At 45.6% G+C, this 57,671-nt stretch carries 51 protein-coding genes (2 of these 51 cut by a window edge); 32 read left to right on the top strand and 19 right to left on the bottom strand.

All coding sequences use genetic code 11. The features are described 5' to 3' along the window. A protein-coding gene (locus tag A6D97_RS09885; protein WP_065584295.1) for a PBP1A family penicillin-binding protein crosses the window boundary here: on the top strand, positions 1-2,299 show its 3' portion. The gene continues 263 nt to the left of window position 1, outside the view; only the last 2,299 of its 2,562 coding nucleotides appear in the window; the start codon falls outside the window, past its left edge; the stop codon is at positions 2,297-2,299. A 111-nt stretch (positions 2,300-2,410) separates the two neighbouring features. Here A6D97_RS09885 and oxyR read toward each other — a convergent pair whose 3' ends face one another. Beyond that, complete coding sequence (gene oxyR, locus A6D97_RS09880) at positions 2,411-3,304, bottom strand: DNA-binding transcriptional regulator OxyR (protein ID WP_017061132.1); 894 nt, start codon at positions 3,302-3,304, stop codon at positions 2,411-2,413. Between oxyR and A6D97_RS22350 the strand changes: the two genes are divergently transcribed. The 4 genes from A6D97_RS22350 to A6D97_RS09860 all read left to right on the top strand — a co-directional run bounded on the left by A6D97_RS22350 (position 3,303) and on the right by A6D97_RS09860 (position 7,931). Further along, positions 3,303-3,482 (top strand): hypothetical protein, encoded by a 180-nt coding sequence (locus A6D97_RS22350; protein WP_017068839.1) that lies wholly within the window; start codon positions 3,303-3,305, stop codon positions 3,480-3,482. The two genes, oxyR and A6D97_RS22350, sit on opposite strands and share 2 nt — an antisense overlap. Positions 3,483-3,526: 44 nt before the next feature. Next, positions 3,527-4,255 carry a glutathione peroxidase gene (locus A6D97_RS09870; protein ID WP_017061133.1) on the top strand — a complete coding sequence of 243 codons (729 nt, stop codon included), beginning with the start codon at positions 3,527-3,529 and terminating at the stop codon, positions 4,253-4,255. Positions 4,256-4,530: 275 nt separating this feature from the next. Then, entirely contained in the window at positions 4,531-5,997 is a 1,467-nt protein-coding gene (locus tag A6D97_RS09865) for a dihydrolipoyl dehydrogenase (RefSeq protein WP_017061134.1), read from the top strand. 245 nt (positions 5,998-6,242) lie between these two features. After that, positions 6,243-7,931, top strand: a complete 1,689-nt coding sequence (locus A6D97_RS09860) for a hypothetical protein (protein WP_065584294.1) — start codon at positions 6,243-6,245, stop codon at positions 7,929-7,931. 69 nt (positions 7,932-8,000) lie between these two features. On the opposite strand, the gene A6D97_RS09855 is transcribed toward A6D97_RS09860, so the two are convergent. Continuing rightward, complete coding sequence (locus A6D97_RS09855; protein WP_017071317.1) at positions 8,001-8,360, bottom strand: RidA family protein; 360 nt, start codon at positions 8,358-8,360, stop codon at positions 8,001-8,003. Positions 8,361-8,447: 87 nt separating this feature from the next. Here A6D97_RS09855 and A6D97_RS09850 point away from each other — a divergent pair, with 87 nt between their 5' ends. Further along, on the top strand, positions 8,448-8,696 hold the full coding sequence (locus A6D97_RS09850) for a DUF3624 domain-containing protein (protein WP_065584293.1): 249 nt from the start codon (positions 8,448-8,450) through the stop codon (positions 8,694-8,696). 255 nt (positions 8,697-8,951) lie between these two features. On the opposite strand, the gene argH is transcribed toward A6D97_RS09850, so the two are convergent. From argH to argC, 4 genes are all read right to left on the bottom strand, one after another. After that, positions 8,952-10,826: an argininosuccinate lyase gene (gene argH / locus A6D97_RS09845; protein WP_017061136.1), complete on the bottom strand. Its 1,875-nt coding sequence runs from the start codon at positions 10,824-10,826 to the stop codon at positions 8,952-8,954. 347 nt (positions 10,827-11,173) lie between these two features. After that, positions 11,174-12,385 (bottom strand): argininosuccinate synthase, encoded by a 1,212-nt coding sequence (locus A6D97_RS09840; protein ID WP_017061137.1) that lies wholly within the window; start codon positions 12,383-12,385, stop codon positions 11,174-11,176. 113 nt (positions 12,386-12,498) lie between these two features. Then, the gene (gene argB, locus A6D97_RS09835; protein ID WP_017063686.1) at positions 12,499-13,287 is read right to left on the bottom strand and encodes an acetylglutamate kinase; all 789 of its coding nucleotides are present in this window, start codon (positions 13,285-13,287) and stop codon (positions 12,499-12,501) included. 12 nt (positions 13,288-13,299) lie between these two features. After that, the gene (gene argC, locus A6D97_RS09830; RefSeq protein WP_017063685.1) at positions 13,300-14,304 is read right to left on the bottom strand and encodes an N-acetyl-gamma-glutamyl-phosphate reductase; all 1,005 of its coding nucleotides are present in this window, start codon (positions 14,302-14,304) and stop codon (positions 13,300-13,302) included. A 153-nt stretch (positions 14,305-14,457) separates the two neighbouring features. On the opposite strand from argC, the gene argE reads away from it, so the two are divergent. The 3 genes from argE (at position 14,458) to A6D97_RS09815 (ending at position 19,371) form a co-directional block, all read left to right on the top strand. Next, positions 14,458-15,594, top strand: a complete 1,137-nt coding sequence (gene argE / locus A6D97_RS09825; RefSeq protein ID WP_004729680.1) for an acetylornithine deacetylase — start codon at positions 14,458-14,460, stop codon at positions 15,592-15,594. A gap of 251 nt (positions 15,595-15,845) precedes the next feature. Further along, positions 15,846-18,482, top strand: a complete 2,637-nt coding sequence (gene ppc, locus A6D97_RS09820) for a phosphoenolpyruvate carboxylase (RefSeq protein ID WP_170791819.1) — start codon at positions 15,846-15,848, stop codon at positions 18,480-18,482. A 349-nt stretch (positions 18,483-18,831) separates the two neighbouring features. Continuing rightward, positions 18,832-19,371 carry a PadR family transcriptional regulator gene (locus A6D97_RS09815; RefSeq protein WP_017061141.1) on the top strand — a complete coding sequence of 180 codons (540 nt, stop codon included), beginning with the start codon at positions 18,832-18,834 and terminating at the stop codon, positions 19,369-19,371. Between the two features lie 145 nt (positions 19,372-19,516). On the opposite strand, the gene metF is transcribed toward A6D97_RS09815, so the two are convergent. From metF to A6D97_RS09800, 3 genes are all read right to left on the bottom strand, one after another. After that, positions 19,517-20,416 (bottom strand): methylenetetrahydrofolate reductase, encoded by a 900-nt coding sequence (metF, locus tag A6D97_RS09810; RefSeq protein WP_004729683.1) that lies wholly within the window; start codon positions 20,414-20,416, stop codon positions 19,517-19,519. Positions 20,417-20,712: 296 nt separating this feature from the next. Next, the gene (locus A6D97_RS09805) at positions 20,713-23,124 is read right to left on the bottom strand and encodes a bifunctional aspartate kinase/homoserine dehydrogenase II (protein WP_017065991.1); all 2,412 of its coding nucleotides are present in this window, start codon (positions 23,122-23,124) and stop codon (positions 20,713-20,715) included. Between the two features lie 2 nt (positions 23,125-23,126). Continuing rightward, positions 23,127-24,308, bottom strand: a complete 1,182-nt coding sequence (locus tag A6D97_RS09800; RefSeq protein WP_017061143.1) for an O-succinylhomoserine (thiol)-lyase — start codon at positions 24,306-24,308, stop codon at positions 23,127-23,129. A 208-nt stretch (positions 24,309-24,516) separates the two neighbouring features. Here A6D97_RS09800 and metJ point away from each other — a divergent pair, with 208 nt between their 5' ends. Next, entirely contained in the window at positions 24,517-24,837 is a 321-nt protein-coding gene (metJ, locus tag A6D97_RS09795; protein WP_004415993.1) for a met regulon transcriptional regulator MetJ, read from the top strand. A 165-nt stretch (positions 24,838-25,002) separates the two neighbouring features. On the opposite strand, the gene A6D97_RS09790 is transcribed toward metJ, so the two are convergent. Continuing rightward, entirely contained in the window at positions 25,003-26,310 is a 1,308-nt protein-coding gene (locus A6D97_RS09790) for a malic enzyme-like NAD(P)-binding protein (protein WP_017063680.1), read from the bottom strand. A 334-nt stretch (positions 26,311-26,644) separates the two neighbouring features. After that, complete coding sequence (rpmE, locus tag A6D97_RS09785) at positions 26,645-26,863, bottom strand: 50S ribosomal protein L31 (RefSeq protein WP_004737142.1); 219 nt, start codon at positions 26,861-26,863, stop codon at positions 26,645-26,647. Positions 26,864-27,195: 332 nt separating this feature from the next. On the opposite strand from rpmE, the gene priA reads away from it, so the two are divergent. The 3 genes from priA to A6D97_RS09770 all read left to right on the top strand — a co-directional run bounded on the left by priA (position 27,196) and on the right by A6D97_RS09770 (position 31,304). Beyond that, on the top strand, positions 27,196-29,397 hold the full coding sequence (priA, locus tag A6D97_RS09780) for a primosomal protein N' (protein ID WP_065584292.1): 2,202 nt from the start codon (positions 27,196-27,198) through the stop codon (positions 29,395-29,397). 240 nt (positions 29,398-29,637) lie between these two features. Continuing rightward, on the top strand, positions 29,638-30,642 hold the full coding sequence (gene cytR, locus A6D97_RS09775; RefSeq protein WP_017061147.1) for a DNA-binding transcriptional regulator CytR: 1,005 nt from the start codon (positions 29,638-29,640) through the stop codon (positions 30,640-30,642). A gap of 122 nt (positions 30,643-30,764) precedes the next feature. Beyond that, a complete protein-coding gene (locus tag A6D97_RS09770) occupies positions 30,765-31,304 on the top strand; it encodes an SPOR domain-containing protein (RefSeq protein ID WP_017063677.1) in 540 nt (179 codons plus the stop codon). A 108-nt stretch (positions 31,305-31,412) separates the two neighbouring features. Here the strand turns inward: A6D97_RS09770 and A6D97_RS09765 are convergent, their stop codons facing one another. Next, on the bottom strand, positions 31,413-31,673 hold the full coding sequence (locus tag A6D97_RS09765) for a hypothetical protein (protein ID WP_017061149.1): 261 nt from the start codon (positions 31,671-31,673) through the stop codon (positions 31,413-31,415). 298 nt (positions 31,674-31,971) lie between these two features. On the opposite strand from A6D97_RS09765, the gene hslV reads away from it, so the two are divergent. The 4 genes from hslV to rraA all read left to right on the top strand — a co-directional run bounded on the left by hslV (position 31,972) and on the right by rraA (position 35,584). Further along, a complete protein-coding gene (gene hslV, locus A6D97_RS09760; protein WP_004729692.1) occupies positions 31,972-32,520 on the top strand; it encodes an ATP-dependent protease subunit HslV in 549 nt (182 codons plus the stop codon). A gap of 58 nt (positions 32,521-32,578) precedes the next feature. Next, on the top strand, positions 32,579-33,919 hold the full coding sequence (gene hslU / locus A6D97_RS09755; protein ID WP_017061150.1) for an HslU--HslV peptidase ATPase subunit: 1,341 nt from the start codon (positions 32,579-32,581) through the stop codon (positions 33,917-33,919). A 155-nt stretch (positions 33,920-34,074) separates the two neighbouring features. Beyond that, entirely contained in the window at positions 34,075-34,992 is a 918-nt protein-coding gene (locus A6D97_RS09750; protein ID WP_017061151.1) for a 1,4-dihydroxy-2-naphthoate polyprenyltransferase, read from the top strand. 73 nt (positions 34,993-35,065) lie between these two features. Continuing rightward, positions 35,066-35,584 carry a ribonuclease E activity regulator RraA gene (gene rraA, locus A6D97_RS09745; protein ID WP_065584291.1) on the top strand — a complete coding sequence of 173 codons (519 nt, stop codon included), beginning with the start codon at positions 35,066-35,068 and terminating at the stop codon, positions 35,582-35,584. Positions 35,585-35,682: 98 nt separating this feature from the next. Here the strand turns inward: rraA and zapB are convergent, their stop codons facing one another. Further along, positions 35,683-35,925: a cell division protein ZapB gene (gene zapB / locus A6D97_RS09740; RefSeq protein ID WP_008219652.1), complete on the bottom strand. Its 243-nt coding sequence runs from the start codon at positions 35,923-35,925 to the stop codon at positions 35,683-35,685. 324 nt (positions 35,926-36,249) lie between these two features. On the opposite strand from zapB, the gene glpX reads away from it, so the two are divergent. The 3 genes from glpX to A6D97_RS09725 all read left to right on the top strand — a co-directional run bounded on the left by glpX (position 36,250) and on the right by A6D97_RS09725 (position 38,546). After that, positions 36,250-37,257, top strand: a complete 1,008-nt coding sequence (gene glpX, locus A6D97_RS09735; protein ID WP_017061153.1) for a class II fructose-bisphosphatase — start codon at positions 36,250-36,252, stop codon at positions 37,255-37,257. Between the two features lie 198 nt (positions 37,258-37,455). After that, positions 37,456-38,076 carry a metalloregulator ArsR/SmtB family transcription factor gene (locus A6D97_RS09730; protein ID WP_065584290.1) on the top strand — a complete coding sequence of 207 codons (621 nt, stop codon included), beginning with the start codon at positions 37,456-37,458 and terminating at the stop codon, positions 38,074-38,076. Between the two features lie 122 nt (positions 38,077-38,198). Then, positions 38,199-38,546 carry a DUF3135 domain-containing protein gene (locus A6D97_RS09725; protein ID WP_017061155.1) on the top strand — a complete coding sequence of 116 codons (348 nt, stop codon included), beginning with the start codon at positions 38,199-38,201 and terminating at the stop codon, positions 38,544-38,546. Positions 38,547-38,607: 61 nt separating this feature from the next. On the opposite strand, the gene A6D97_RS09720 is transcribed toward A6D97_RS09725, so the two are convergent. Together A6D97_RS09720 and A6D97_RS09715 are read right to left on the bottom strand one after the other, a co-directional pair. Beyond that, positions 38,608-39,036, bottom strand: coding sequence for a DUF805 domain-containing protein (locus A6D97_RS09720; RefSeq protein ID WP_065584289.1), 429 nt, complete (start codon positions 39,034-39,036; stop codon positions 38,608-38,610). Between the two features lie 45 nt (positions 39,037-39,081). Beyond that, positions 39,082-39,429 carry a 5-carboxymethyl-2-hydroxymuconate isomerase gene (locus tag A6D97_RS09715; protein ID WP_017061157.1) on the bottom strand — a complete coding sequence of 116 codons (348 nt, stop codon included), beginning with the start codon at positions 39,427-39,429 and terminating at the stop codon, positions 39,082-39,084. Positions 39,430-39,678: 249 nt separating this feature from the next. On the opposite strand from A6D97_RS09715, the gene tpiA reads away from it, so the two are divergent. Next, positions 39,679-40,449 (top strand): triose-phosphate isomerase, encoded by a 771-nt coding sequence (tpiA, locus tag A6D97_RS09710; RefSeq protein WP_017061158.1) that lies wholly within the window; start codon positions 39,679-39,681, stop codon positions 40,447-40,449. A gap of 149 nt (positions 40,450-40,598) precedes the next feature. On the opposite strand, the gene pfkA is transcribed toward tpiA, so the two are convergent. The 3 genes from pfkA to A6D97_RS09695 all read right to left on the bottom strand — a co-directional run bounded on the left by pfkA (position 40,599) and on the right by A6D97_RS09695 (position 43,461). Next, entirely contained in the window at positions 40,599-41,561 is a 963-nt protein-coding gene (gene pfkA, locus A6D97_RS09705) for a 6-phosphofructokinase (RefSeq protein WP_017061160.1), read from the bottom strand. A 317-nt stretch (positions 41,562-41,878) separates the two neighbouring features. After that, a complete protein-coding gene (gene fieF / locus A6D97_RS09700) occupies positions 41,879-42,787 on the bottom strand; it encodes a CDF family cation-efflux transporter FieF (protein ID WP_029235400.1) in 909 nt (302 codons plus the stop codon). 164 nt (positions 42,788-42,951) lie between these two features. Further along, the gene (locus A6D97_RS09695; RefSeq protein ID WP_017063671.1) at positions 42,952-43,461 is read right to left on the bottom strand and encodes a CpxP family protein; all 510 of its coding nucleotides are present in this window, start codon (positions 43,459-43,461) and stop codon (positions 42,952-42,954) included. Positions 43,462-43,639: 178 nt separating this feature from the next. Between A6D97_RS09695 and A6D97_RS09690 the strand changes: the two genes are divergently transcribed. The 4 genes from A6D97_RS09690 (at position 43,640) to trmL (ending at position 46,965) form a co-directional block, all read left to right on the top strand. Then, positions 43,640-44,329: a response regulator gene (locus tag A6D97_RS09690; protein WP_017063670.1), complete on the top strand. Its 690-nt coding sequence runs from the start codon at positions 43,640-43,642 to the stop codon at positions 44,327-44,329. Further along, positions 44,329-45,708 (top strand): envelope stress sensor histidine kinase CpxA, encoded by a 1,380-nt coding sequence (gene cpxA / locus A6D97_RS09685; RefSeq protein WP_065584288.1) that lies wholly within the window; start codon positions 44,329-44,331, stop codon positions 45,706-45,708. The genes A6D97_RS09690 and cpxA overlap by 1 nt, the downstream gene beginning before the upstream one ends. A gap of 76 nt (positions 45,709-45,784) precedes the next feature. Beyond that, complete coding sequence (locus A6D97_RS09680) at positions 45,785-46,402, top strand: superoxide dismutase (RefSeq protein ID WP_065584287.1); 618 nt, start codon at positions 45,785-45,787, stop codon at positions 46,400-46,402. An 83-nt stretch (positions 46,403-46,485) separates the two neighbouring features. Further along, positions 46,486-46,965: a tRNA (uridine(34)/cytosine(34)/5-carboxymethylaminomethyluridine(34)-2'-O)-methyltransferase TrmL gene (trmL, locus tag A6D97_RS09675; protein ID WP_009844716.1), complete on the top strand. Its 480-nt coding sequence runs from the start codon at positions 46,486-46,488 to the stop codon at positions 46,963-46,965. Positions 46,966-47,156: 191 nt separating this feature from the next. Here trmL and A6D97_RS09670 read toward each other — a convergent pair whose 3' ends face one another. After that, on the bottom strand, positions 47,157-47,681 hold the full coding sequence (locus tag A6D97_RS09670; RefSeq protein ID WP_010435390.1) for an FxsA family protein: 525 nt from the start codon (positions 47,679-47,681) through the stop codon (positions 47,157-47,159). 284 nt (positions 47,682-47,965) lie between these two features. Here A6D97_RS09670 and aspA point away from each other — a divergent pair, with 284 nt between their 5' ends. The 7 genes from aspA to pyrB form a co-directional block, all read left to right on the top strand. Beyond that, positions 47,966-49,417: an aspartate ammonia-lyase gene (gene aspA, locus A6D97_RS09665; protein ID WP_065584286.1), complete on the top strand. Its 1,452-nt coding sequence runs from the start codon at positions 47,966-47,968 to the stop codon at positions 49,415-49,417. Between the two features lie 180 nt (positions 49,418-49,597). After that, positions 49,598-50,905 carry an anaerobic C4-dicarboxylate transporter gene (locus tag A6D97_RS09660; protein WP_017063667.1) on the top strand — a complete coding sequence of 436 codons (1,308 nt, stop codon included), beginning with the start codon at positions 49,598-49,600 and terminating at the stop codon, positions 50,903-50,905. 510 nt (positions 50,906-51,415) lie between these two features. Beyond that, entirely contained in the window at positions 51,416-52,864 is a 1,449-nt protein-coding gene (locus A6D97_RS09655; RefSeq protein WP_065584285.1) for a YfcC family protein, read from the top strand. Between the two features lie 805 nt (positions 52,865-53,669). After that, positions 53,670-54,893: an arginine deiminase gene (arcA, locus tag A6D97_RS09650; RefSeq protein ID WP_065584284.1), complete on the top strand. Its 1,224-nt coding sequence runs from the start codon at positions 53,670-53,672 to the stop codon at positions 54,891-54,893. A 73-nt stretch (positions 54,894-54,966) separates the two neighbouring features. After that, positions 54,967-55,878 carry a carbamate kinase gene (arcC, locus tag A6D97_RS09645; protein WP_017062723.1) on the top strand — a complete coding sequence of 304 codons (912 nt, stop codon included), beginning with the start codon at positions 54,967-54,969 and terminating at the stop codon, positions 55,876-55,878. A gap of 141 nt (positions 55,879-56,019) precedes the next feature. Beyond that, positions 56,020-57,030: an ornithine carbamoyltransferase gene (locus A6D97_RS09640; protein ID WP_017062722.1), complete on the top strand. Its 1,011-nt coding sequence runs from the start codon at positions 56,020-56,022 to the stop codon at positions 57,028-57,030. A gap of 490 nt (positions 57,031-57,520) precedes the next feature. Next, positions 57,521-57,671: the 5' portion of an aspartate carbamoyltransferase gene (pyrB, locus tag A6D97_RS09635; RefSeq protein ID WP_017062721.1), read on the top strand. 779 nt of this gene lie beyond the right edge of the window; only the first 151 of its 930 coding nucleotides appear in the window; the start codon lies at positions 57,521-57,523; the stop codon falls past the right edge of the window.

Here is a 57,671-nt window from a genome sequence, read left to right as displayed (position 1 = left end):
CCGTTTCTATGAACACCCAGGTATTGACCCAATCGGTATCACACGTGCAGCACTCGTGGTTGCAATGTCGGGTTCAGCCAAACAAGGTGCTAGTACCATTACTCAGCAGCTTGCGCGTAACTTCTTCTTATCTAATGAGAAAAAGATTATGCGTAAGATCAAAGAGATCTTCATTGCGATCCACATTGAGCAACTTCTTAGTAAAGAAGAGATCATGGAGCTTTACGTCAACAAGATCTTCCTTGGTCACCGTTCGTATGGTTTTGGCGCGGCAGCACGTGTTTACTTCGGTAAAGATCTTCCTGATCTCACGCTGAGTGAAATTGCGACCCTTGCGGGTATGCCAAAAGCACCTTCGACAATGAACCCTATTTACTCTGTTGAGCGCGCGACTAACCGTCGTAACGTTGTATTGCGTCGTATGTTAGACGAGAAATACATCACTCAAGCAGAGTTCGATGACGCTCGTAGCGAAGAGCTTATCTCGAAATACCACGGTGCAGAGATCGAACTGAGCGCGCCATATGTTGCTGAAGTTGCACGTGCTTGGATGGTGGAACGCTATGGTGAAGAAGCTTATACATCAGGCATGAAGGTCTACACGACCGTTGATTCGAAACTGCAAAAAGCAGCGAACCAAGCCGCAATTAAGAACCTACTTGGCTACGATGAGCGTCACGGCTACCGTGGTGCTGAAAAAGTATTGTGGCAGACTGCGCAATCAGCGTGGGATCAAGAACAAATCGTTAAACACCTTAAGTCTCAACCAACCTATGGTGACCTAGTCCCTGCTGTTGTTACCGCGGTTGATTCGAAAAGTGCTCAAATTTGGGTTAAGAACCAAGGTGAAGGCACTATCGAATGGCAAGGCATGAACTGGGCGCGTAAATTCCTAACGGATAACCGCCAAGGACCAGCGCCTTCTCAAGCGAAAGAAATTCTGGCGGTTGGTGAACAAATCTGGGTTCGCCATGAAGCCGTTACCGGCAATGAAGTCTCTGAAGAGCCGACAGAAGAGTCAGCGACTGCAGAATCAGAAACACCGATTGTATGGCGACTAAGCCAAGTACCGAATGCGAACACAGCATTTGTTGCAATGAACCCGAACAACGGCGCGGTATTGTCGATGGTCGGTGGCTTTAACTTTGTCCACAACAAGTTCAACCGTGCAACGCAATCTATTCGTCAGGTGGGTTCTGGTATCAAACCCTTTATCTACTCAGCAGCGATTGAGAAAGGCTTAACGCTAGCCTCACTGATCAACGATGCACCGATTAACCAATGGGATAAGAGCCAAGGTACCGCATGGCGACCAAAGAACTCGCCACCGACTTACGTGGGTCCAACTCGTTTACGTATTGGCTTAGCTCAGTCTAAAAACGTAATGGCGGTACGTGTACTGCGCGAAGTAGGCCTAGATGATACTCGTAACTACCTAACTCGATTTGGTTTTGATATTGACGAAGTGCCTCGTTCAGAGACCATTGCTCTGGGTGCGGGTAGCTTAACGCCAATGAAAGTAGCTCAAGGTTACTCAGTATTCGCTAATGGCGGCTACTACGTTGAACCTTTCTACATCAGTCGCATTGAGACACCATTTGGTGAGACTGAATTTGAAGCGACACCAAAAGTGGTTTGTAAAGACGATTGCCAACAGCAAATGACCTCAGACCCAATGGCTGATGAGTTTGCAGAGCAAGATGTGGATGCCAAAGTACAATACGCACCTCAAGTTATCTCTGAACAGAACGCATTCCTTGTTCGTGAAATGATGTACAGCAACATCTGGGGTGGCGGTGATTGGAGCGCTGGCACGGGTTGGAACGGTACTGGTTGGCGTGCACAACCGTTGAAGCGTCGTGACATTGGCGGAAAAACGGGTACCACCAACGATTCTAAAGATACTTGGTACAGCGGCTACGGCCCTGGCATGGTGGCTACGGTATGGGTTGGTTTTGATAACCACAACCGAAACCTAGGCCGTACTAAAGCGAACTCGAACCTTGGTAAAAATCAGATTACTGGTGCAGAAGCTGGCGCGAAAACAGCAGAACCTGCATGGGTTGATTTTATGGGTACGGCGTTAGCGGGTGTTCCTGCTGAGCGTAAAGAAATTCCGGAGAACATCGTCCGTGTTCGAATCGACCGTGAAACTGGCTTACTGACCAACAAGTTCGATAGCTCATCAATGTTCGAGTACTTCGAGAAAGGCACAGAGCCAACCGAGTACATCACTGAGCGTTTCAATGATGACATCTACTCAACCTCATCAGGTGAAGCAGTAGAAGAACTGTTCTAACTAGGGTTTGTAGAACCTAGTAACATGAACCAACAAAAAGGGTTGATATGAATTCATATCAACCCTTTTTATATATCTATATCTGACCAGACTAGGCTCTAAATTCAAGCGCTAAGCCGTCTTCTCCAGTTGAGTTCGAATCGTCTCAGCCAATTGCTCGAAACGTCCCTTCAATGGAGAGCCCGGACGGTAGGCAACAACAATGCGACGTGAAGGTGTTGGATTCACAGCAGGTACGTAACACACACCGTCTTTCTGCTTCTCTTTCGGCACCGATAGCTGAGGAAGCAAGGTAATCCCCGCCCCCGCCGCGACCATGTTACGCAGCGTTTCTAAGCTGGTTGCCTTAAAGCGCTCATCATCTTTGGCGCCCGCAGCAAAACAGAAGCCCAAGGCTTGGTCTCTCAAACAGTGACCGTCACCTAGCGCAAGTACGGTTTGTCCATTTAGCTGCAGCATATCGACAGTGTCTTGCTGAGCCCACTCGTGGTCACATGGAACGGCAACACTTAACGGCTCGTCATACACATCGATCTCTTTAAACACCGCCGTTTCATCAACCGCAGCCAGTACCAAGCAATCAAGCTTGCCGTCTTCAAGTTGACTCACTAACTGATGGGTCTGAGCTTCATGCAGGTAAAGCTCAAGATCTGGGAAGCTCTCTTTTAGATGAGGAACAATCTTAGGCAAGATGTAAGGACCCACGGTTGGAATAAAACCAATGTGCATTGGCCCCGTCATCGCTTCACCGTGTCCACTCGCCATATCTTTAAAAGTTTTCACTTCATTGAGAATACGCTTGGCTTGTTCAACAAGTTGTAACCCTGATTCTGTAAATATTACCTTCCTTGGACTACGCTCGGTTAACTGAAGTCCAATTTCATCTTCGAGTTTGCGTATTTGACCGCTTAGTGTCGGCTGACTGACAAAGCACGCTTCTGCCGCTTTTCGGAAGTGTTTATGCTCTGCGAGCGCCACCAAGTATTCAAAGTCACGAATATTCATGATCAGTCTCTTACCTCAGGTTTTAATAAGAACAAGGGGTTTCATAGAAACATTTAAAAGAAAAATGCTCTTGATAGAATTTACCTATCAAAACCATAACATCAAACGATTAGAGCTATCAAAGAATTTATCTAATAATGGGCTCAACAAAACGAAACAGAGCAACGAAAAACGTTAAGCTCTAATAGAACAAAATTAAAAATACTATTTAAGGAAATCAATATGTTTGCATCTAAAGAAGGTCAATCAATCCCTCAAGTAACATTCCCAACTCGCCAAGGCGATGCATGGGTTAACGTAACGACAGAAGAGCTTTTCAAAGACAAGACAGTTATCGTATTCAGCCTACCAGGTGCGTTTACTCCAACATGTTCTTCAAGCCACCTACCTCGTTACAACGAACTACATTCAGTGTTCAAAGAAAACGGCGTTGATGACATCCTTTGTGTTTCTGTAAACGACACGTTCGTAATGAACGCATGGAAAGCAGACCAAGAAGCGGAAAACATCACATTCATCCCTGATGGTAACGGTGATTTCACAGACGGCATGGGTATGCTAGTTGAGAAAAACGACATCGGCTTCGGCAAACGTTCATGGCGCTACAGCATGCTGGTTAAAAACGGCGTGGTAGAAAAAATGTTCATCGAAGAAGACGTACCAGGCGACCCGTTCAAGGTTTCTGATGCAGACACAATGCTGAACTACCTTGCTCCTGAGCACAAAGAGCAAGAGTCAATCACAGTATTCACTAAGCCAGGCTGTCCTTTCTGTATGAAAGCAAAACAGAACCTAATCGACAAAGGTCTGAACTACGAAGAAGTGGTTCTAGGTAAAGATGCAACAACAGTAAGCCTACGTGCAATCTCTGGTCGCACTACCGTTCCTCAAGTATTCATCGGTGGCAAACACATCGGTGGTAGTGAAGAACTAGAAACTTTCCTAGGCTAATCGCTTCATCGCCGATATAGGCTTAGAAGTATCAGCTAACCCACCCTCTTGTGGGTTAGCTATTCCAAACACTCTTATCTGAGTTTTGGGAAAAAGAATATAGCTGGTGACTCGCCTGTCTTTTACTAACCTATAGTTAGCAATAAAAGCAGAGTCACAAGCTAAACCTAATAAAACAGAATCACAAAACTGACCCGTTATCCTGACTCTCAAAAAAATCACCAGAGTTGGAGGGGTTCGTTCAAACTAAATTCAGCCATTGCGAGAAAATTATTATGAAACAAGTCAATGTAGATGTAGCAGTTATCGGGGGCGGTACGGCAGGTCTAGGTTCTTACCGCGCTGCAAAAGCACACACTGACAGTGTCGTGATGATTGAAGGCGGCCCTTACGGTACTACCTGTGCTCGCGTTGGTTGTATGCCATCTAAACTGCTTATTGCAGCTGCAGAAAGCGTACACCAAATCGAGAAAGCTCCGGCTTTTGGCGTTCACCCACAAGGTGATATCGTGATTAACGGCCGTGAAGTGATGGACCGAGTGAAGTTTGAGCGTGACCGTTTTGTTGGTTTTGTTTTAGAAGGTGTTGATGAAATCCCAGAGCAAGACAAGATCTCTGGCTACGCAAAGTTCTTAGATGACAACACACTACAAATTGATGACCACACGGTTGTCACCGCTAAGCGTATTGTTATCGCGACCGGTTCTCGCCCTGCATACCCTGCCGTTTGGAATGAGCTTGGCGATCGCCTGATCATTAACGACGACGTGTTCAGCTGGGATGATTTACCAGAATCGGTTGCGGTATTTGGCCCTGGTGTTATTGGTCTTGAGCTTGGTCAGTCACTGCACCGCTTAGGCGTGAAGACCAAACTGTTCGGTTTGGGTGGTCAAGTTGGCCCAGTAACTGATCCAGAGATCATGGCTTATGCAGATAAAGCTTTCAATGAAGAGTTCTATCTCGATGCCGACGTGAAAATCGAAAGCATGAAGCGCATTACCACTGAATCGGGTGAGCCACGTGTCGAAATCCAGTTCATCAATAAACAAGGTGAATTAGAAACTAACGTCGTTGAATACGTACTAGCAGCAACAGGTCGTCGCCCTAACACTGACAAGCTTGGCTTAGAGAATACCTCTCTAGAGCTTGATGAACGTGGTGTGCCAATCGCAGACCACTACACGCTACAAACATCACTACCATCAATATTTATCGCTGGTGATGCGAGTAACCAACTGCCTCTACTGCATGAAGCAGCAGACCAAGCTCGTATTGCGGGTGACAATGCAGGTCGCTTCCCAGAGATTCGTGCAGGCCTACGCCGCTCTAAAATCTCGGCAGTATTCTCTGACCCGCAAATCGCGATGGTTGGTGAAACCTACAAAGAGATCACCACACGCTTGGGCACATGTGGCTGTTTCGCAACGGGTGAAGTGTCTTTCGAAAACCAAGGTCGTTCTCGAGTGATGCTGCGCAACAAAGGTATTCTGCACGTATACGGCGAGCAAGGTACAGGCCGCTTCCTTGGTGCTGAGATGATGGGACCAAACGCAGAACACTTGGCTCACTTGTTAGCATGGGCACACCAGAACAAGATGACGGTTTCTGAGATGCTAGACATGCCGTTCTACCACCCAGTAATCGAAGAGGGTGTACGAACTGCCCTACGTGACCTGAATGCGAAACTGCACCTAGGCCCAGAGATGGTGAAACACTGCCTAGATTGTGGCCCTGGTTGTTAAATTATTGATATTTAATATAAATAGCTTGCCTTTGGTAAGCTATTTTTCTATTTACCCACATATTTCATAATGTTTTCCACACCAAGTATGATTAAAGTCACTTGGTTACTTTTAGATACATTTCGACACTTCCATTCATCCCCTTGCATACCTCTATAATAGTAACTCATCGAAAGGTGACCTTTATTCCATAAAGGGAATTTTCAGCAATTTACTACAACTAAAATGTTCACAAGGAAGATGTAATGTTCAAACAAAGTTTGCTAGCAGCAACCATTACTTTGGCTTTAATTGGGTGCGGCTCAGACTCCAATTCAGGATCAAGCGAGGAAACTATAACCTCATACCAATTTATTGATTCTGCTGTTGAAGGGTTATCATACACAACAAGCTCAGGGTTAAATGGAGTAACGGATTCAGAAGGGAATTTCAACGCCCTCCCGCACGATTCAGTCACCTTTTATATTGGTGGTCCTGATGGTGTAAAAGTAGGAGCAGCTTCAGTGCAAGAAGTAGTAACACCGTTTGAAGCAGCTGGTAAATACAACAGAGCGATAAACTTAGCGGTTCTACTCCAGTCTGTTAATAACCAATTTGGTAGTTCCGGAAGCGGCGTTTTAACTATCCCGGAAAAGCTGCAAGACAGAGACGATCAGCAAGTTGCTGATGCGTTAGTCAACCTTAGACTCGACAATATCAGCAGTGTTGAGACTTTTTTAACTGAGATTGGCGTTGCTTCCACGAACATAGTGACTGACGCTGAAGCTATCGCACATATGTCTGATTCTTTTGGTGAAATGGTGCGTGGAGACGTTGATACCAACAACCCGTTCGCACAAGGTGGTCATAAACACGTACGCTATATCGATGTTACTCAGTATAAAATCGCTACAGACTTAGACCCACAAACATTTACCTACGTACATGCAGATAAAACCCTGCCAATCGAGCTCTTTGAAAAAACTCGTGGCATGACATCTATGGACTTCACTTTAGATTCAGAAAACGTAGTTATGCTTGCTGGCTCAAACGACACATCCCTTTCGGAAAGCAGAGCTGAAGATTATTTAAACTGCCTCGCGGCAGGCCATAACTTTGTTGATAAAAGCTGTGATGGAATCCCCGACGAAAATTATTCGATCATTAAAAATGGGACATTCGCTTACCAACTGCAAGACCCTGAAGGTGTTCAAGAAACCAACGAACCATTTCCTTGGGATGAGTTCAATTTTGGTCCATTCCAAGCAAGCACTATTAGTGAGTTAAATCACTTCAATGAACGAGTTCGAGACGATAAAGATGATGGAGATATCGACTCCGCATGGCAGCGTGAAGTTATCTCAGGAGCTTACGACCCGATTACTGGCATCTACACAGAGATTACTAACAAAACAGAGTTAAATGGAGATAGCTGTGATCTATCGCCATCAAGTTGCACCGATAGCCGAAACACTCAGTTAGTCGCATTCTATTATCCTGTAGATGAGGCTGGAGGTGAGCGCTACGTAAACTTTGAAGGTGAATGGGTTAACACTCAGATTTGCGCAGACAACTCCGTAGCGAAGGAAAGCTACTCTTTCTCAGAATCCAATGTCACCATCAGCGGTTCGGAATGTCAAAATGGAACCGCACAAGACAATACCCATGACGAACCATACACCTATGAAGATTTAGCTAACATCGATTATTGGTGGTTCAACCAAACAGGTCGACAATCTCAGGCAACCCTTACAGAGTTGAACACGGTCGTGCGCTTCTGTGATCAAGATGACTATGTTCAGGGTGACGTGTGCTCTGACAATAAAGAGTATTTCGTCAAATGGGAATACCAACCTGCTGGGACAGACTGGGATCAAGGCTTGTTAATCCGTACGAAGAAATCTAAGTCGGGTCAAGTTGTTGGTCGTAGCATAATGCAAAAAGTATCTAGCTAACTGTTTCAGAATTAGTCATATAAAAAAGCCTCGCATAACAGCGAGGCTTTTCATTGAACTAAGAATGACTTAACAACAGCTGTTTTTCTCAGCAGCAATCACAGAGATCTCAACAAGTAGCGCTTCGCGAGCCATGTCGCCAGTCACACATGCGCGAGCTGGAGCGTGGCCTTCTGGAACCCATGCATCCCAAACTGCGTTCATTTCTTGGAAGTCTTTCATGTCTTTCAAGTAAATCGTTGCTGACAGCATGTGCTCTTTGTCGCTGCCTGCTTGCTCAAGTAGCGCTTCTACTTTATCTAACATGGTTTGAGTTTGTTCAGTGATGTCTTTAGTTGCATCAGCACAAACTTGGCCACATAGGTAGATAGTACCGTTGTGTTTAACAATACGGCTCATACGTTGCTTGGTTTCTTGGCGCTCAATCATCGACTTTCTCTCTCTGTGTCACCGTGATCCAATATCTTGTGACGTGTTATTATCAGGGCAACAAGCATAACGCGAATCAAACCCAAGATGACATGCATTCATTGCAATAAAAGTGAAAAAATCCGTAACAAACTCGGTCGCTGCCAGCGTTGCATGAATCAGCTGATGGTGTTGTCGATTTTGAGTTGGGGAGTATGGTGGCTGTTTTTCAGAGAAGACCCAAAAACCATCAATGCCATCGCGTTGATGATGGCCGCTTTCGCGTTCAGTGGCTTGCTGTCGTTGCGTTGGGTCATGAAGTTTGTGGTGCTACCGTTAAAGGGCAAAAAACGTTAGCTGGAAGTCTTTATTGGATAAAGAGTAGTGATTAGAGACAGGGCTAAACAATCCGATAATTCATCATAATTTTCGAGCTATTGTCATTTTCCGAACAGCAGATAGAAAAAAGCCCCAGAACCAATCGATTCTAGGGCTTTCTTAGAAAATTCTAAGAAAAAGCAGTGGTACTTTAATAGACCGGGCTTTTCTTAGTTTGTTCCCAAAAAAGATCAGATTTTTGATCTTTTTTTTAGGAGCTATAAAATCAATGCCTTATGCAACATTAACCTTAGCAATTATCTGCTCTACCAAGTTCACTTCCAATGCCACTTCATCACACGCATGTTGACGAGGACACTGGTCACAATCTTTCAGTACCTTCTCAGGCAGCAGAGATTTCGATGTTGGTAAGAAATCATGCTTCATAAAGAACTCTGGAGTACGAGTCAGCACAAACACCTTCTTGATGGCCATTTGTCGCGCTTTCTCAACCAAGTGCTGCACAATTGCGGTACCCTGCCCTTGACCTTGCCAGCCAGCTTCGACACCCAGTGAACGGATTTCCGCTAGGCCAGAGTCATACACATAGAGTGATGCACAACCTGTCACCTCACCATGATGCTCTGCGACCGCAAACGAGCCAATATCACGCACCAGTTCATTACGAGAACGAGGTAGGTTTTCACCCATGTTCGCCCAGTAAGCGACCATACCTTCCAACGCTTCAATATCGGTCAGACGAGCAGGACGAACCTTGACGATGGACGTATCACGCTGTGATAAACGTTTCTCAGCTTGGTCAACCGCGTAAGCCACTTGCTGTGGAGATACACCGCCTAGCGCGCTACGTTTTTCAAGACACGATTCAATGGTCAGGATGTCATACACATCTTCCTCAATCACCTCAGAGAACTCTTTCATCTCTGCGATGGTTAATTCTTCTAATGCACAGCCTTTAGCAATCGCCGCCACTACCGTCACACCAACAATATGGTGAGCTTCACGGAAAGGAATCCCTTTCGCTACTAGGTAATCAGCCAATTCAGTTGAGTTCGCGTAGCCTTGTTTCGCGGCTTCAAGTGTACGTTCGCCGTTCACTTTAATGCCGTCAAAACAGAGTGCTGCCATTTCCATACAATCATTCCAAGTATCTAAAGCGTCGAACAGACCTTCTTTATCTTCTTGCATGTCTTTGTTGTACGCCAAAGGCAGAGCTTTTACTGTCATCATCATTGCCGCTAATGAACCGTAAACACGGCCAGTTTTGCCACGGATAAGCTCTAGCGCATCTGGGTTTTTCTTTTGTGGCATCAGAGATGAACCTGACGTCACGGTATCCGCTAACTCGATGAAGTTTGATTCACCTGAGTTGTAGAAAATCATATCTTCTGCAAGACGCGAAAGGTGAAGCATCGAGATAGAAGCAATCGACATTAGCTCCATCACATGGTCACGGTCAGAAACTGAATCTAGAGAGTTGCGCGTTGCACGACGGAAACCTAAGTTGTGAGCTAACTCTTCACGGTCCATCGGGTAAGCTGTTCCAGCAAGGGCACCAGAACCCAGCGGACATGTGTCTAGACGCTTAATCGCATCATTCAAACGTGAATAATCACGCTCAAGCATTTCAACGTAAGCCAAGCACCAGTGAGCAAAAGTTACCGGCTGAGCACGTTGTAAGTGAGTGTAGCCAGGAAGCACGGTTTCTTGATGCTGAGAAGCAACGTTCACCATTTGGCTTTGTAGGCGATCCAATGCCAGTAGCAGTTGGTTACCTTGCTGACGACACCATAGTTTCAGGTCTGTCGCCACTTGGTCGTTACGAGAACGGCCAGTGTGAAGTTTTTTGCCCAAGTCACCGACTTTGCCGATAAGTTGCTGCTCAACCCAGCTGTGAATATCTTCTGCATCAGAACGTAGAATCTGTTCAGGATCTTCCATCACCTCAAGTTTTAGCTCATTCAGCGCTAACTCAAGCTTCTGTTGCTCTTCTTCTGTTAATACGTTGACCGACAGTAGAGCTTTAGACCAGGCAATTGAGCCCACAATGTCTTGCTCAGCCAATCGGTAATCAAAACGAAGAGAATCGTTAAAATCTTTGAACCGGGTGTCTGCTGCTTGGGTAAATCTACCGCCCCATAATGCCATTGTGTATCTCCTAATTGCACAGTGCTCACTGTTTTTGCAAATGATAATTCTGATTAAGATTCAGTATTTTTCTGATGGTTTAAACTTACGGCAATTCAAAATGAAAATAAAGTATTAATTCATTATTTTCACATATTTATTCACCAACAGTTCAGTCCATTGATTATTTTTAGCGTGGAGCGCGAATTATATGCCATCCGATAGGAAAAACCGAAGCTGATTTATTAGGCAAATAGAAAGTAAAAAGCCCACTCACTAATCAATAGTGAATGGGCTTTGCATAATAATGTCTGTTTACTAACCTTCAATCTTTCATCAAAGGCTAGCTCACTAACTCATTGTTAGGATTACTTTTGGCTATTCAAAGCACGGATACGGCTTGATAGCGAGTAAAGGCGGATGAAGCCTTCAGCATGGCTTTGGTCGTAAACTTCATCTTCACCAAAGGTTGCAAACTCTTCTGAGTACAGGCTGTTGTCAGAACGCTTCTGAGTCACCGTTGCATGGCCTTTGTAAAGCTTGATAACCACTTCACCATTCACGTCTTGTGCTAGCTCTTCTGTCGCGGCAAGGATTGACTTACATAGTGGAGTGAACCAACGACCATCGTATACAAGGTGAGAAGCCTTAACACCGAGCTCTTCACGGAATTCGAATGCCGCTTTATCAAGAACCAGTTGCTCTACTGCACGCAGTGCTTCCATCATGATTGTGCCACCCGGAGTTTCGTAACAACCACGAGACTTCATGCCAACAAGACGGTTCTCTACGATATCGATACGACCAACACCGTGCTTAGCACCTTTCTCGTTTAGGTAAACCAGTGCGTTGTATGGCGTCATTGTTTCGCCATCAACCGCAACCACTTCGCCTTTTTCAACTTTAAGCGTCACTGTTTCAGATTCGTTTGGCGCTTGCTCAGGGTCTACAGTCCAAGCCCAGCAATCTTCGTTAGGTGCATTCCATGTGTTTTCTAGAACGCCGCCTTCTGTTGAGATGTGCCATGCGTTTGCATCACGCGAGTAAATCTTAGTAAGAGAAGCCGTACAAGGGATGTTACGCTCAGCCAGGTAATCTAGACACTCTTCACGACTCACTAGATCCCATTCACGCCATGGTGCAATTACGTGTAGATCAGGTGCTAGTGCAGCAAATGCGCCTTCAAAACGAACTTGGTCATTACCTTTACCAGTACAGCCGTGACACAGTGCGTCTGCACCTACTTTACGTGCGACTTCAACCTGTGCTTTCGCGATGATTGGACGCGCCATCGACGTACCTAGTAGGTATTTACCTTCGTAGTAAGCGCCCGTTTTCAGCGTTGGGTAGATGTAGTCAGCAACCATCTCTTCTTTAAGGTCTGCGATGTAACACTCAGATGCACCAGAAGCTTTTGCTTTCTCTTCGATACCAATCAACTCTTCGTCGCCTTGACCAACATCCGCAACAAACGCAACCACTTCACAGTCATAGTTCTCTTTCAACCATGGAATGATTACTGATGTGTCTAGACCGCCAGAGTAGGCTACTACAACTTTCTTTACGTTAACTTTGCTCATTTTCTTTCTCCTAGTTTCCATACTGCACATGGCGGTCAGCGTTGGAAATGACTTCATAATTATATGTTTATTTAATTTGTCTAAATTCTTTAAGTAGTGACTCGTTGTGAGACCTACTGAGGTAAAAACTGTGTTCCTATGCTTTTACCTGAAAACAGTTGTGTTAGCTTTTCTGGGTATCGCCAAGTGGCAACTTCGATTGGTCGTCCAAGGTCGTTAGCGGCTTCTAGTGCAGCTTGAACCTTAACGATCATGCCGTCGGTAATCACTTTGCCGGCAATAAGGTCATCGGCTTGCTGTTGATTAAGACTTGGAATGAGGTGGCCTTTGCCATCCAACACACCACTTACATCAGAAAGCAGTACCAGTTCAGCATCAAGTGCGCCCGCAACGGCAACCGCAGCTTGGTCGGCATTGACGTTCATCAGTTGACCTTGCTCAGTAAGACCAATTGAGCTAATGATTGGCAGTGCGCCCGCATTAAGAATCGCTTGCAGAACGGTTGAGTCGCCCGGCTCCGCTTTTCCTACCGCGCCCAGTTCAGGGTTCAGTTCGCTCACTTTGCATAAACCACCGTCTGCTAGGCTTAAACCAACGGCATTGATACCGTCTTTAATTGCCTGACCTTGAAGTAGTTTGTTGGCCGTGCCCGCTAGTGCACCAGCGATCACAGGGATCTGATCATAAGGAGTAACACGTAGCCCTTCTTTCTTAACGGTTTCTAGATTCAACTTATTCATCAAATCATCAACAAGGTAACCGCCACCGTGAACAATCACGATTGGTCGTTGTGCCTGTTGTTGGTAAGCAGAGATAGCACCAAATAACTTGCTAAGTGTTTCACCACAAGATAGCGCTGCGCCACCTAACTTTATGATTAATGGTTGATTATTAAGGCTCATATCTAGATTTCCTTACACTAACGCAGTTAATGGCGCAAAACCATAACGTAAATTTAAACACTGCATCGCTTGGCTAGATGCACCCTTTAATAAGTTATCAATCGCTGAAACAACGATGATGTGTTGACCTTGAACCTTCCAACCTAAGTCGCAGAAAGGTGTCTGTTCTACATCTTGAATTCTTGGCAGTGTCTCTTCGAGTAGTCTCACTGCTGGTTTACCTTGGTAAGCTTGTTCAAAGGCATCTTGTATCTGTTGTTCTGTCACGCCTTCAGCCAGTTTCATGGTGATGGTCGCTAAAATACCGCGCTTAAAGTTGCCGAGGTGTGGAGTGAAAATCACATCACATCCTAAATGTGCAGCCATTTCAGGTTGATGACGGTGATTGAAGACGCCATAAGCTTGCAGGCTTACTTCGCAGAAGCTGTTAACCATCGTCGCCTTGCGGCCTGCACCAGTCACACCGCTAGTCGCGTTAATCACTGGCCATTGGTTTTCATCCAGTAACTTGGCCTCAACCAAAGGTTTAATCGCCAGTTGTGATGCCGTTGGGTAACAACCCGCGACAGCGACAAGCTGAGCTTCTTTAATTTCTTGTTCGTTCCATTCCGCTAAACCGTAAGCCGCTTTGTCTAGCCATTGTTCGTGTTGATGTTCAAAACCGTAAAACTCTTGATAGAAGTTTTCGCCTTTAACTCTGAATGCTCCCGATAGGTCGAAGACTTGGCAATCGTTCTCTAGAAAAATTGGCGCTAGGTCGTGACTGACTTCGTGTGCCGTTGCTAAGAAAATCACATCAGATTGTTTAGCTACTTCTTCCGGATTTGTTAAAGGTTGTACTGGCATATCAATCAAACCAGCTAACTTACCGTGCAGTGCCGCTATAGGTTTACCTGCGTCTACACTATTGGCTGAGACATATAAACCTGATAGCGTGAGCTCAGGGTGTCTGTTTATCATTAGAGCCAGTTCTGCTCCTGTGTAGCCGCTTGCGCCAATGATCGTGGTTTTCAACATCTCAACACATCCATTTCTGAGGTAAGTTACATTTCAAATTTGACTATTCATACTTAATTTTTAGCTTTATTTGATTTCTTATGCATTAAATATGATTTAATATGTGTTTTACCGACTTATGGTTTTCCTGTCAATAGTAGAAGTGAAGTTATTATGCAATTACCGAGTTTTCTTGAGGTCTACAAAGGCCTAATTTCCACAGACTCTATTAGCTCGACCGATCCAAGCTGGGATCATGGCAACGAGAAAGTGATCGAAAAAATGGCTCAATGGTTTAAAGACGTAGGCTTTAGCGTTGAAGTCGTGGAAGTCGAACCCGGCAAGCATAATATGGTCGCTAAGATGGGATCGGGCGAAGGTGGCTTGCTACTCGCAGGACACAGCGACACAGTGCCATTTGATGAAGGACGTTGGAACTTCGACCCTCACGCACTAACAGAACACAACAATCGCTTCTATGGATTAGGCACAGCCGATATGAAAGGCTTTTTCGCTTTCGTTTATGAAGCGGCAAAGAAGATGGATTGGAGCAAACAGACCAAGCCGCTATATGTATTGGCAACCTGTGACGAAGAGACCACCATGCTGGGTGCGCGTCATTTCACTGAAAATGCACCGTTTAAACCGGATTACTGCATTATTGGTGAGCCAACCAGCCTTGTGCCGATTCGTGGCCATAAAGGCCATGTTGCTAACGCTGTGCGAGTAACGGGTAAATCAGGTCACTCTTCTGATCCTGCATTAGGTGTCAACGCCATCGAGATCATGCATGAAGTGTTGTTCGCTTTAATGCAACTGCGTGACAAGCTAGTCAAAGAGTATCACCACCCAGGTTTCGCAATTCCAAGCCCCACTCTAAACCTTGGCCATATCCACGGTGGCGACAGTGCCAACCGTATCTGTGGTTGCTGTGAGCTGCACTATGATGTGCGTCCTTTGCCAGGTATCAGCCTAGATGGCTTGGATAACATGCTGCGCAGCGCACTTAAAGAAGTGGAAGCAAAATGGCCGGGCAGAATCGAGATTACGCCACTGCACGAACCTATCCCAGGTTATGAGTGCCAACACGACCATCCATTTATTGGTGGCATGGAATCCGTTTGTGAGATTGAATCGCAAACCGTGAACTACTGTACAGAAGCACCTTTCCTTCAAGAACTTTGCCCAACCTTAGTGCTGGGTCCAGGCTCAATCGACCAAGCTCACCAACCAGATGAGTTCCTAAGCTTCGATTTTATCGATCCAACGATTGATGTTCTGAGTAAATCTATTCGTAAATATTGTTTCTAGTTATTGCTACCCTTGCGATACTTTTTTATAAAAGCTGCCCTAAAAGGTGGCTTTTATTCTGTTATCCCAGCCAAAGCCTGATCTTGTAATTAAATTTCACTTTATTCCGAAGTCTTGGAAAATTTACTTCTCCCGCATTTCGAAAACTAATAATTGCAAACTTAGAATGCTTCATTTGACTAGATACAGCACTTTTCGCTAGATTGTGTACTTAACAAGGAACAATGGATGTAATTTTTTTACGAGGCAGGATGACAATGAACGAGAAATACGCCGCTCTCAAGAGTAACGTAAGCATGCTGGGACGCTTGCTAGGTAACACAATCCAAGATGCACATGGTGACGTTATCTTAGAGAAAGTGGAGACTATCCGTAAACTTTCCAAATCCGCCCGCGCAGGCAACAAAGCTGACCGTGACAGCCTAGTTGAAGAAATCAAAAACCTGCCGAACGAACAACTCACTCCTGTTGCTCGTGCATTTAACCAATTTCTCAACCTCACCAACATGGCAGAGCAGTACCACACCATCTCTCGCCACTGTGAGGAGCATGTTTGTGAACCAGACGTGCTGCAATCTCTATTTTCCAAATTAAACCAGAATGACATCAGCAAGCTAGACGCGGCTCAAGCCGTTCGCGACCTGAACATTGAACTCGTTCTGACTGCACACCCAACAGAAATCACTCGTCGCACCATGATCAACAAGCTAGTTAAGATCAACGAGTGTCTGTCTAAATTAGAATTAAGCGACCTATCACACAAAGAGCGCGTGAAAACCGAACGCCGCCTAGAGCAACTGATCGCTCAAGGTTGGCACTCAGATGTGATTCGTCAACAACGCCCAACGCCACTTGATGAAGCTAAGTGGGGCTTTGCGGTTGTAGAAAACTCTCTATGGGAAGCCGTTCCTGACTTCCTACGTGAAATGGATGGCCGACTAAAAGGTTATCTTGGTGAAGGCCTGCCGATCGATGCACGCCCAGTACACTTCTCATCTTGGATGGGCGGTGACCGCGATGGCAACCCATTCGTAACGCACACCATCACTAAGGAAGTTCTGCGCCTATCTCGTTGGAAAGCTGCCGATCTTTACTTAGGCGACGTAAACGAGCTGATTACCGAACTGTCGATGACTAAGTGTAATGATGCCGTTCGTGAGCTAGCAGGTGATGAACACGAAGCTTACCGTGCAATCCTGAAGAACCTACGCACTCTACTGAACAACACGCTAGAAGTGCTGGATGCAAAATTGCATGACACAGAGGTTCCGAAGAAAGAAACACTACAGAACATCGAGCAACTTTGGACACCGCTTTACGCATGTTACCAATCGCTGCACGAATGTGGCATGGGCGTAATCGCAGACGGTTCTCTGCTTGATACTCTGCGCCGCCTAAAAGCGTTCGGTGTACACCTAGTTCGTCTCGATGTTCGTCAAGAAAGTACTCGTCACTCAGATGTACTGTCTGAACTGACTCGCTACCTAGGCATTGGCGACTACGACCAATGGAACGAGCAAGACAAGATTGCTTTCTTAACCAATGAATTAAGCTCTAAGCGTCCGCTTCTTCCTCGCGATTGGGAGCCATCTGAACAGGTTAAAGAGGTTTTAGACACCTGCAAGGTTATTGCTGCTCAACCTCGTGAAGCCTTCGGTGCTTACGTAATTTCTATGGCTCGTACTGCATCAGATGTACTGGCTGTTCACTTACTACTGCAAGAATGTGGCTGCCCATACCGCATGGACGTATGTCCGCTGTTCGAAACGCTAGACGACTTGAACAACTCAGAAGCAGTAATGAAACAGCTAATGAGCATCGACTTGTACCGTGGCTTTATCCAGAACCACCAAATGGTGATGATCGGATACTCTGACTCAGCGAAAGATGCGGGCGTAATGTCTGCAGGTTGGGCTCAATATGATGCAATGGACAAACTGGTTAAGGTTTGTGATGAAGAAGGCATTGAACTGACTCTATTCCACGGTCGTGGCGGTACGGTTGGTCGTGGTGGTGCTCCGGCGCACGCTGCTCTTCTTTCTCAGCCACCTAAGAGCTTGAAAGGCGGTTTACGTGTAACAGAGCAAGGCGAAATGATCCGCTTTAAACTTGGCTTACCAGACGTTGCTGTAAACAGCTTCAACCTTTACGCAAGCGCGATTCTAGAGGCGAACCTTCTGCCGCCACCTGAGCCAAAACAAGAGTGGCGCGACCTAATGGAAGTGCTATCTCAAGTATCTTGTGAGGCTTACCGCAACGTGGTTCGTGGCGAAGAGAAATTCGTACCTTACTTCCGTCAAGCGACACCTGAACTGGAGCTAGGTAAACTGCCTCTTGGCTCTCGCCCTGCGAAACGTAACCCGAACGGCGGCGTAGAAAGCCTACGTGCGATTCCATGGATCTTCTCTTGGAGCCAAAACCGTTTGGTACTGCCTGCATGGTTAGGCGCTGGTGAAGCGATTCAGTACTCTGTAGATCAAGGCCATCAAGCCCTGCTCGAAGAGATGTGTCGCGAGTGGCCGTTCTTCTCTACCCGTCTCGGTATGTTGGAAATGGTGTACTCGAAGTGCAACATGGAAATCGCTAAGTACTACGACCAACGCCTTGTTGACGAAGAGCTATTACCATTAGGTGAGTTACTGCGTGAACAGCTGCAAAAAGACATCAAAGCCGTGCTAAATGTTGAGAACAACGAGAACCTAATGCAGAGCGACCCTTGGGGACTTGAGTCAATCCGCCTACGTAACATCTACGTTGAGCCACTAAACATGCTTCAAGCTGAACTGCTTTACCGTACTCGTAAGTGTGAAACACCACCAGCAGAGCTTGAAGAAGCGCTAATGGTGACGATTGCAGGCATTGCAGCAGGCATGCGAAACACTGGTTAATTAGTGATTCCTACCATTCAACAGACAAAAGGTCGCCTAGTGCGACCTTTTTATTTCACAAAATAAGCAATAGTGAGTTTTTTGTCAGTTTTTTGGGTTATTTTGTCCATGTATTCTACTTTATGCTTATTATTTAGATATACTACTGCTCCGCTGCGGAAGCACTCCAAAAAAATAATCTGCAGCAACTTGACCAATAAACTGGTCAACCTAGGTGATAAACGGCTTTGTAAGGTGACATAACCAACCGATGAGTTGGTGCTACTTAGACATAACCAATATAACGTGCCATTAGAAGCACACTTGTTGTTTAAGTATTTGTTTACTGTTTACCATTTGGATTTCAGACATGTCATTACCACACGTAATTCTAACCGTTTTAAGTACACGCGATGCTACTGGTTACGATATCACAAAAGAATTCTCCGCAAGCATTGGTTACTTCTGGAAAGCTAGCCATCAACAAGTTTACCGCGAGCTAAATAAAATGGCTCAGAACGACCAGGTAACTTGCGTGCTTGAGCCTCAAGAAGGCAAACCTGATCGTAAAGTTTACTCTATCACTGATGCTGGCCGTGGCGCGCTAGGTGAATGGTTTGAACAACCAACTGCACACCCAACCGTTCGTGACGAGTTCTCAGCTAAGCTAATGGCTTGTGCTGTACAACCTTCTGACGCTTACCGTGTACAACTTGCTGAGCTAGTAGAAGAGTCTCGCAAACTGGTTTCTCACTACCGTGAAATCGAAGCGGCTTACTACGCAACGCCATCAACACTAGACAAGCAAGCACGCCTTGAGCGTCTAACACTTCGTCGTAACCTACTTATCCGTGAAGCATGGATTGTATGGGCTGAAGAAGTATTGCTTGAACTTGGCGCTCTAGCTTAAGTTAAGCTAGAAGCTAGAAGCTAGAAGCTAGAAAAGCAAAAGGCTTGAACTCTATGAGTCCAAGCCTTTTTTGTATCTATAGGATTTGAAATGTTACTGCCAGAAGCTTTTTACAAGTGCTTAGGCTTTACTTCTTAGACTTTGCTTACAGCGCAGCGACTTGCGGACGAACACCTAGCGTATGGCAAAGTGCGTAAGTCATTTCTGCACGGTTTAGCGTGTAGAAGTGGAAGTCTTTCACACCTTCACGGCTGAGCGTACGAACCATATCAATCGCTTGGCTAGCACCTACTAACTGACGAGTGGTTGGATCATCATCCAAACCTTCGAACTGCTTCGCCATCCAGCCAGGTACTTTTACGTTGTTCATCGCTGCAAAGCGCGACGCTTGCTTGAAGTTAGAAACAGGTAAGATGCCCGGTACAATCTCAACATCCACACCTGCCGCTACACAACGGTCACGGAAACGTAGGTAACTTTCTACATCAAAGAAGAACTGAGTGATTGCACGGTTAGCACCTGCATCCACTTTACGCTTTAGGTTAATAAGGTCAGATTGAGCGCTTTTTGCTTCAGGGTGAACCTCAGGGAATGCCGCTACTGAGATATCAAAATCGTGGCGAGATTTAAGTAGCTCGACTAAGTCAGATGCGTACATCTCTGGCGCGCCGCCACCTGCTGGAATATCACCACGCAGCGCAACAATACTCTCGATACCATTTGCCCAGTAATCGTCGGCAATTTGAATTAGCTCTTCGCGGCTTGCATCAATACACGTTAAGTGAGGTGCCGCCACTAGGCCAGTTTGGTTTTTAATTTCTTTAATGATTGAGTGGGTACGGTCACGTTCACCCGAGTTTGCACCATAAGTTACCGATACAAATTTTGGTTGAAGTGTTTTAAGACGGTGAACAGAGTTCCACAGGGTCTCTTCCATCTTCTCACTGCTTGGTGGAAAAAACTCAAATGACACATTGATGTTGTCAGAAAGCTCAGCGATATTCTGATTTAAAGCGTCGATATGACTAGCGTGTGTGTATCCCATCTTACTCTCCCTGTGGCAAAAGCAACCACTAAAAACTCAAATCCTTAAACGACGTTTAGACGTCTACATGTCTGTAGAATGTATTGAATACGATTTAATGTCAACAGATCCATTATGAATTTTTCTCAAGTAGATCGTGAGTAAAACTCAAGTCGTTAGATGGGTCGCAAAGCAGAAATAATGTAGAAAAAAGGCTGAAAAACACATCGTGCTTTCAGCCTTATTTATCTTAGTGAATAGTATGCCATTTACGTACTAAACAATTGATCTGAGTTTCAAACCAACCGATATGAGTATCAGAACAGACTAGACATTCTGTTTAGATCAGATTGAATTGCACCTGCCGTTACTTCACGACCGGCACCTGGGCCACGAATAACCAACGGATTATCTTTGTACCATTTGCTCTCAATCGCAAAGATGTTATCGCAAGGCAGCAAGTTCGCTAGAGCGTGTTCTTTAGATAGGGCTTCAACACCTACGGTTGCCTTACCATTCTTCTCTAAACGCGCTACGTAACGCAGAACCTTCTGTTGAGAGTGCGCTTTCTCTAAGCGCTCCGCCAACTCTTCGCTTAGCACAGAAGCCTTATCAAAGAAGTCATCTACCGACAGGTCTTGCAACTCTTCAGGTACCAGTGATTCCACTTTTACGTTTTCAGGTTCGATATCCAAACCCGATTCACGCGCTAGAATCACCAGCTTACGCATGACATCTGAGCCATCAAGGTCAGCGCGCGGGTCCGGTTCAGTCAGCCCTTGCTGCCACGCTAAGTCGACCAACTCACTGAATGGCACCGTGCCATCAAACTGCTGGAACAACCAAGACAGCGTGCCTGAGAAGATGCCTGACAACGCAATAATGTCATCGCCACTTTCACGCAGGTCACGTACCGTGTGGTTAATCGGCAAACCTGCACCCACTGTCGCGTTGTACAACCAATGACGGCTGATCTTAGCGAAAGCATCTTGTACTTGATGGTAATACTCGCTTGATGCAGAACCAGCCACCTTGTTAGCCGAGATCAGGTGGATACCTTGTTGTGCGATTTGCAGGTACTTTGCTGCAAGCACAGGGCTTGCGGTGACATCGAGTACCACAGCTTCATCGTAACCCTGAATAGAACCCAAACGCTCTAACCAGTCGTTACCATTGTTGGCAATCGCTTCATCGTCAAAGCGCTTGCTCACAGAGGTCGCATCAATGCCTTGATCGTCGAACCAATAGGTTTGACTATCAACCACGGCAACCAATTCAAAGTTCATTCCACGGCGCTTTTCAAGTTCCGCTTTTTGTTCAGCAAACAGACTTAACCAACTTGAACCAATGTTGCCCTTACCACACAAGGCAATCGCAACACGCTTCTGCGCTTGGAACAGTTGAGAGTGAATGCCTTTCACTAGGTTTGATGTTTCACTCTTACGAATCACAGCCACCAAGCTTAAGCCAGAGTTCGCTTCTGAGATGAACTCAACCGGTGAGCTCTTAAGCTGCTGGTAGAAGCCGTAGCAATGGTTCGGGTTCTTAGTCACACCCGCCCCCACTGCAGCAATCAAAGAGAAACCTTCTTTTAGCTTAATCTCAGCTTCAATCGCATGGTCTTGGAGATATTCTAATGCACCACCAGCGATCTCTTCCGTATAGGCAAGACGCAAACAGTGTTGATCCGGTTCAAGCTCATAGGCAAGCGGCTCCAGTTGAGCACGCTTAAGCCCTTCAAGTACTTCACTCTCTAGACGGTCGAAATCATGGCCGTGACCAAAGGTCAGCTGTACGATAAGCACTTCATCCAGAGAGGTTATGATTTTGGCGCCACGACCCGATGCCAGTACACGCTCTATCTGTGTAGAGCCCGCCTCCGGCTGGTAGCTACAGCGTAAGCTGAGATCCATAGCACTTTGAGCCACAGGCTGTAGCGTTCGGCTATGAAGTACTGGAGCGGCAAGACGAGCCAATTCACTGGCTTCATCAAGGCGAAGTAGAGGCAGTAGACACGCATCCGAAACCAGACGAGGGTCAGCGCTGTAAACACCCGCCACATCACTCCAAATCGTCACGCGTTCAACTTCAGCCAAAGCACCGATCACGGTTGCTGAGTAATCCGAACCGTTACGGCCGAGTAGAACCGTTTCACCCTCGCAGTTCTGAGCCATAAAGCCCGTAATCACCACGCGGCAATGGGCATGCTGCGCCAGAGCTTCTTTAATCAGAGGGTAAGAACGTGCGCGGTCGACTTCGGGCTGAGCGCCTACTTCTGCACGTAAAAAAGCACGCGCATCTTGAGCAACCGCTTGTAAGTCATGCTGGCACAACAAAGCAGCGAGTAGACGTGAAGACCAAACCTCACCGTGTCCAAGCACTTTTGCTTTTTGTGCTTCGCTCAAGGGAGCCGTTAGCTCACCCAAAGCGGTAAATTCTTGTTGAATGGTTGCAGTAAGTTGTGCGGCTGATTCACCCTCAAGCAGTGCTTCAATCAGATCGAGTTGGAACTGACGAAGTGCTTGTAGGCATTCATGGGCAATACGACCATCTTTGTCGAGCGCTTCAACAAATTCAATCAAACGGTTGGTTGTTTTGCCTGCTGCCGATACCACCACCAAATCAGATGCTGATGAGTATTCTCTAAGAATGTTGACCACGCGTTGGTAACATTCAGGATTCGCTAAACTGCTGCCACCAAATTTATGTAGCTGGCGAAAGGTTGCCATTATTAACCCTCCCCTTCAGCGATAAAGCGCTGTGTTCTTTCAAACGCTTGCTTGAGGTCATCGATTAGGTCTTCTGCATCTTCAAGGCCAACAGATAGACGCAGTAGTTGCTGAGAAACACCCGCTTCTGCTAAGGCTTCTTCACCCATCGCGCGGTGAGTCATCGACGCAGGGTGACAAATCAGGCTTTCAACACCGCCCAATGATTCTGCCAAAGAAAACAGCTCTAACTTATCAACAAAGTATTTAAGCGCCTCGAATGAGCCCGCAAACTCAAAACTGAGCATGGAACCAAAGCCCGATTGCTGTTTCTTCGCGATATCATGACCCGGATGTTCAGGAAGGCTTGGGTGGTAAATAGTGCCAACAAGATCTTGTTGCTGCAGAGACGCTAGAATTTCACGTGAGCTTTCTTCGTGAACTCGCATACGCGCACCTAGCGTACGAATACCACGTAAAGTCATGTAGCTATCAAATGGTGTGCCGGTCGCACCAATACAGTTGCCCCACCATGCTAACTCTTCAGCGTGTTCTTCTGTCTTAGTGACCACAACGCCACCAATAACATCTGAGTGTCCATTGATGTACTTAGTGGTTGAGTGGATAACAAAATCAGCACCCAGCTCTAAAGGCTTTTGGAACACAGGTGTCAAAAACGTGTTGTCGACAGCAACCAGAGCACCAACCTCTTTCGCTTTACGGCAAGTTTCTGCAATATCAACCACGCGAACCAGTGGATTCGATGGGGTTTCAATTAAGATCAACTTTGGCTTAAGCGCGATCGCCGCATCCAGCGCTGCTTGATCCGATTGATCAACGAACAGAACTTTGAAGTCACCTTTTAGCGAGCGAGTGTTAAACAGACGGTAAGTACCGCCGTAGCAATCGTGCGGTGCAATAATAAGATCATCGCCGCCTAAGAAAGCCGAAACCCATAAGTTAAGCGCCGAAGTACCACAGTTAGTCACAACCGCGCCTTTGCCTGATTCAAGCTCAAACAGTGCCGTCTCTAATAAACCGCGGTTTGGGTTACCAGAACGGGTGTAATCGTACTTTGGCACTTCACCAAAAGCGGGAAACCCATAGTTAGTCGAAAGATAAATGGGTGGGACAACGGCATGGTGTTGCGTGTCTGACTCGATACCAGTACGTACTGCGATTGTTGCTGGCTTCCGGCTGCTCATAGGTGCTTCCTTACAAGTTTTGCGTCTGAGAATCACAGCGGCTTGTCGGCATTTTGCGGCTGTGTTAGATATATGTTATTCACTTTACTTTCATAAACGTGAGACGTCAACACTTCTAGACGTCTATATGTCTTTGCTTATGGCAGTAAATCCCGCTAAAATCACCACTATTAATTTATTCTAACAACTAAAGTGATGAAGGTACGCAATGGCCGACTGGAATGGTGAATACATAAGCCCATATGCTGAGCATGGAAAGAAAAGCGAACAAGTAAAGAAAATTACAGTTTCTATCCCTCTAAAAGTGTTAAAGGTTCTTACTGACGAGCGTACTCGCCGCCAGATTAATAACCTACGCCATGCAACAAACAGTGAGCTACTGTGCGAAGCCTTTCTACATGCGTACACAGGCCAACCACTACCAACGGATGAAGACCTTCGTAAAGACCGCCCAGACGATATTCCTGCTGAAGTGAAAAAGCTGATGACAGAGATGGGTATCGAGTTCGAAGCGTTTGACGAAGAATAAAAACAACTCAGTCACTGCCTTCATTATTGATTCGCTATAGCTGACCCTATTTATCACATCGCGCATAGCTTTTTATGATTGCGCTGTGAATGATAGACATAAAAAAACCGACTCCAGATGAGTCGGTTTTTTATTATTCTTTTTGGCTCAATAGAGCAACAGCTATTAAGCCATATAGTTAGCAGGCATCTCGATACGAGCTACGCCAGATTCAACAGCCGCTTCCGCAACTGCTCGTGCTACGCGAGGAAGTAGACGTGGGTCCATTGGCTTAGGAATGATGTAACCCTTACCGAACTCCAGTGCAGTCTCGCCCGCAGCTGCTAGTACTTCAGCTGGAACTTCTTCTTTCGCCAGTTCACGAATCGCTTTAACCGCCGCTAGCTTCATTTCGTCATTAATTTCGCTCGCACGCACGTCTAGTGCACCACGGAAAATGAATGGGAAACAAAGTACGTTGTTTACTTGGTTAGGGTAATCACTGCGGCCTGTACCCATGATTAGGTCAGAACGAACTTCGTGTGCAAGCTCAGGCTTGATCTCTGGATCTGGGTTTGAACATGCAAACACAACAGGCTTATCAGCCATCAGCGTTAGTGCTTCAGCAGGCAGTAGGTTAGGACCCGATACACCCAAGAACAGGTCAGCGCCTTCGATAACATCTTCAAGCGTGCGCTTGTCAGTGTTATTTGCGAACAGCTCTTTGTATTCGTTTAGGTCATCACGACGAGTGTGGATCACACCTTTACGGTCAAGCATGTAGATTTTTTCACGCTGAGCGCCACACTTAATCAGTAGTTCCATACAAGCAACCGCTGCTGCGCCAGCACCTAAACAAACGATCTTACACTCTTCAAGTTTCTTACCTTGAAGCTCGATCGCATTCAGCATACCCGCTGCCGTTACAATCGCTGTACCGTGTTGGTCATCGTGGAATACCGGAACATCACAACGTTCAATCAGGCGACGTTCAATCTCAAAACAGTCTGGTGCTTTGATGTCTTCCAGGTTAATACCGCCGAATGTATCTGCGATATTCGCAACTGTATCAACGAACTCATCGATTGTGCGGTGTTTTACTTCAATATCGATAGAATCTAAACCAGCAAAACGCTTAAACAGGAGCGCTTTGCCTTCCATAACAGGTTTAGAAGCAATAGGGCCAAGGTTACCTAGGCCAAGAATCGCTGTACCGTTAGAGATAACTGCAACCATGTTGCCTTTACCTGTGTACTTATAAACGTTATCAACGTTCTGTGCGATCTCGCGAACAGGCTCAGCCACGCCTGGGCTGTATGCAAGTGCTAGGTCTTCTGCAGAGTTTGCAGGCTTCGTCAGTTCTACGGCAATTTTGCCTGGAATTGGGAACTCATGGTAATCAAGAGCTTGCTGACGGAATTGTTCTTGAGGCGATAACGATTTTTCAGATGATAACGCTTGAGAGGATTGAGCTTGGCTGCTGTCTTCAGACATAGGTGTAGGTTCCTAGGATATTATTATTTGGGGGATCTTGTTCATGTTAATGGATGTACTTCAAAGTTCCTAGGTGGTTGAAGCCTCTGTCTCATTAAAAAACGAGATTTCACTACTAATAAGACCAGTGAGCAGTTGAAATTACTATCGCTTGTTGAAGTTTCGTGCTGAATTTTGGTGAAGAGAGATACGCAAGGAATTGCCCTGAAATAGAATAGAGAGGCAACTTATCGTTGGGTGAGAGTGATGCTTGAATAGAAGTCAGTGCTTTCTCAAATTACAGGCAACAAAAAAGGACACCGAAGTGTCCTTTTTCATGTCTAAATAGCGAGAATTACTTCTTGCTAGAAAGAGCACCGAAACGCTTGTTGAAGCGATCAACACGGCCGCCAGTATCTACGATACGTTGCTTACCAGTGTAGAACGGGTGACATTTGTCACATACGTCTAGGTGGATTGATTCTTTTGCTAGCGTTGAGTTGAACTCAAATGTGTTGCCGCAAGAACAAGTTGCAGTAACTGCTTTGTATTCTGGGTGGATTCCAGCTTTCATGGGATAACCTCAAGTAGGCCGTGTCGCTATACGATTCTAAGCCGCACACCACACGTAGTTTAAAAAAAGAAATAAAGACACCGCATCGACACAAAAGAGTGATGAAGCCATACCTTTAAGGCGCAGTATAGTAATGAATCTATAAAGCAGGATCAACCGATTTGATACATTTTTCACCAATTCTCTCTTTATTTCCTTTATCGGCCTGAGATTTCGGGCTGTCGTTGTCGGTATACGCTAACTCGCCACCTTCATCCAAACTGCTTCTCGAATTTAACCGCCTTATCCTTTAGACTGTTCGCTCTCGTCAACTCAGATAAAGCCGTCCCTTTATGCGTCCAATGATTGCCCGCGTGGCACTGCCTGTTCCACTCGACAAGCAGTTCGATTACAAGATTCCAAACCACCTATTTCCGATTATTGGTGGACGAGTCTCTGTGCCTTTTGGACGACAAACCTTAACCGGCATTGTCACGGCTCTGGTTAACGAATCTGAATTCGAGCTAGACAAGCTCAAACCGATTAAAGCCTTGTTAGATAATCAGCCTGTTTGGCCGGAATCTGTCTATTCACTGTTAACTTGGTGCAGTCAGTTCTACCAGTACCCACTTGGCGAAACCTTTGCCAATGCCCTACCCAGCGCTTTACGCAAAGGCAAAGCTGCAGACTTCGCAACTTTGGTTGAATGGCAGTTAACGCCATCAGGCAAAGACCAACTGATGCAAGGTTTTGGTCGCGCGGTCAAGCAAGCCAAAGTGATGCACATGCTTGAACACGGCCCGGTTCCTCATCAAGAGTTCATTGATGAAGAAGTTGGCAGCGCCGTACTCAAAACGCTAGAAGAGAAAGGCTGGATTGAATCGGTAGAGAAAAAGCCGAAGCGTCAGGCGTGGCCAGTTGATCTTGAAAACGACCAAGACAAACCTAAGCTCAATGCTGAACAAGCCATCGCGATTGCGACCGTAAATAGCCAAACCGACTTTGGTTGTTTCCTGTTAGAAGGCGTCACTGGCTCAGGTAAGACCGAGGTTTACCTGAATATGATTAAGCCGATTCTCGATCAAGGTAAACAAGCGTTAGTACTCGTGCCTGAGATTGGCCTCACCCCTCAAACAATTAACCGCTTTAAACGACGCTTTAATGTGCCTGTTGAGGTTATCCACTCAGGTTTAAACGATTCTGAGCGACTGAATGCTTGGTTATCGGCGCGTGATAAAATAGCGGGCATCGTGATTGGTACCCGTTCGGCTCTGTTCACGCCGTTTGCGGATCTGGGCATTATCATTGTCGATGAAGAACACGACGCCTCTTATAAACAACAAGATAGCCTGCGCTACCACGCTCGAGATGTGGCGATCATGCGTGCTCATAAAGCACAGATTCCAATAGTGTTAGGCTCGGCGACTCCGGCCTTTGAAACACTGCACAACGCTCAGATTGGTAAATACAGTTATCTCACCCTTACTTCACGTGCGGGTGTCGCACTGCCGACCACCAATAAGGTGTTGGATGTTAAAGGTGAATATCTAGAAAGTGGCCTGTCTGCGTCGTTAATTGCAGAGATGCAAAGACACCTCAAAGCAGGCAACCAAGTGATGCTGTTCCTCAATCGCCGAGGGTTTTCTCCGGCATTGATGTGTCACGATTGTGGTTGGACAGCCGAGTGTAAACGTTGTGATGCTTACTACACCTATCACCAATACAGTAATGAGATGCGCTGCCACCACTGTGGTTCTCAGCAGCATATCGTGCACAACTGCCAAGGTTGTGGGTCTGTGAACTTGGTGACAGTGGGTGTCGGGACCGAGCAGTTAGAAGCTCAACTTGGTCAACTATTCCCGGAATACAAAACCATTCGTATTGACCGCGACAGCACCCGCCGTAAAGGCAGCTTAGAAAGCGCGCTCGAGTCGATTCGTAAGGGTGAATTCCAAATTCTTATCGGCACGCAGATGCTTGCTAAGGGTCACCATTTCCCTGACGTGACACTTGTGGCGTTATTGGATGTGGATGGCTCTTTATATAGTAGTGACTTCCGTGCCTCTGAACGTCTTGCCCAGCTATTCATCCAAGTAGCGGGACGCGCAGGACGAGCAAGCAAACCCGGTGAAGTGATCTTACAGACTCACCACCCAGAACATGGGTTGTTGCAAGCCTTGCTACACAAAGACTATAACCACTTTGCTCAGACGGCGCTGGCAGAACGTAAGCTGGCAATGTTACCGCCCTATACCTTTATGACGCTGTTTAGAGCAGAAGCCAATGACACTCGCTTGGTGGAAGAGTTCTTGCGTCAGGTTCGTCACACATTGGAATCGCACCCGCTGTTTGACCAATATTGCATGGTGTTAGGGCCAACCCCGGCTCCGTTAGCAAAACGAGCGGGCAAATCGCGCTGGCAGTTAATCTTACAAACTCAGATGCGCTCGTTAATGCAGAAGCTATTGATGAGTGCCAAGCCAGCCATCAATATGTTACCTGCTGCGAAAAAAGTTCGCTGGTCACTCGATATTGAGCCGCAAGATTTGAGTTAAACCCACTTGGGTTAAAACTAATGATAAGTTTGTTCACAAATATTTCATATTTCTCGTGAGCAACTTCACACTAGTCATGTGATTTTTGTTAATCTAGCCGTAACTTTACACGGATTAAACGAATAAAATATTGCAATAAAAAAAGTGTTAGCAACACTTTCATAATATCTATTCGATTACATTTATTATTCACGCCTTAGATACTTAGGCGGCAAAGGAACTTAAAAGAGGGTTTAATTTATGGCGACAATGAAGGATGTTGCCCAGCTAGCAGGCGTCTCAACAGCCACGGTATCACGTGCATTGATGAACCCTGAGAAAGTCTCAGTTTCGACTCGCAAACGAGTGGAAACAGCAGTACTTGAAGCTGGATACTCACCCAATACATTAGCTAGAAACTTACGTCGCAACGAATCAAAAACCATCATCACTATTGTTCCTGATATCTGTGACCCTTATTTCGCCGAGATCATTCGTGGTATCGAAGATGCCGCAGTAGAAAATGATTACCTTGTTCTACTGGGTGATAGCGGCCAGCAAAAGAAGCGCGAGTCTTCGTTTGTTAACTTAGTTTTCACCAAACAAGCCGACGGCATGTTGCTGCTGGGTACTGACCATCCGTTTGATGTCAGCAAACCTGAACAAAAGAATTTACCGCCGATGGTAATGGCGTGTGAGTTTGCCCCTGAGCTTGAACTGCCTACGGTACACATCGATAACCTGACCTCTGCCTTTGAAGCGGTGAACTACCTAGCTCAGTTAGGTCATAAGCGTATTGCTCAAATTTCAGGACCAGTATCGGCAACACTGTGTAAGTTCCGCCAACAAGGCTACCAGCAAGCGCTGCGTCGCGCCGGAGTCTCAATGAATCCAGCCTATAGCACGGTCGGTGACTTCACCTTTGAAGCGGGCGCTCAAGCGGTTCGTCAATTACTGGCACTTCCTGAACAACCTACAGCTATCTTCTGTCACAACGATGCGATGGCGATTGGTGCGATTCAAGAAACGAAGAAGCTGGGCTTGCGCGTTCCTCAAGACCTATCGATTGTCGGCTTCGATGACATCCAATTCGCTCAATACTGCGATCCACCGCTAACCACCATTTCTCAGCCTCGTTATGAGATTGGGCGCCAAGCGATGTTGATGATGCTTGATCTATTAAAAGGCAACGATGTGCAAGCAGGTTCGCGTCTGCTTGAAGCTAAATTAGTGGTTCGAGGCAGTACAGCGCCACCTCGAATATAACCCTTAGAAATACCCTTATAAATCTGCGGCACATTTTGATGTGCCGCTTCCATTTCTGCACTATTATCCTCGCGCAATCTGGATTACCATGAGGGCAGAATCAGCAACTATTGAATTGTCTTGTGGCTAATAGAGATTATGTAAAGCGCGGTCGTGGCACGAAAAAACCGACCAAAAAACAAGCCCCTCGCCGTAAACCTTGGCGCAGTGGTCTTTTGGCGATCCTCCTTGCCGGTGGTTTTGGTTACGGACTTTACCTATTGAGTAATGATCCTGAGCCGCCTGCACCAACGCCTGTGGCAACCAAACCAAAACCTAAGCCAAAACCAGCGAAAGTGATTCCGCCGCCTCCTGAAGAGAAGTGGGACTACGTTGAAACGCTGCCAAGCCGCGAGATTGAAGTAAAAGCCAAAGAGCAACAGATCTCTAAGATCCCTTACATCATGCAGTGTGGCGCTTACAAAACCTCGTCGCAGGCAGAAGCACGTAAGTTGGATATTGCCTTCCAAGGTATCTCAAGTGAGATCCGCAAGAAAGATGGCAGTAGCTGGTACCGTGTGGTTTTAGGGCCATACAAGTTGAAGCGTGACGCAGAACGCGATCGCCATAAGCTGCAACGAGCGAAAATTGAACCTTGCGCTATTTGGAAAGACGAGTCTTAATCAACTCAATATATAATAGGGGGAAGAGGATTCCCCCTATTGCTGTTTGAAAGCGTTCAATAGTTCATCGCACAAGCAATACCAGTATGTTAATCAAAAGAGTGCGTTTTAACGAAACTGAGGTACTTGTTCGTAGTACTCAAGCCCAAAGTCAGTCAGGTAGACCTGCTCCTTATTTATCTCGATGTAACCAAAAAAATCCAAGTGCGCTAAAACGTTAGGAAATGGACGTTTAAGAAAAACGTTGACCGAGTTTTTTAGATGTTCTGTTGAACACTCGCCCGCCTCCTGATACATCAGATGATGCAGTATAGACAGCTCATCCAGATCCATATCTCTATTAAAAAAACTGATATTGTCACTATTCATCACACTACTCCTTATGCAGTGAATACCACTGATTAGTGAACATCATTCCTTATAAATCAAACAAAAAGTGTTAACCATTTCACGTTAGAAATTTGTTTTATCTTTTTTTATATTTATCACAAACTATTAACCCACCAACCCTTACCACACATAGGCTCAACAGGTAATGGATGTTTGAAACAACTGGTAATATTTAGTTTTTTTGATATGACATACCATTAAAAGTGGCACTTGAATTCATGATAGTGGAGCCACATATAAGTAGTAACCATAAATAATAATCAAAAGAGGTCGACTCGTGACTACCATTGTATCTGTACGTCGTAATAATAAAGTCGTCATCGCGGGTGATGGACAAGTATCTCTGGGCAATACAGTAATGAAGGGCAACGCCCGTAAAGTACGTCGCCTATACAACAACAAAGTACTGGCCGGTTTTGCTGGCGGTACGGCTGATGCTTTCACGCTATTCGAAAAATTTGAAAGCAAGCTGCAAATGCACCAAGGCCATCTCACCAAAGCGGCAGTTGAGCTAGCGAAGGATTGGCGTAGCGACCGTGCTCTACGTAAGTTAGAAGCACTGTTAGCAGTAGCGGATGAGACCGCTTCACTGATCATCACAGGTAACGGTGACGTAGTTCAACCTGAGAACGACCTGATTGCGATCGGTTCGGGCGGAAACTTCGCTCAAGCAGCCGCTACTGCACTATTAGAAAATACTGATTTAGATGCGCGTGAAATCGCAGAAAAGTCGCTGAACATTGCAGGCGACATCTGTGTCTTCACCAACCATCACCACACTATTGAAGAACTAGAAAGCACCGTTGAGCTGCCAAAGCCAGAGTAACGACCGCTTCCATCAATAACGTTGTATTCAACAGTGATTAAAGAATTAAGGAAAAACCATGTCTGAGATGACTCCTCGCGAAATTGTTCACGAACTCAATCGCCACATTATCGGCCAAGACAACGCTAAGCGCTCAGTGGCTATCGCTCTTCGTAACCGCTGGCGGCGTATGCAGCTTGAAGAAAGCCTACGTGTTGAAGTATCGCCAAAAAACATCCTGATGATTGGCCCAACGGGTGTAGGTAAAACTGAAATAGCTCGCCGCCTAGCGAAATTAGCAAACGCGCCTTTCATCAAGGTAGAAGCGACTAAGTTCACCGAAGTGGGTTACGTTGGTAAAGAAGTTGAAACCATCATCCGTGATCTAACGGACGTTGCGATCAAGATGACGCACCAACAAGCGATGGAAAAAGTACAATACCGCGCTGAAGAACAAGCTGAAGAACGCATTCTTGATGCCCTTCTACCACCAGCGCGTGATGCTTGGGGTCAGAACGAGCAATCAACTGAAGACACAACCTCTTCAAACACTCGTCAGATTTTCCGCAAGAAACTGCGTGAAGGTAAGCTAGATGACAAAGAGATTGAAGTTGATGTAGCCGCACCGCAAATGGGCGTTGAAATCATGTCACCTCCAGGCATGGAAGAGATGACAAACCAGCTGCAAGGCATGTTCCAAAACCTAGCGGGCGACACCAAGAAAAAGCGTAAGATGAAAATCAAAGACGCATTCAAAGCACTGACGGAAGAAGAAGCTGCGAAGCTTGTGAACCAAGAAGAGCTGAAAGAGAACGCGATCTTCAACGCTGAAAACAACGGCATCGTATTCATCGATGAGATCGACAAAATCTGTAAGCGTGGCGACAGTTCAGGCCCAGATGTATCTCGCGAAGGTGTTCAGCGTGACCTACTGCCTCTTATCGAAGGCAGCACAGTATCAACCAAGCACGGTATGGTTAAAACTGACCACATCTTGTTTATCACATCAGGCGCATTCCAAGTGGCTAAGCCATCTGACCTGATCCCTGAGCTACAAGGTCGTCTACCAATCCGCGTAGAACTTGAAGCACTATCAGCACATGACTTCAAACGCATCCTAACTGAGCCAAAAGCATCTCTAACAGAGCAATACATTGCCCTAATGAAAACAGAAGATGTCAACATTGAGTTCACTGAAGATGGCATCAACCAGATTGCGGACGCAGCATGGCGCGTAAACGAAACCACTGAGAACATCGGTGCGCGTCGTCTACACACAGTGATGGAGCGTCTAATGGATGAGATTTCATTCGAAGCAACAGACAAAGCTGGCAGCAAGCTAGTGATTGATGAAGCTTACGTAACATCGAAACTTGGCGAATTCGTTGAAGACGAAGACCTAAGCCGCTTCATCCTGTAGCACACCAAACTCTAACTTATTGCTCTATCTCAAAGAAATAGCAGCTAATAAGCGAATTCAAGGCCCACTTTCGAGTGGGCTTTTTATTACCCGAAAAATGGGCGTATACTCAAATCACAGTATGAAACGAAGACTTACAAAGAATTAGACCTACGATGAAACAATCTCTACTGATCTGGCTTGATGCCGCACGACCAAAAACTCTGCCTCTCGCACTTGTCTCTATTCTTACAGGAAGTAGTTTAGCGTTCGCCGGTGGTCAGTTTTCTTTATCGATAGCCCTACTGGCATTTTTAACCGCCACCCTATTACAGATTTTATCGAACCTAGCCAATGACTATGGCGACGCCGTAAAAGGCACAGACAACGAAAATCGTCTGGGGCCAACACGTGCCATGCAATCTGGCGCGGTAACAGCAAAAACCATGAAGCAAGCGATCATCCTCAACATCGTGTTTACTATGGTCGCTGGGCTGATTCTTATTTTTCATGCCTTAACCTCGATTGAAAGTATCTTATCTTTCATTGCGTTAGGCATATTAGCCATTGTTGCTGCCATCGCTTATACCGTCGGTAATAAGCCTTATGGCTATATTGGCCTTGGCGACTTATCGGTATTTATCTTCTTCGGTTTATTAGGTGTTTCAGGGACTTACTTCTTGCACACTGGCCATGTTGAACCAAGCCTATTCCTTCCGGCATTGGGCTGTGGCTTGATGGCGGTTGCGGTACTCAATATCAACAACATGCGTGATATCGAAAACGACAGCGAATGTGGTAAGCGCACCATGGCGGTTCGCCTAGGACAACGCAAAGCCAAACACTATCATTTTGCTCTGCTTGGCCTCGCCCTTGCGTCTTTCGCTATCTACCTGCTTATTCAAGAAAAGCCGGTCTGGATCAGCCTGCCGTTTTTGCTGAGCATTATTATTGTTTACAAGCATGGCAAAGCCGTTTGGGAAACCGAAAAGCCAGCGCAAATTGCACCAATGATGCCCGTGATTGTGAAATGCTCACTGGTCACTAACCTATTGTTTGCAGGGGTTGTCGTAGCTCAAACTCTATTGAGTTAAATGAGACTAATCATTGCAAAGGGATCAAGCGCCGATATACTCAAAGTAAGCTCATTGTTCAAAAGGTATACTAATGGAATACAACACTTCAGCACTGTGCGACATATATTTGGATCAAGTTGATGTCGTGGAGCCAATGTTCAGCAACTTCGGTGGACGTGCATCCTTCGCAGGACAGATCACTACATTAAAGTGTTTTGAAGACAACGCTTTGATTCGCTCTGTACTAGAGCAAGACGGTCTGGGGCGTGTGTTGTTAATCGATGGGGGCGGCTCACTACGTAAAGCGCTGATCGATGCTGAGATAGCCCTACTTGCCGAAGACAATGAGTGGGAAGGGATTGTGGTTTACGGGTGCGTTCGTGAAGTCGATGAGCTTGAAGACATGAACCTAGGTCTCCAAGCCTTGGCTTCTATCCCTGTTGGTGCGAGCCAAGAAGGTGTCGGTGAATTAGACGTTCCAGTGAACTTTGGCAGCGTGACCTTCTTACCTGAAGATTACCTCTACGCAGACAACACTGGCATCATTCTTTCTGCCGAACCTCTAGATGTAGAACTCGATTTGGATGTCGAGGAAGAAGACGTCGAGTAACTCTCACTCAGCTTCAAATAATAAAACAAATCATAAGAACACAAACAAAAACGCCCGCTACTGAGTAGCGGGCGGTTTTTTTAAATCTGAAGAGTCGATTACTCTACTTCATCCATTTTACCAAGAAGGTTACGGATGCGATCTTGCCATGCTGAATGCTCTTCCTGCATTTGCTGAGTTTTTTGCTCTAGCTCGTGACGGCTTGCTTTAAGCTCACCAGCTTCTGTTGCTAGTGCTTGTTTCTCTTCTTTAAGCTCTTCCACTTCCATTTGAAGAAGTGCAATTGTATCTACTGCTGTTTGAATTTTTGCTTCTAGCTGCTCTAGTACTTCAAAAGACATTCTGGCCTACCTTTAAGTTATCCGTTTGATGGTGAAGGTTCACTCCACTTATTTCCCCATTCTACTCAGCAGAGCAAGGATAAACACTCAATATATTCGATATTTTGCGCCATTCGATGAAAAAAACAGCACTTTTTACCGAATATTGACGTGAACGATTACCGCCACAACGGCAAACCGATTATTTTGATGAATAATAACTGTTTTCCACTGCGAATTGATCGAGAGCAATCTCCAAAAAACAAAAAGGCAAACGTTTCCTTTTGGATATGGTAAAATTCGCCGCGAAATTTCTATTCCCCCTTTGAAAATTTTGGAGTCCGCATGAAACGCGATTTAGCAATGTCATTCTCTCGTGTCACAGAAGGTGCAGCACTAGCTGGTTACAAGTGGCTTGGCCGTGGCGATAAAAACGCTGCAGATGGCGCTGCTGTAGAAGTAATGCGTAGCCTATTAAACAAAACCGAAATTAGCGGTGAGATTGTTATCGGCGAAGGTGAAATCGATGATGCACCTATGCTATACATCGGCGAAAACGTAGGTGTGGGCGGCGACGCTGTCGACATCGCAGTTGACCCAATTGAAGGGACACGCATGACAGCAATGGGCCAATCAAATGCATTGGCTGTATTGGCTGCGGGCGAAAAAGGCAGCTTCCTTAAAGCGCCTGATATGTACATGGAAAAGTTGGTTGTTGGCCCTGGCGCTAAAGGCGTGATTGACCTAGAACTGCCACTAACAGAAAACCTAGAAAACATCGCTAAAGCACTAGGTAAAACACTTGATACTCTAGTCGTAACCACGCTTGCTAAGCCTCGTCATGATCAAGTCATCGCCGACATGCAAGCAATGGGCGTTCGTGTATTTGCTGTGCCAGACGGTGATGTTGCGGCTTCTATCTTAACCTGTATGCCAGACAGTGAAGTAGACGTCATGTACTGCATCGGCGGCGCACCTGAAGGTGTGGTCTCGGCGGCGGTAATTCGCGCACTCGACGGCGACATGCACGGTCGTCTTCTACCTCGCCACGAAGTGAAAGGCGACACAGAAGAGAACCGCAAGCACGGTGAACTTGAACTTGAGCGCTGCGCAGAAATGGGCGTAACGGCGGGTATCGTATTGAAGATGGAAGACATGGCACGCAGCGACAACGTTGTATTCTCAGCAACAGGCATCACTAAGGGTGACTTGCTAGAAGGTATTTCTCGTCAAGGTAATATCGCAACCACAGAAACCCTGCTTATCCGTGGCCGCTGCCGTACAATTCGCCGCATCAAATCTATCCACTACCTAGAGCGTAAAGATCCAGAAGTAGTAGGTCATATCCTGTAAGCCTAAATTCGGTGAAACAGAATATTCCAAGGCTGATACCTAGTATCAGCCTTTTGTTTTATTAGCGCACCAGAATCTGACCATGGCAGCCAATAGAGTAAAACGCTATCTATAGAGTAAATTATCATCAATATAGTAAATGGTTTGCTTTATAAACACCTTGCCTCATAATAGTAAGGTTCATTAGGTAGGGATAGTATGAAAACAAGCGACAGAATCTTACAGACCATTAAGCGTCAAGGCGCGGTAACCGCGAAACAACTGTCAGAAGAATTTGGCATGACGACAATGGGGGCAAGGCAACATCTGCAAAGCCTGGAAGATGACGGTATTCTTGCGTTTCATGATGTGAAAGTGAAAGTGGGTCGCCCGACTCGCCACTGGTCCCTGACTCAACAAGGTCATAACCAATTTTCAGACCGACATGGTGAACTCACCATTCAAGTGATTGATGCTGTCGAGAATCTATTTGGTAAAGAAGGGCTGGCTAAGGTTGCTGCCGAGCGTGAACAACACACTCTTAAGCAGTATCAAACTGCGCTGTCTGGCTGTGATTCACTCATCAGCAAGCTTAAAAAACTCACCCAGCTTCGTGAAGACGAAGGCTACATGGCTGAGCTTCAAGAGTATGATGATCACTACATCTTGATTGAGAACCACTGCCCTATCTGTAAGGCTGCAACTCGCTGCCCTAGCCTGTGCCAATCTGAGCTCAACGTGTTTACTGAGTTACTAAAAGATGAGTGTCACGTGAGCCGTACAGAGCACATCATTGCTGGCGAACGACGCTGCACTTACACCTTAACACCCGCCCTTTGATTGCAAAGGTAATCGGCTAATACCGTCTCAATATTGAGAAAATACAAATAGATTAAAATTTGTACAGATTTCTTTCTTAAGCTTAGAGCATATGAAACACGCTTAATGCTAAGGAAGGAATGATGGCGCATCCACAACCCGCTCAAAAACTGCCACCCTTTGATGAACTTGTCCAACTCGCGAAAAGCGACCCGAAAGCATTCAATCAATTCAAACACGAGATGTGCGAACAGATGATTTGTTCGGCTTCAGACGTGATGCAAGACCGACTTCGTGCGCAGCAAAGTCACATCGACTTAGTGGTTAGCCGTTGTAAAAACCCACACCACGCCAATGTCGTACTCATGCAAGAGCTGCGCTGTCAGGTCTGTAAGTTCCAAGATGCACTCGAAGGGCGCTGCGGCTTTGAAGAATCTCTGCCTGAAAATGTCGTGCCTTTTAAGCCGAATACTGAACCTAAAATGTACTGAAATTAGCAAAGCACTAAAAAGAAAAAGGGAGCGTAATGCTCCCTTCTTATTAATTCGCTGTTCAATATTTACATGGGTCTTCGCCGTAGTCATTACGGCCTTCTGTGCCTTTCAACAAGCCACACTCAATCAGAATCCACAAACCACACACTAATGCCACGACGGTTGCCGCCATATGAATTGGTGATACCGGCTCTGTCGTCGTTGCAGCCATTGGCGAAGCTAAACGACCCAAGACTAATGGCACATTCAATAGTAGCCAGTAATTAGACTTATTGCGGTCGTGCCAGCGCTTAGCGGTTACCGCAAGATCTGGGATCACAAGCATCAATAAGAAGATTGGTAGCAGGATATAAGAGTAAGCAGGGAACAACACAGAAATACCAGAAGCAAAGCCGGTAATCGCTATGTAGTAGAAAATATTCCAAATCCAGTAAGTCTTACGACCAATTCTCCCCTTGAAAGAGAGCAGTAATTCTTTCATCGACATCTTAAATACTCAAATTTATACGCCGCTAAAAGTCAGCAGCAATGGTTAGTTTATTACTTTTTGAAAGCAACTTTTATCCATATCACGAATATTCACCGTTAAGCTTCTTACATGACTTGCTTGTTCTTGCAGGATCTGCATTAACGATCGTGACAATTCTCGCTTTTGCTCTTCCGTTCGTCCCGAAAGTAACTCAAAGCTGATATGAATAAAGTCTACACTATCTTCCTCATCACCGACCAACCAATTATGGCAACGCAGTGAACGAGATTTCACTGATGGCACATCAAACAAGCCACATGTGAGAGCGACTTGGTGGAGATCTTCCAGTAAGCCTTGGATATTTACTCGCTCATCCACTGAATTGGAGTACTCTAGAACTAGATTCGGCATTGTTACTTCCTGTTGTTAACGCAATCGTTTGTCCCTTAATAACAACTAACGATGAAAAATCCGAGAAGTTAGCTATTATTCTGTCTGCCGGATCACTGATATATGCTCAAAATCTACTCTGACCATTGAGTAAGATCCAAGAAAGTCATGACCACAGTCATGATCTGTTGATATTAATCTGTTATATTATTTCGTAATAAAGTTTACTTTTTTACATTCGATTTATTTAAATACTTTGGAGATATTCCTATGCGTCATCCTGTAGTTATGGGTAACTGGAAACTAAACGGCAGCAAAGAAATGGTTGTTGATCTACTAAACGGTCTTAACGCTGAACTTGAAGGCGTAACAGGCGTAGACGTAGCAGTTGCTCCACCAGCACTTTTCGTTGATCTTGCTGAGCGTACGCTTACTGAAGCGGGCAGCGCGATCATCCTAGGTGCTCAAAACTCTGACCTAAACAACAGCGGTGCATTCACTGGCGACATGTCTCCAGCAATGCTTAAAGAGTTCGGCGCATCTCACATCATCATCGGTCACTCTGAGCGTCGTGAATACCACAACGAATCAGATGAGTTCGTAGCTAAGAAATTCGCATTCCTAAAAGAGAACGGCCTAACTCCAGTTCTTTGTATCGGTGAATCTGAAGCACAAAACGAAGCAGGCGAAACTGTTGCAGTATGTGCTCGTCAACTTGACGCTGTTATCAACACTCAAGGTGTTGAAGCTCTTGAAGGCGCTATCATCGCTTACGAACCAATCTGGGCTATCGGTACTGGTAAAGCAGCTACAGCTGAAGATGCACAACGCATCCACGCTCAAATCCGTGCACACATCGCAGAGAAATCTGAAGAAGTTGCTAAGAAAGTTGTTATCCAATACGGCGGTTCTGTTAAGCCAGAAAACGCAGCAGCTTACTTCGCACAACCAGACATCGACGGTGCTCTAGTTGGCGGCGCAGCTCTAGACGCGAAAAGCTTCGCAGCTATCGCTAAAGCAGCAGCTGAAGCAAAAGCTTAATTTAAACCTCACCGTTTAGATTAGATGAAAGGTCAACTTAGGTTGGCCTTTTTTATTACCTGTCGTTTCTGAAACCCAAACGGCAGGCACAAAAAAACCGCTGAATAATCAGCGGTTTTTAAATTCTTTAAGAGAACGCTAAGCGTGGCTTAGAACAACTCTTCTGCAACGCGGAACAGCTCAGAACGGTCTGGGTTCTGCATGTTCTCGATACAATCGATGATGTCGTGGTGAACAAGTTCTTCTTTCTCGATACCAACACAACGACCACCGTGACCTTCTTGAAGAAGGTGAACAGCGTAGTTACCCATACGAGAAGCCAATACACGGTCAAATGCAGTAGGACGACCACCACGTTGGATGTGACCAAGAACCGTTGCACGAGTTTCACGACCTGTTGAAGATTCGATCTCTTTAGCCAGTTCGTTAGCATCCATCATTAGCTCAGTTAGAGCGATGATTGCGTGCTTCTTACCTTTCGCAATGCCATCTTGGATGTTGCTGATAAGCTGTTCTTTATCTAGGCCAGTCTCTGGAGTAATGATGTACTCACAACCACCCGCGATTGCTGACATAAGCGTAAGGTCACCACAGTGACGGCCCATGATTTCAACAATAGAAATACGTTGGTGAGAAGAAGACGTGTCACGTAGACGGTCAATTGAATCAATAACAGTGTTAAGCGCTGTTAGGTAACCGATTGTGTAGTCAGTACCCGCGATATCGTTATCGATTGTGCCTGGAAGACCGATACATGGGTAACCCATTTCAGTCAGCTTCTTAGCACCCATGTAAGAACCGTCACCACCGATAACAACAAGTGCTTCGATACCGTGCTTCTTAAGGTTCTCAATGCCTTTCTCACGAACAGCAACGTCTTTAAATTCAGGGAAACGTGCAGAACCTAAGAAAGTACCACCACGGTTGATCACGTCAGATACGCTTGAACGGTCAAGCTTTTCGATACGGTCTTCCACAAGGCCTTGGTAGCCATCGTAAATACCGTAAACTTCAATGCCAACTGATAACGCAGTACGAACAACGCCGCGAACTGCTGCGTTCATACCTGGAGCGTCACCACCACTGGTCAAAACACCGATCTTCTTAATCATGCTCACCCTCGATTTTTGGGAATCTATTATTCAATTCTTGTTCTTGCTGATTGTATATCAACAAGATTTTAAATCTATATTTGTGCGTTATGTTACATTTCCTCAACAGGAATAGCACTCAAATCGCGTAAAATTATGTAACATTTCTACTTCTGTAAGAGTATTACAGTTTTACTCAATAACTTTGTTGATTCACATCAGAATCAACATTAATTGTTACTAAGGTGGTTTTTGAATCACCTAACAGTTAATAATTTTTACTCACTTTAGTTCAAAAGCCACTCACTTACCATTTGCCCGCTGATTTTTAGCACGCATTACCACGAGTGGAATTTCTGCTGCTTCTCTGGTCCAAATACGACCGAATACGGGTCTTGGTGAATTAATACATCAGCATCAGGGAACACGGAGATAAGCTTAGCCTCTACTTCGTCAGAAATGCGATGCGCTTCAATAAGTGGGATATTATCTTCCAATTCTAGATGCAGTTGGATGAAGCGTATTGGCCCCGAGCGACGCGTTCGTAATTGATGCACACCCAACACGCCTTCCACGCTCAATGATGTCTCTTTAATCTGTTTCAGCTCATCATCTGGCAGCTTATGATCAAGCAGAGACTGAACCGCTTCCATCGCCATTTGATAAGCGCTGTACAGAATGTAGATACCGATACCGACCGCGAATACTGAGTCCGCCTGACCAATCCCAAACCAGCTCAATGCCAGTGCCAGCATGATCGCAGCGTTCATATAAAGGTCTGATTGATAGTGCAGAGAGTCGGCCGCAATAGCTTGGCTGCCTGTTTTGTTGACCACATGCTTTTGGAATCGAACCAAACCGAAGGTCATCACCATCGCAAATAAGCTGACATAGATACCAATCTCTGGAGAATTCAGTTCATGAGGTCGGAAGAAGCGCTCAATACCATTGAGAATAAGGAAACATGCAGAGCCTGAAATAAACATTGCCTGCGCTAATGCAGCGAGAGATTCAGCCTTACCATGACCAAAGGTGTGCTCTTTGTCGGCAGGCTGCAGAGAGTAACGAACCACGATAAGGTTAACGACAGAGGCCGCGATATCCAGCATTGAATCCACGACGGAAGCCAGCAGACTCACAGAACCTGTTACCCACCACGCTGCGACTTTCACTATCAATAAAATAGTGGCGATGGTGGTGGCTGCCCAAGCGGCGAGCGTAACTAAACGTGCGTATTCTTGTTTCATAACTTGGCTATAAAGTGACTGATAGCACAAAGTATAACCTGCAAACAACCAATTGAATATGACAGCTATGATGTAAAACATTCATTTTTAAGGATCAAAAAAAGCGGCACTCGGCCGCTTCTTTCTAAACACTTTCATTCAACGCTGATTTTTCAAGCAATGAATTACTTGTCTTTGTTCATGCGTTTTCCCATTTTGTCAGCACATTTAGTCATGCGCTCTTGTTGGATTTCTTTCAGTTGAGTCTTTTGCTCAGCCGTTAGTACGCTCATCATTTGGTGTTGCTTCTTAAGCATTGCTACGCGACGCTCAGTTTGCTTCTCAACCATTTGGCTTGCTAGGTCGTTTGCTGCTGCTTCGTCAAAGTTGTCAGCAAGTACCAATGCTTGAACCTTTTCGTGATGCGCTTTCATTTGCGCCATTTTTGCCGTTTTGTTTGCACCGCGCTTTGCTTTCATCTCAGCACGGTCTGCTTCACGCATCTCTTTTAACTGTTCTTTTTGAGCGTCGGTTAGGTCTAGTTGGCGCATTACTTTTTTATCGAAACCGCCACACTTGTCGTGCATACCTTTGTGGTCACCTTTATCACCACCACCGTAAGCATACGCGCTTGCTGTACCAAAAATAAGTGGAAGTGCCGCAGCTGCTAGTACAAGTTTCTTAGTCATTTTCATAATTGTTGCCTCAATTCGGTATAATAAGTCATGTGTTGCGTCTGTTTCTCAGCGCTTGAATATAGATTAGTCTTTCCCTCGTAAAGTGACGTTTAGAAAGCGTAAAGAATCGTAAAGAGTGAAAGTTGACGAATAATTAGCAGTATTATTAACCTAACTAAATGATTAAGGCTTCCCAATGGCGAACATTCTTCTTATTGATGACGACACCGAGTTAACCAGCTTACTCAAAGACATTCTGAGCTTTGAGGGCTTCACTGTTTCCGAAGCCAATGATGGCTATGCAGGGCTGGAAGCTATCAATGATGAGATTGACCTGATTCTTTTGGATGTGATGATGCCGCGTCTTAATGGCATGGAAACACTAAAGAAACTGAGAGAAAATTGGGAAACACCAGTGCTGATGCTGACCGCAAAAGGCGAAGAGATCGACCGTGTGATTGGTCTTGAGCTTGGCGCGGACGATTACCTGCCTAAACCTTTCAGTGACCGAGAATTGTTAGCGCGTATTAGAGCTATCTTGCGTCGAACTCAAACCGCCACCGCGCCTAAAGCGGCCAGTGATAGAGTTCAATATCAAGACATCGAAGTTTTCCCGGGTAAACAAGAAGCCTACTGCAATGGTGAGCTCATCGATCTCACCACCACCGAGTTCGCTCTACTGAGTCACCTTATCCAAAACCCAGGGCAAGTGATCACCAAAGAAGCATTGAGTTTGGATGTGCTGGGTAAAAGGCTCGCAGCGTTTGACCGCGCGATAGACATGCACATCTCTAATCTACGTAAGAAGATTCCTGAGCGCACTGACGGCAAATCACGTATCAAAACCTTACGAGGCCGTGGCTACTTATTGGTAGAGGAAGATTAATGCGTATACCTAAAATCACCAGCTTATATGGACGTATCTTTGCTATCTTTTGGTTCACCATGTTACTGGTGCTTTTGTCGGTGCTGTCACTTCCCCATTTAGACCCTCGAGTCGCGCGAGATGTGCCCGCAGATCACCTAGATAAACTCGAGCGTATCGCTAAAATCACAGAGAAACGCTACGCCAAAGAACCTAATCTAGGCAAAATTGTGTTTCAACTTGAGGCACCACGTAGCCGCAAGGATTCTCGTGCTCGTATCTATTTAACCGACCTAGAAGGCGCTGTCCTTACGTCAAAAAGACATTCGGACTATAAGCTTAAGGCGATTCGCAACTTTGTTACCTCGATTGATAACCCTGAAGTACCAAAACAGAAACTATACGGACACTACATGGTGGCAGGGCCAGTACCAATCACACTCGCTGGTGAAGAATTACTGATGTATGCCGGAGTAAAATGGAACCAACCACCGCCATTTTTGCTACGACTATTTGATAGACCTTTACAACTGTTGCTTGCGGTAATGCTAGCAAGTACCCCGCTATTGCTATGGCTAGCTTGGGCATTGAGTCAACCCGCACGTAGGCTAGAGCGCGCAGCGCAACGCGTAGCAAAAGGGCAATTTGAGGTCGATCCTCAGCTCGAAAAAGGCACCTCAGAATTCAGACAAGCGGGTGAAAGCTTTAACCAAATGGTCGAAGCGGTAAACCAGATGATCTCCGGGCAGCAACGCCTACTCTCTGATATTTCACACGAACTACGCTCACCACTGACTCGCCTGCGTATGGCCAACGCACTGGCAATTCGTAAACAGGGTGAGAGCCAAGAACTTGAACGTATCGATACCGAAGCACAACGTCTGGAACAGATGATCAGCGAGCTACTGACGCTATCGCGCATGCAGGTCGACAGCCACATTACTCGTGAGGTTCAGCCTATCTCTAGCCTGTGGGAAGAGATCTTAAAAGACGCACAGTTTGAAGCCGAACAGATGGGTAAACAGCTGACGTTCTCAGAGATCCCTGAGCGCTCTATTTCGGGGAACCCTAAACTGCTGATGAGTGCGCTAGACAACATTACACGCAATGCCATCTACTACGGTAAAGACCAAGTGGATGTACAGTTCCATGTGGTTCAAGATCAGCTAACAATTTGCGTCAATGATAATGGTGATGGTGTTCCAGAGGATGAACTCGATTCTATCTTCAGACCTTTTTACCGTGTCTCAACAGCGCGTGACAGAAACTCTGGCGGCACAGGGCTTGGATTAACCATTACTGAAAGTGCGATTCGCCAACACAGCGGAACCATCACCGCAACCCGCAGCCAGCTCGGTGGATTACAACTCGAAATCACCCTGCCTATCTTACCGGTGTAATACCCCCACAAAGATCGCAGTTGATAATGATTGTTATTATCATTATGGTAAATCCTCTAATTAAGGAGGATTTACCATGTCGCACACTTTCCCTGCTTTACCCTACGCTTACGATGCCCTAGAGCCTTACATTGACGCTAAGACAATGGAAGTGCATTACAGCAAGCACCATAGAACCTACTACGATAAGTTTGTTGCGGCGGTGTCTGGCAGCGAGCTAGAACAGCAATCTCTGACCGAGATCTTCGCCAACATCTCTCAGCACAGCCCGGCTGTTCGTAACAATGGCGGTGGCTACTACAATCACATCTTGTACTGGAACTGCATGTCGCGAGACGGCGGTGGTGAACCTACGGGCGAGCTTGGTGAGGCAATCAAGAGTACCTTCGGTGATTTCGAGACATTCCAAGATCAGTTCGCTCAAGCGGCGATCAATACCTTTGGCTCCGGCTTTGCTTGGCTAGTGGTAGAGCAAGGGCAACTGAAGATCATCTCAACCTCGAACCAAGACAATCCGTGGATGGATACCGTGGCGAGTGATGGCGAACCGATCCTTGCGCTCGATGTTTGGGAACACGCCTACTACATCAGCTACCAAAACCGTCGTCCTGATTACATCAATGCATGGTGGAACGTGGTGAATTGGAATGCCGTATCTGAAAACTACGCGCAAGCACTAGCGAACCAAGCTTAAGCGAATGGTGACGGTGGCGAACTGTACTCACTCAGCTTGCCACCGTATACTCGGGTTATCTTTGATTACTCTTGTGAACCAACATGTTTGATATCGCTCTATACGAACCAGAAATTGCACCCAATACGGGTAACATCATCCGCCTATGTGCTAACTGCGGCGCAAATCTGCACCTGATTGAACCGCTTGGCTTTGATTTTGAAGAGAAGAAGGTTCGTCGTGCAGGCTTGGATTACCACGACCTTGCACGAGTTAAGCGTCACAAGAATCTAGAAGCTTTCCTTGAGTATCTTGAGAATGAACGCGAGGGTGACTTCCGCATCTTTGCCTGCACCACTAAAACGACAGGTCACCACGTTGATGCAAAATTCCAACAAGGTGATGTGTTGATGTTTGGCCCAGAGACTCGCGGGCTGCCTGCTGAATTCATCGAAAGTATGCCAATGGAACAACGCATTCGTATTCCAATGATGCCAGACGCGCGCAGCCTGAACCTGTCTAACGCAGTGGCAATCATTGCTTTTGAAGCATGGCGTCAAATGGGTTTCGAAGGCGCGGTATAACTGAGCGCTCAAACTTATTTGTTATCTGTTATCTGTTATCTGTTATCTGTTATCTGTTATCGATAGTAAACAGTAAGTAACAGCTAGCGACAGACAATAAAAAAGGCTCTTACCATTATCGCTTTCATGTGAAAGATAAAGGTAAGAGCCTTTTCTGTTTTTCCCTCTATATAAAGAAGAGAGAAAACGGATTAGTTTAGTCGGTTACGATCGTTGTCGTCGTCTTTCTTTTCAAACTCACCCTCAAAGGTGTTGCCGTCTTTTGATTGATCAGATGGATCTCGATTGAATGGGTCTTGTCCAAATGGGCTCTGCCCAAAACCACCTTGTCCACCTGCTTGGAAACCACCAGACATATTGGTAACCACCATTTTTTCCATCATTTTCTTAGCAATCATCGCTCTTGGTGCAGGCAGCAATACCAACATACCAAGTGCATCCGTCATAAAGCCCGGAGTCAGCAGCAATACGCCTGCAACCGCAAGCATCACGCCTTCAAGAATCTGTTGAGCTGGCATTTCGCCTTGTTGTAATCGGCCTTGAACAGACATTAATGTTTGAATGCCTTGGCTACGAACAAGTGATGCACCGACAAATGCAGTGATCAGAACCAACGCAATCGTTGGCCACAACCCTAAGAAGCCACCAACTTGAATAAATAGTCCAATCTCAATGATCGGTACGAAGATAAATAGTAATAATAAGATAGGAAACACACGCACTCCTTTGTTACATCCAGTTTACGCTGAAAGCCCTACCAATCTCAAATTTATCCTGTAAATAAGCGTGTTTATTGACCCGGAATAAGTTTGCTAAATATTGACGAAACAAAAACGAAAAAGGTGATCAACTTACTATTTTTATGCGCTAAGTACAGTATCATGTGCCACATAAGTCAGGACGGATTTATCAGCCCAATATTCTAGCGAACGGAGTATTTGCACACAGAATAGGCTAATAACTAACTATATAATCAGAATAATTCTCTAAGGATCCTGTTATGGCTACTCTATCAGAAGCTCAAGTTGATGCTCCTCAAGCTACTCGTCTCGAAGAAGATCTTTTAGGTCAACGTCATGTTCCAGCTGATGCTTACTACGGCATCCACACTCTACGCGCAGTTGAAAACTTCAACATCTCAAATGTAACGATCTCAGATGTACCTGAATTCGTTCGCGGTATGGTGATGACTAAGAAAGCGGCGGCTTTAGCAAACAAAGAGTTAGGTGTAATTCCAAGCGAAGTGGCTAAATACATCATCCAAGCTTGTGACCTAATTCTAGACACGGGTAAGTGCATGGATCAGTTCCCATCGGACGTTTTCCAAGGTGGTGCTGGTACTTCTGTAAACATGAACGCAAACGAAGTTGTTGCGAACGTGGCTCTTGAACTTATGGGCAAAGAAAAAGGCCAATACGAGTTCATCAACCCGAACGACCATGTAAACCGCAGCCAATCGACAAACTGTGCTTACCCAACTGGCTTCCGTATCTCTGTTTACAACAGCGTTCGTAAACTGATTGATGCGATCGAATACCTAAAAGGTGCATTCGAGCTTAAGAGCCAAGAATTCAACACGATTTTGAAGATGGGTCGTACTCAGCTTCAAGACGCAGTTCCAATGACGGTTGGCCAAGAGTTCCACGCTTGGGCTGTAACCATCAATGAAGAAATCAAAAACCTAGAATACACTTCAAAACTACTGCTTGAAGTAAACCTAGGCGCAACGGCTATCGGTACAGGTCTGAACGCAGCACCGGGTTACCAAGGCCTAGCAGTGAAACACCTAGCAGAAGTAACAGGCCTAGAGTGTGTAGCGGCTGAAGATTTAATCGAAGCAACGTCTGACTGTGGCGCATACGTAATGACGCACGGCGCACTTAAGCGTCTAGCAGTTAAGCTATCTAAGATCTGTAACGACTTGCGTCTACTTTCTTCAGGTCCACGTACTGGTTTGAACGAGCTAAACCTACCTGAACTGCAAGCAGGTTCTTCAATCATGCCTGCTAAAGTAAACCCAGTTGTACCTGAAGTAGTAAACCAAGTTTGCTTCAAAGTTCTAGGTAACGACAACACGGTTTCTTTCGCTGCGGAAGGTGGTCAACTTCAACTGAACGTAATGGAACCTGTTATTGCACAAAGCATGTTTGAGTCTCTAGACATCCTAACAAACGCTTGTGTGAACCTACGCGACAAGTGTGTAGACGGCATTACGGTGAACAAAGAAGTATGTGAATCACACGTATTTAACTCTATCGGTATCGTCACTTACCTAAACCCATACATTGGCCACCACGAGGGTGACATTGTTGGTAAGATCTGTGCTGAGACAGGTAAGAGCGTTCGTGATGTGGTTCTAGATCGCGGTTTATTAACCGAAGAAGAACTTGATGACATTTTCTCTGTTGAAAATTTGATGCATCCTCAGTATAAAGCGAAGCGCTACGAATAAAGTTAGCGAGAAAGGGTTCCAAACGGAGCCCTTTTTTAGGCTCCAATACGGTTAACCATGATTATTTTGTGGATTTCCGTTGGTTGCGCTTTTGCCAAATTGAATCTAAACCATAGATCTATTATGTGAACATTCCAGCGGCGAATGTTCACATAATAAAATCTAAATGAGGTGTTACTTATGATTGCAGTAGAACTGTTTGTCGTCCTGCTCTTTATCTTTTTGGGGGCCAGAATTGGCGGTATCGGTATTGGTTTTGCCGGTGGTGCTGGTGTTATTGCCCTTTCACTTATTCTTGGCGTTCCAACAAGCCAATCTTTCATCCCGATCGACGTAATCTTGATCATCATGTCAGTTATCACCGCAATTGCTGCAATGCAAGTTGCTGGCGGTATGGACTGGTTGGTACAAATTGCCGAAAACTTTTTGCGTAAACACCCTGAACGCATCACCTTTTACGCGCCGATTGTGACCTTTGTAATGACATTAATGGCGGGTACTGGTCACACAGCATTCTCTACGCTTCCTGTTATTGCAGAAGTAGCGAAAGGCCAAGGTGTTCGTCCTTCTCGTCCACTGTCTATCGCAGTTGTCGCTTCTCAAATTGCTATCACAGCTTCGCCAATCTCGGCTGCAGTTGTGGCTTTCGCAGCAATGTTGGCACCATTTGGTGTTGATTACCTAACGCTATTGATGGTTTGTATCCCAACAACCTTCATCGCTTGTATGGTTGGTGCGGTTGTTGCTAACTACATGGGTAGCGAATTGAAAGACGATCCTGTTTATCAAGAACGTCTAGAGAAAGGTCTAATCAAGCTAGCAACAGAAGAGAAACGCGAAATTCTACCTACAGCGAAGAAAGCAACGTACATCTTCCTAGCTGCAATTGGTTTCGTGGTTTGTTACGCAGCGGCTATCTCTAGCTCTGTTGGCCTAATTGAAAACCCGGCGCTAGGTCGTAACGAAGCGATCATGTCTGTAATGCTGGCAGCAGCAGCGGCAATCGTGATGTTCACTAAGATTGATGCAGCGAAGATTTCTTCGGCTCCAACATTCCGTTCAGGTATGACAGCATGTGTTTGCGTACTGGGTGTGGCTTGGTTAGGTTCAACGTTTGTAAACGCACACGTTGCTGAAATCAAAGACGTAGCAGGCGCTCTACTGGCTGACTACCCGTGGATGCTAGCTCTTGTTCTGTTCTTCGCTTCTATGCTGCTTTATTCTCAAGGTGCAACAACGGTTGCACTGATGCCTGCCGCTCTGGCGATTGGCGTGGCACCATTAACAGCTGTCGCTTCTTTTGCTGCAGTAAGTGCGTTGTTCGTACTTCCAACTTACCCAACGCTACTGGCAGCAGTTGAGATGGATGACACAGGTTCAACGCGTATTGGTAAGTATGTATTTAACCACCCATTCTTCATTCCTGGTGTGGCAACAATCAGTACTGCGGTAGCACTCGGCTTCGCATTCGGCGGTCTGTTTATCTAACATTCGCTGATGATTAAAACTTTAAAAGGAAGCTTCGGCTTCCTTTTTTGTTTTCTACTCAATGTGTTATTTGATACACATCAAATAACTATTATAAACTTTAAAATCCGCCCAAAAATAAAATTTGAATAAAATTCCAAGATTATTCAACCCAACTAATAACAACACTTACCAAATCAATCCCCCCTCGCTTCCACCTAATCCACATCGAATATTAATCCAAGCTAACTAACCAAAAAACCTTGACGATTTTCTGCCATTTTTTAGCCCTTTCATTAGCCATTATTTTTGTGAACAGCACCAAACTTAAATACCGGAGTAAGGAATAAAATAACCGCAGCTAAATTAAATCTAACTTCATTTGGATTAGTAAATATAAAAACAACCTTAATTTAAAGTCAGCAACTTTATATCGTTGAGTGCTTTATAAGTGTCCGTGTATTTACAATCTATAAATCATTAGTCGCTAATTCACATCACTTCTATTTAAGATGATGTAAGGAGATAGCCATGACAACTCAAACGATACCAAGCGAGAAAAAAAAGGGCGGCTTCTTTGCCAACTTTAAATTCCCTTCTGCCTACACCATTCTATTTATTCTGATTGCGTTCGTCGCACTGCTTACCTGGATTGTTCCAGCAGGCCAATACGACCGTGCAATGAATGAAGAGCTAGGCCGAGAAGTACCCGTAACCGGAACCTATCAAGCGGTAGAAGGTAACCCTCAAGGCGTGATTGATGTACTGCTCGCGCCTATTGACGGCTTCTATGACCACAATAGCTATGAAGCGGCGGCTATCGACGTTTCGCTGTTCATCTTAATCATTGGTGGCTTCTTAGGGCTAGTAACCAAAACGGGTGCCATTGATGCCGGTATCGAGCGCGTCACCGCCCGCTTAGAAGGGCGAGAAGAGTTGATGATACCAATACTGATGGCGCTATTTGCCGCAGGTGGTACCGTCTACGGCATGGCGGAAGAATCACTGCCCTTCTATACATTGCTAGTGCCGGTAATGATGGCAGCTCGCTTTGACCCTCTTGTTGCCGCTGCGAACGTACTGCTTGGTGCAGGTATTGGGGTGCTGGGTTCAACGATTAACCCATTCGCAACCGTGATCGCTGCCAACGCCTCTGGTATTCCATTTACAGACGGTATCGTGTTGCGCATTGCGATGTTGATTATTGGTTGGGGTATTTGTGTTGCCTACGTAATGCGTTACGCAAGAATGGTTCAAGCCGATCCAACAACATCAATTGTCTACGACAAATACGAAGAGAACAAAGCGCACTTCTTAGGTAATGCGAGCGGCGAAAAACTTGAATTCACCGCGACTCGCAAACTGATTCTGACCATTTTTGGTGGCTCGTTCGCTGTAATGATTTATGGTGTATCCGTTGCTGGATGGTGGATGGCTGAGATCTCAGCGATGTTCTTAGCAGCAACCATCATCGTTGGTATTGTGGCTCGCATGAGCGAAGAAGAGTTTACCACCAGCTTCATTGATGGTGCCCGCGACCTACTTGGCGTTGCGCTCATCATAGGTATTGCACGTGGTATCGTAGTGGTGATGGACCGCGGTATGATCACCGATACCATTCTCTTCTCAGCAGAACAGATGGTAACGGGGCTTTCTTCGGTTATCTTCATTAACGTGATGTTCTTCTTAGAGATTCTACTGTCGTTCTTAGTGCCATCGACCTCTGGCTTAGCGGTACTGACCATGCCAATCATGGCACCACTGGCCGACTTTGCTGGCGTAGGTCGTGACTTGGTTATCACTGCGTACCAATCTGCATCTGGCTTGGTGAACCTAATCACCCCAACCTCCGCGGTGGTGATGGGTGGTTTGGCGATTGCTCGTGTCCCTTACGTGCGCTGGGTTAAATGGGTGATGCCACTAGTCGGTATATTGATGGTGTTCTGCATTGTTGTACTGAGTATTGGTGCGCTGATCTAACTAACAGCACTTCACTCCTTTCTCATCCAAAGCCGCTTCTCACAGCGGCTTTTTTATTGTTCCCTCTCAATGTAACCCTCTGCCACTGAAACAGCTCCTCAAAGCCATACACGCGATATTCAAGGTTCTTCTGTTCGTAGCCAAGCTCAACCAAACTCAAAGCACTCGCAATAGAAGAATCAATCCTACTTTTAAACATCTAATTTTCTTGATGAAATAACACTCTATTTTCAACCATGATGTTTAAACAAATAGTTAGTCACTTATTAGCGTTAATTATATTTAAAGTAATTAATAGCCTAATAAACAGACGAGGATTAATGCCCTTTTCTATCAAAAAACACACTTAAACAGCCGATTTTAAAATGTGATCGCAACAGCTTTATTCGCATTTACTTTGTTAATAAACAATTAATTCCACATCCAAAATTAAATATCTAAATAAAAACACTGCATACTTCCAAGCTAAGTACACTCTTATCAATAAAACTATTCTGCATATAATCCCTCGTAAATTAGATTCTAGTAAGTTTCGTCAAAAAAGCGTGCATAAAGTTCCCTAACTGCTAACTATTTAGAATGTATTATTCATAACTGAAAGTGCATAAAGTTTGTTAAAACCCTTAATTTTAAAGGGCTGCGGGATAAAAAACGATTTGTGATAGATCTCTAAGAATACCTGACTAGCAGGCGTAATATTAATTCCAGACAAGAGATATGAATAAATAATTCATTCTTCTCAACTGAAAATAAATAATTACTCTTAGCGATAAAAGTAATTCAAATATATAAGAGAGAGACGATCATGAGTAAGTTCTATGTAGGTTCTGAAATAGGTCAATTACGCCGCGTTCTAGTTCACCGTCCAAGACGCGCACTGACTCACCTAACACCCTCTAACTGTCACGATTTACTATTTGATGACGTACTGGCTGTTGAACGTGCTGGTAAAGAGCATGACGCATTTACTCAAACGCTGCGTGATCAAGGTGTTGAAGTTCTTCTTCTTACTGACCTACTAGCAGACACGCTAGCAGTGCCAGAAGCGAAAGATTGGCTTTTGAATCATCAAGTTTCTGATTACCGCTTAGGCAAAACCTTTGCTAACGATGTGCGCTGCTACTTGGGCGACTTACCAAACCTAGAACTAGCAAAAATCCTAACGGGTGGTCTGTCTTACGCTGAGATGCCAATGAAATCATCTTCAATGATGCAAGGCATGCACGCACCAACCGACTTCATTATCGAACCGCTACCAAACCACCTATTTACTCGTGACACATCTTGCTGGGTATACGGTGGCGTATCCATCAACCCGATGGCGAAACCTGCTCGTCAACGTGAAACCAACCACGTTCGCACTATTTACCGCTGGCACCCAACATTTGCTGGCCAAGACTTCATTAAGTACTTCGGCGATGAAGAAAACATCAGCTACGACAACTCAACCATTGAAGGCGGTGACGTTCTTGTAATCGGTCGCGGTACGGTTCTTATCGGTATGTCTGAGCGTACAACAGCACAAGGTGTTGAGCACTTAGCATCTAGCCTATTCAAACACGGTCAAGCGAAACAAGTTATCGCAATGCAGCTACCAAAACACCGCTCTTGCATGCACTTAGACACCGTTATGACGCACATGAACGAAGATACGTTCTCTGTTTACCCTGAAGTGGTGAGTAAAGACGTACAGTGCTGGAACCTAACTGGTGATGAGTCTGGCGCAGTGAAAGTGAAAGAAGAAGGCTACTTCGTAACAGCTATCGAAAAAGCACTTGGCGTAGACAAGCTAAACCTAATCACGACCGGTGGTGACAACTTCCATGCAGAACGTGAGCAGTGGAACGATGCAAACAACGTTCTAACGGTTAAACCTGGCGTTGTGATTGGCTACGAAGGCAACACCTACACCAATGAAAAATACGATAAAGCAGGCATCACAGTTCTTCCTATCCCTGGAGATGAACTTGGCCGCGGTCGCGGTGGCGCACGCTGCATGAGCTGCCCAATTGAGCGTGATGGTATCTAATCACTAAGACGAAAACGGCCAAGTTGAATGATCTTAAATAATCTCAGCTTGGCCAAAATGAGAGAACACAATTATGACTAAGCAAACTGTTGTTGTTGCACTCGGCGGTAATGCCTTACTTCGTCGCGGTGAGCCGTTAGAAGCCGATGTTCAACGCCGTAATATTGAAACAGCGGTTAAAACCATCTCTGAAATCGCGAAAGTGTACAACGTGGTTCTAGTACATGGTAATGGCCCACAAGTTGGTTTACTGGCTCTGCAAGGTTTGGAATACAAAAAAGTAAACCCGTATCCGCTAGATGTATTGGGCAGTGAGACTCAAGGCATGATCGGCTACATGCTGATGCAAGAGTTCAAGAACTATCTACCTAACCGCAACATCTCGTGCATGTTGACGCAAATGACCGTTGATCCAAACGATCCTGCATTCGCCGATCCAACGAAGCCGATTGGCCCGATCTACGAAGAAGCGGAAGCGCGTGAATTGGCGGAGAAATTCCACTGGATCGTCAAACCAGACGGCCAACACTTCCGTCGCGTTGTGCCAAGCCCACGCCCTACTGGCATTGTTGAGCACGAAGCGATCACCCAACTTATCGATGCAGGCCACCTAGTGATTTGTACTGGCGGCGGTGGCATCCCAGTGAAAAAAGAGAACGGCAAATTAGTGGGTGTTGAAGCGGTTATCGACAAAGACATGTCAGCGGCTTTCTTAGCGAAACAACTGGATGCGGATGCACTGCTTATTTTGACCGACGCGGACGCTGTTTACCTTGATTGGGGCAAACCGACTCAACACGCACTGCGCAGCACCACACCAAGTGAACTGGCGAAATTCGAATTTGATGCAGGCTCTATGGGACCAAAAATTGAAGCATCGTGCGAATTCATTCAGCAAGGCGGCAAAGTCGTCGGTATTGGTGCACTCGAAGATGGTTTGCAAATCCTGCAAGGCTTGGCGGGCACCAACATCACCAAAGATTAATCTACTCGCGAGCTTTTCAAACCTTGCGAGAAAACTGAATCACCGTTTGAACTGAAATTAATACACAAAAATTGAATCGCGCTTTCTTGAATTTTCTTTCCCTGTAACAAGAAAGCGCCTAAATCTAAGAAGGAATACATCATGGCTTTTAACCTACGCAATCGTAACTTCCTAAAACTACTAGATTTCACTCCACGCGAAATTCAACACTTATTAGATCTTTCTATGGAGCTAAAAAAAGCGAAGTACAACGGTTACGAACAGCCAACACTAACTGGCAAAAACATTGCGCTTATCTTTGAGAAAACCTCAACTCGTACTCGCTGTGCATTCGAAGTAGCGGCATTCGACCAAGGCGCTCGCGTGTCTTACTTAGGCCCATCTGGCTCTCAAATTGGCCACAAAGAATCAATGAAAGATACCGCTCGCGTTCTTGGCCGTATGTACGATGGCATTGAATACCGCGGCTTCGGTCAAGAGATTGTTGAAGAGCTAGGCGCTTACGCTGGAGTTCCAGTATGGAATGGTCTGACTGACGAATTCCACCCTACACAAATTCTTGCTGACTTCCTAACCATGACGGAATACGGCCGTGGTAAACAACTGCATGAAATCAGCTTTGCTTACCTAGGTGATGCTCGCAACAACATGGGTAACTCTCTGATGGTTGGCGCAGCGAAAATGGGCATGGACATTCGCCTTGTTGCTCCAAAACAGTTCTGGCCACAAGAAGAACTATTGGCTCAGTGTCGTGAAATCGCAGAGCACACAGGTGGCAAAATTACACTGACTGAAGATGTTCAAGAAGGCGTGCAAGGTTGTGACTTCCTGTACACCGACGTTTGGGTATCTATGGGCGAAGCGAAAGAAGCATGGGCTGAGCGTATCAACCTAATGATGCCTTACCAAGTGAACATGGAAATGCTGAAAGCAACGGGTAACCCACATGTGAAATTCATGCACTGTCTGCCAGCTTTCCATGGCGAAGATACCACGGTAGGCAAACAACTTGCGGCTGAATATCCACAGCTAAAAGACGGTGTGGAAGTGACTGATGAGGTAGTTGAGTCTGAATACTCTATCGTGTTCGATGAAGCTGAAAACCGCATGCACACCATCAAAGCAGTAATGGTTGCAACACTAGGCAGTTAATTACCTAAACAGCTAAGAATCGAAACAACTAAGAAGTTAAGCACTCACTTGTTCGCGAGACATTGACAAGTTAAGTGTAATGACAGGGAAATGCGGGCGGCGAACTTGGGATTTAGCCCTTGGATAAAGCCCGCATTTTTTTTCATGTACTTGAGGGCATTATCGCCCCAAAAACCCTGAGATTTTCTGTTTCAACAAGGGCTTAAATCAAAGCAAAATGTAGAGGTTATTTCGCATAAAAATCCATTAAATGAATACTTTACAGAAAGTATTGCATGCCGTTTTTATCTGAGTATAATCCTCCGCAATTTGTCTTAAGAGAGCAAAAAATGAACTGCAATTCTGTCGCACATGATTGTCAAACTACACGCCAAAGAGTGGCGGTGGTGTCATTTTTATTTTGCTCTATTGATCGTTTCGAAGCCTCCTATTTTTAGGGGGCTTTTTTTTTGTCCGCAATTTGACTGTATGCATAGAAGGAAGACCCGTTATGGCGCATTCGTTATTTAACAAGCACATCATCTCCATACCTGAGCTCACTCGTAATGAACTGGAGCTTATCGTCGACACAGCAGCAAGACTCAAGGCCGAGCCAAACCCAGAGTTGCTGAAAAATAAAGTCGTTGCGAGCTGCTTCTTTG

Source organism: Vibrio sp. ZF57, from assembly GCF_001691235.1.
Classification (GTDB): Bacteria; Pseudomonadota; Gammaproteobacteria; order Enterobacterales; family Vibrionaceae; genus Vibrio; species Vibrio crassostreae_C.
The sequence above is the reverse complement of the archived record's forward strand: the minus strand, read 5'-3'. Positions and strand labels throughout refer to the sequence as shown.

Bases quoted from the DNA above. Each gene is read 5' to 3' on its own strand.
- A6D97_RS09805 (WP_017065991.1), bottom strand. From the start codon at position 23,124: ATGGCAACCTTTCGCCAGCTACATAAATTTGGTGGCAGCAGTTTAGCG.
- rpmE (WP_004737142.1), bottom strand. From the start codon at position 26,863: ATGAAAGCTGGAATCCACCCAGAATACAAAGCAGTTACTGCAACTTGT.
- oxyR (WP_017061132.1), bottom strand. From the start codon at position 3,304: ATGAATATTCGTGACTTTGAATACTTGGTGGCGCTCGCAGAGCATAAA.
- fieF (WP_029235400.1), bottom strand. From the start codon at position 42,787: ATGAAACAAGAATACGCACGTTTAGTTACGCTCGCCGCTTGGGCAGCC.
- cytR (WP_017061147.1), top strand. From the start codon at position 29,638: ATGGCGACAATGAAGGATGTTGCCCAGCTAGCAGGCGTCTCAACAGCC.
- A6D97_RS09790 (WP_017063680.1), bottom strand. From the start codon at position 26,310: ATGTCTGAAGACAGCAGCCAAGCTCAATCCTCTCAAGCGTTATCATCT.
- tpiA (WP_017061158.1), top strand. From the start codon at position 39,679: ATGCGTCATCCTGTAGTTATGGGTAACTGGAAACTAAACGGCAGCAAA.
- ppc (WP_170791819.1), top strand. From the start codon at position 15,846: ATGACAATGAACGAGAAATACGCCGCTCTCAAGAGTAACGTAAGCATG.
- A6D97_RS09720 (WP_065584289.1), bottom strand. From the start codon at position 39,036: ATGTCGATGAAAGAATTACTGCTCTCTTTCAAGGGGAGAATTGGTCGT.
- A6D97_RS09750 (WP_017061151.1), top strand. From the start codon at position 34,075: ATGAAACAATCTCTACTGATCTGGCTTGATGCCGCACGACCAAAAACT.
- metF (WP_004729683.1), bottom strand. From the start codon at position 20,416: ATGGGATACACACACGCTAGTCATATCGACGCTTTAAATCAGAATATC.
- pfkA (WP_017061160.1), bottom strand. From the start codon at position 41,561: ATGATTAAGAAGATCGGTGTTTTGACCAGTGGTGGTGACGCTCCAGGT.
- metJ (WP_004415993.1), top strand. From the start codon at position 24,517: ATGGCCGACTGGAATGGTGAATACATAAGCCCATATGCTGAGCATGGA.
- A6D97_RS09865 (WP_017061134.1), top strand. From the start codon at position 4,531: ATGAAACAAGTCAATGTAGATGTAGCAGTTATCGGGGGCGGTACGGCA.
- rraA (WP_065584291.1), top strand. From the start codon at position 35,066: ATGGAATACAACACTTCAGCACTGTGCGACATATATTTGGATCAAGTT.
- cpxA (WP_065584288.1), top strand. From the start codon at position 44,329: ATGCGTATACCTAAAATCACCAGCTTATATGGACGTATCTTTGCTATC.
- argB (WP_017063686.1), bottom strand. From the start codon at position 13,287: ATGAGCCTTAATAATCAACCATTAATCATAAAGTTAGGTGGCGCAGCG.
- A6D97_RS09840 (WP_017061137.1), bottom strand. From the start codon at position 12,385: ATGAGCAAAGTTAACGTAAAGAAAGTTGTAGTAGCCTACTCTGGCGGT.
- A6D97_RS09690 (WP_017063670.1), top strand. From the start codon at position 43,640: ATGGCGAACATTCTTCTTATTGATGACGACACCGAGTTAACCAGCTTA.
- A6D97_RS09765 (WP_017061149.1), bottom strand. From the start codon at position 31,673: ATGAATAGTGACAATATCAGTTTTTTTAATAGAGATATGGATCTGGAT.
- A6D97_RS09655 (WP_065584285.1), top strand. From the start codon at position 51,416: ATGACAACTCAAACGATACCAAGCGAGAAAAAAAAGGGCGGCTTCTTT.
- hslU (WP_017061150.1), top strand. From the start codon at position 32,579: ATGTCTGAGATGACTCCTCGCGAAATTGTTCACGAACTCAATCGCCAC.
- A6D97_RS09695 (WP_017063671.1), bottom strand. From the start codon at position 43,461: ATGAAAATGACTAAGAAACTTGTACTAGCAGCTGCGGCACTTCCACTT.
- argC (WP_017063685.1), bottom strand. From the start codon at position 14,304: ATGTTGAAAACCACGATCATTGGCGCAAGCGGCTACACAGGAGCAGAA.
- arcC (WP_017062723.1), top strand. From the start codon at position 54,967: ATGACTAAGCAAACTGTTGTTGTTGCACTCGGCGGTAATGCCTTACTT.
- A6D97_RS09715 (WP_017061157.1), bottom strand. From the start codon at position 39,429: ATGCCGAATCTAGTTCTAGAGTACTCCAATTCAGTGGATGAGCGAGTA.
- trmL (WP_009844716.1), top strand. From the start codon at position 46,486: ATGTTTGATATCGCTCTATACGAACCAGAAATTGCACCCAATACGGGT.
- argH (WP_017061136.1), bottom strand. From the start codon at position 10,826: ATGGCATTATGGGGCGGTAGATTTACCCAAGCAGCAGACACCCGGTTC.
- arcA (WP_065584284.1), top strand. From the start codon at position 53,670: ATGAGTAAGTTCTATGTAGGTTCTGAAATAGGTCAATTACGCCGCGTT.
- argE (WP_004729680.1), top strand. From the start codon at position 14,458: ATGCAATTACCGAGTTTTCTTGAGGTCTACAAAGGCCTAATTTCCACA.
- A6D97_RS09640 (WP_017062722.1), top strand. From the start codon at position 56,020: ATGGCTTTTAACCTACGCAATCGTAACTTCCTAAAACTACTAGATTTC.
- A6D97_RS09860 (WP_065584294.1), top strand. From the start codon at position 6,243: ATGTTCAAACAAAGTTTGCTAGCAGCAACCATTACTTTGGCTTTAATT.
- A6D97_RS22350 (WP_017068839.1), top strand. From the start codon at position 3,303: ATGATCAGTCTCTTACCTCAGGTTTTAATAAGAACAAGGGGTTTCATA.
- zapB (WP_008219652.1), bottom strand. From the start codon at position 35,925: ATGTCTTTTGAAGTACTAGAGCAGCTAGAAGCAAAAATTCAAACAGCA.
- A6D97_RS09725 (WP_017061155.1), top strand. From the start codon at position 38,199: ATGGCGCATCCACAACCCGCTCAAAAACTGCCACCCTTTGATGAACTT.
- A6D97_RS09680 (WP_065584287.1), top strand. From the start codon at position 45,785: ATGTCGCACACTTTCCCTGCTTTACCCTACGCTTACGATGCCCTAGAG.
- priA (WP_065584292.1), top strand. From the start codon at position 27,196: ATGCGTCCAATGATTGCCCGCGTGGCACTGCCTGTTCCACTCGACAAG.
- A6D97_RS09800 (WP_017061143.1), bottom strand. From the start codon at position 24,308: ATGAGCAGCCGGAAGCCAGCAACAATCGCAGTACGTACTGGTATCGAG.
- A6D97_RS09730 (WP_065584290.1), top strand. From the start codon at position 37,456: ATGAAAACAAGCGACAGAATCTTACAGACCATTAAGCGTCAAGGCGCG.
- A6D97_RS09855 (WP_017071317.1), bottom strand. From the start codon at position 8,360: ATGATTGAGCGCCAAGAAACCAAGCAACGTATGAGCCGTATTGTTAAA.
- aspA (WP_065584286.1), top strand. From the start codon at position 47,966: ATGGCTACTCTATCAGAAGCTCAAGTTGATGCTCCTCAAGCTACTCGT.
- glpX (WP_017061153.1), top strand. From the start codon at position 36,250: ATGAAACGCGATTTAGCAATGTCATTCTCTCGTGTCACAGAAGGTGCA.
- A6D97_RS09815 (WP_017061141.1), top strand. From the start codon at position 18,832: ATGTCATTACCACACGTAATTCTAACCGTTTTAAGTACACGCGATGCT.
- A6D97_RS09850 (WP_065584293.1), top strand. From the start codon at position 8,448: ATGACATGCATTCATTGCAATAAAAGTGAAAAAATCCGTAACAAACTC.
- A6D97_RS09660 (WP_017063667.1), top strand. From the start codon at position 49,598: ATGATTGCAGTAGAACTGTTTGTCGTCCTGCTCTTTATCTTTTTGGGG.
- A6D97_RS09870 (WP_017061133.1), top strand. From the start codon at position 3,527: ATGTTTGCATCTAAAGAAGGTCAATCAATCCCTCAAGTAACATTCCCA.